The following is a 50,499-nucleotide window of genomic DNA, read 5'->3' as shown; positions in this document are numbered from 1 at the left end:
CTGATGACTAATGACTAATGACCTGTTTGGCCAATGCCCAATGCCCAATGCCCAATGCCCAATGCCCAATAACTAATGACTGATGACTAATGACTAATGACTAATGACTGATGACTAATGACTGATGACTGATGACTAATGACTAATGACCTGTTTGGCCAATGCCCAATGCCCAATGCCCAATGCCCAATGCCCAATAACTAATAACTAATGACTAATGACTAATGACTAATGACTAATGACTTCTAAACATTTAACCACTGAACGAGTATCTTGGGTGCTGGCAACAAAATAATTAACAAAAGCCCGATCGCCAGCAACCCCAAAAAATCCCGGCGATCGTCCAATTCACTGACATCATTCAACGCAGGTTCGTCGTTGAGGGGCGTCAAAAACAAAATAATTGCCCACAGCAGCAAACCCTGTTCCAAAAAAGCCAGCAGCAGCATACAAAGTCTAGCAAATTGCCCGATCGCCATACTCGCCCGCTGGCCGAACATCGCGTGTACAATGTGTCCGCCGTCGAGTTGTCCCACAGGCATTAAATTAAAGGCTGTCACGATCAAACCCAAATAACCCGCCACCGCTACCGGATGCAAATCAATCGCTGTTTGTGCATTGAAAGCGCCGCCCAAGGTTAATTTGCTCAACAAAGTCATCAGCAGCGAAAATTTCGGACTAAAAGAATCAAAATTTAACATTCCCGACTTGTTAGACAGCGGTACAATTGTCGAATGATCCAAACCCCAAATCAACAACGGCACTGTCGCGACTAAACCCGCCAGCGGGCCGGCAATACTGATGTCAAATAAAGCTCGGCGGTTGGGAATTGGACTCCGCATTTGAATGAAAGCGCCAAAAGTTCCTAAGAAAAAAGGAACCGGAATAAAATAAGGCAAAGTCGTGCGAATTTTGTAGAATCTGGCAGCTAAATAGTGACCAGATTCGTGAATCCCCAAAATTGTAATCAGAGCCAGCGAGTAAGGCAAACCCTGGAGCAACATATACGGGTTGGACTGCAAAAATTTTTCAGTAACTCCGGCAATTTTCGAGCCAACAATTGTAGTTGTAAATACCGTAATCAGCACCAAAGCTAATGCAAAAAATGGCCTACTTATAGATGCGGTTTTGACCGAAGATTCCGCGGATTGGTGGCTGGGATTGGGAACTATGGCAAAAAAAGGTTGACCGCTCAAGCTATTTTGAAATATGACTAAAAAGCGATCGCCAAAATGCTGCTCCACATTCTCCCGAATCGCCTGATAAGCCGCCTCCGGGTTCGTGCGCAACTGTCCCCGACAAATGACAGCCTGCGGCCGAAATTCCAAATCTCGCAAACAAAAAATTGACCAAGGAAAACAATCGCGCAAGCTTGCTTCTTCCTCGGAATCGATCGGGCGCAGGGGCGGTTTTGGCTCTGTCGGTTCACTCCCAGAGCCTGCTACCTGCTCAGGCGTGGAGGCGATAATTTCCTTGCGCCCCAACTGTACCAAAAACCAGTACAAAAAAGGGCAAACCAGAAAAGGTATAATTACCAACTCGGGCGGTACTTTTTTGCTCGCGCCGTTAACTAAAAGCCAACCGCTCCAAATCAGCGCCGGCGCCATCATTACCAGCCACAGCAGCCATACCGGAGTTCGCGTGATGCGGCTGGTGCTGCTCTGCAACAAGTAGTAAGATATCCACCCCAATACCAGCAACCATAGTAAAAAGAACATAATATTTATTCCATGCCTCTCAATACTTCCTTGAAACAACAGAGTTCAGTCTCCAAACAGCCCAAGCTCGTGCTGGCAAATATTTTTGCTTTCCCACCTAACCGGGATACCCTGGGTGCGACAGCTTATTTCATTGTAGAAAACGAATCGAACATCCTGGTAGATTGTCCCGCTTGGGATGAGATTAACCTAGCCTTTTTGCGGGAAAACGGCGGCGTGCGGCTGCTGTTTCTCACCCACCGCGGCGCTATCGCCAAGGCGCGGGAGATTCAGGAAGCTACGGGCTGCGATATCCTGATTCAAGAGCAGGAAGCTTATTTGCTCCCCGGATTGAAGCTGACGGTTTTTGAGCGAGAATTTTCTGTGAGCGATCGCATAAAAGTATTGTGGACTCCCGGCCACTCTCCTGGTTCATCTTGCCTTTATGATACTGGCAGCAGTGGAGTGTTGTTTACCGGCAGACACTTGTTACCCAACCGAGAAGGCGCCCCGACACCGCAGAGAACGGCAAAAACTTTTCACTGGCCGAGGCAAATTAACAGCGTCCAGTCAATTATCGATCGATTTTCGGCCTCAACTCTGCAATATATCTGCCCCGCTGCGAATACTGGTTTTTTGCGCGGAAAAGGATCGATCGATCGAGCTTTTGAACAATTAACCAATCTGGATTTAACAGTTTGTTTGCAGTCCAAGCCCGAACCCTAAATGTATCGTGTACCATCAAAAAAAGGTTTGATATCGTGTCCGCTCGATCGATCGCAATAAAATTCGTTCGTTGTGCGTCCTGGCGTCCGCAGAATGAAAGCGGACGCCAGGACGCACTACAAACCCTTTTTGTTATGCTAATTAACTGGACATGATATGACGCCCGAATTATAGCGGTAAGGTGCGCCGAGGGACACCCGATATTATTCAGTCTCTTAGAGAGGGACGAAAGTTTGTATAGTGGTAGTTTAAACCGCCGAGGCTTATGGAAAAAACCGAAAAACAAAAAATGCTCGCCGGCGAATTGTATTTAGCAGCAGACGAGCAATTAATTGCCGAGCGCCAGCGAGCCCGCCGCCTCGCCAGAATCTACAATTCTACCCGCGAAGACGAACCCGAGAAACGGTTAGAAATCCTTGCCGAATTGTTCGGTGCAATCGGCCAAAAAATTGAAATCGAGCCGCCTTTTTACTGCGACTACGGCAGCAATATTTATGCGGGAAACGGATTGTACATGAATTTTGGCTGCGTGATTCTCGACTGCAATCGAGTTAACATCGGCGAAAATTTGCTGTGCGCCCCCAACGTACAAATTTACACCGCTTTTCATCCCACCGATCCGAAAATTAGACTTTCTGGCCGAGAGCTCGCCGCTGAAATTAATATTGGTAATAATGTTTGGATTGGCGGCGGGAGTATCATTTGCCCGGGAGTCACTATTGGCGACAATAGCACGATCGGCGCAGGCAGTGTTGTTGTCAAAGATATTCCCGCAAACGTCGTGGCGGCAGGGAATCCTTGCCGAATTATCCGGCATCTACCTTGATGTGGTACGATCGACTCACTGGCGCGATCGGCTTTTTGGAGCTTTACACAAAAATTTTAGAGACTAGAACCGCCAGTTTGAGATTTTTCAGGTAAAATCCCCGGAAAAATCTGCGGCAAAAATCTCAAATCTCAAATCTCAAATCGCTTAATTTCTCCCTCCAGGTTTCCCCACTACCAAGCTTTTCTTATGACGACTGCAACAGTTTATCCCAGCGCACCCGAACTCGGCACCGACGACTACATAGCAGTGGGTTTAGCCACCTGCTTCATCAAAGAAGAAGGCGAAGTTCATCAAGTAAAAGTAATCGAACCTATCCCCTCAGCAGCTTTGCAAGCAATTGTCAAGGGAATTCCCACATCTTATGAAATGGCTTGGGGGACGACTTTAGGATCGATACTCGACGGCGAATCACCTAAAAGGCTGCCGGAATTCCCCGCCGAAGCTCAGTTTAGCGAAGAATTTGGCTTTCGGGCGATCGCCGCAGCCCGCACTTACAAAATCCGCCCCGAGGCTCAAGTACACATTCCCTTAGGAACAGTTCGCAACGACTTTACCTATTCCTTAGAACGCAAAAGAGTGCTCAACACCGAGCGCGTCATTCGCACTGAAGACAATGTGAAACAGCACGAACACACTCACAAGGTTCTTTAAACAAATCGCCCAACAGCAGCAATTTAGCAGCGAAAATAATTTTGAGTTTTGAGTTTTGAATTAAAGATTTAACAAATTTTTAGTTGATTAATAACTCAAAACTTTTAATATTTTATGATTGAGGCAACGCCATAGATCTCAAGGTAGGTGCGCGCTGCGCATCTTGCCCAATTGACATAAATTACTAATAACAGTTAACAAAACTATTAACTTGTTGAATAATTAAATTGTTGAATAAATATTGTACTTTCTCAAAAACATGGTACAATCTGATTCCAGTCAGACAAGGTGAGCCGGCCGGCGGGAAAAAATTAAAAAATCCCCGCAATTAGTGAATGCTAGTAGTTTCAGACTACTGGGAGGCGGGCGAGTTCATCGCAGGTGAGCTGAGAATTTCAATCTCACAAATTGGTCAAACCATGCGAAGCTTTGCGAAAGTGAAGTGGTGGAAATTAACTCAAATATTGCCAGCGAGATTTAAGGGCGAATACGATATTCGCTACAAAATCTCGTTGTTAATTTTGGGCCTAACAATTCTGGCAGCTAGCATTGCTGCTTCTATCAGCTATCAAAGCGTGCGCAGCTTAATTATTAACAATTTAGAGCGAAATGCTTTGTTAGAAGTTAAGGAGCGCGGTAACAAGATCGATCGCTGGATTGGCACTAGAAAGACAGAGATCGAAACCCTCGCCAACACTCCTCCGGTGCGATCGATGAATTGGTCTGTGGCAGGGCCATATTTAAAATCGGAAGTAAATCGACTGCAAGATTTCAAACATTTTGCATTGATTGAACCCGACGGTTCTTATTTTACCACAAAAGTCGGCAGAGCTTTGATTAATGTTAGCGATCGCCAACACTTCAAAAAGGCAATGGCTGGGGAAGTCTATGTTTCAGATCCTACCATTTCTCGCACGCTCAAACAACAAAGTATTGTTCCCATTTCGGCTCCAGTGTGGTCAAATTCGGCAAATTCTCTGGAGAAAACAACCTCCAAGCCGATCGGAGTAATGAACGGTGTCATTAGCATCGAGCGAATTGCGGAAGTAGTAGGAAAGCTGGAATATGGGGCAGGAACTTACGCTTTTGTACTCAATTCTCAAGGAGTGCCGATTGTCCATCCCGACGCTCGGTTAATGGGAAATATCGACAAAGCCACTCCCAGTTTTTTAGAGTCCGCAGATACTAATTTGGCAAATGTAACCAGGGAGATGGTTTATCAAAAAACGGGCATTATACTGACTCAAATCAACGACGCCAGAGTTTATGTTGCCTATCTTCCCCTAGAACAAGCTGAATGGTCGATCGCCCTGGTAATTCCCAGCGACAATCTCGAAAAAGAACTGTTCGCCTTAAATATATTAGCAGCAGCAGCCACCGGACTGACCGCCACAGCTATTTTGGCAGCAATGACGACACTGGAGCTGTTAGCGCAAAAGCGCATCCGCACTCGCGCAGAAGCCCTGATCCACCGATTGACAGGCCGCATTCGTGCTTCCTTGGATCTCGATCGCATCCTGCAAACTACAGTAGACGAACTCGGTACCTTGCTAAAGCTCGAGCGAGCAATTTTCGGCTGGTACGACCCCCGACAAGATACTGTAGAATTTTGCTGGGAATATTGCCGGGAAGGTTTACCGGGGCGCTTGGGAATCTTTGGCGATCGAGCAGGGCCCTCTGGAGATTTAGCTGCACGGCTGCATCGGTGCGAAACGATACTTCTCAAGAAAACCTCCGCCCCTGATGCCACAGAGTCTCAGGAAGTGGCGCATCTCGAACTCACAGACAGCCACTACGCAGCCGTACCCGTACTGACTCAGACTAATCGGTTGGGATATCTGTTCGCCACTGCTAATCGGCGGTTTGCGACACTCGACGAAGTGGAAGTTTTGGAAACAATTGCAGACTCACTGGCGATCGCAATTTCCCAATCCCAACTCCACGGGCAAATTCAAGAAGAACTCAAACTTTTGGAAGAAGTATTAGCCCAACTCAGAAGAACCGAAGAGCATTTAGTACAAAGCGAAAAAATGACAATAGTCGGTCAACTCGCCGCCGGAATTGCCCAGGAAATTAACAACCCAATTAACTTTATTTACGGCCGCCTGATTCACGTCAACGATTATCTCAAAGATTTGCTGAATATACTTCGCCTTTATCGCGAACAATATCCCGAACCAGTGCCGGTAATTGTCAAACAAATAGAGACCTTCGACCTAGATTTTATCAGCGAAGACTTGCCGCAAATTCTCAACTCTCTGAAAATAGGAACCGATCGCATTCGCCAGATAGTCCTGGCTTTGCGGAACATTTCACTTCCAGACGAAGCCAACAAAGAACGCGCCAACCTTCACGAAAGCATCGACAATATTCTGCTGCTGCTCGCTCACCGACTGGATCAAAAAATCTTAGTAGTCAAAGAGTACAGCAACCTGCCACCAATTTTGTGTTATCCCGGTCAACTGAGCCAAGTCTTCGCAAATATCCTCAGCCATGCGATTGATGCTGTTACAAGCATTCACAAATTCGATCAAACTATTACAATTAAAACAGATATTGTCGAGCATTCTACAGGTAGGTTTATTGCAGTATCCATCGCCCACAACGGCTCCCGAATTCCGCCGGAAATTCAACACAGAATATTTGACCCGTTTTACCATACTAAATCCTTGAAAAATTTTACAGGATTGGGGCTGTCGGTTTGCTATAAAATTATTGTAGAATTGCACGGCGGCCGGCTCACAGTTAAATCTCCAGTGCCATCTCAAATTCTCTCTCAAATTCTCTCTCAAACTGGGGGCGGAGCTGAGTTTATAGTAGAATTGCCGATCGTTTGAACTCGTTTCCCGCAGCATTAAATGCGGTCAAAATTCCTGACAGGGCGATCGCAGCGTTAACCCGTGCAGTAATCTCAGCAGCAATGGTTGGTACGGTCGAGATTGCGGCATCCTGAATTCTACTACTTGATAAATAGTCTGCTATATAATACAGCTAATCGTGGCATTTTTCAACAGTCAATCGTGAAACAAATGTGACTTAAAAATGAATGAATTATGAAATATCGCAGTTTTACTAAAGTTTAGTGTAAACTAAAACAGTCGATGAGAATATTTTACTGATAACATCTCAGAGTTAACAAAAATGGATGCAGGCACTACCGTCTTCCTTTCCTTGGGATTAGCAGCAGATGCTTTTGCTGTTGCTGTTTCTAGCGGTTTAGCAATCAAACACATGAAAGTCAATAAAGCTTTAAAAATCGCCTTATTTTTTGGCGGCTTTCAAGCTTTGATGCCAGTCATTGGATGGTTGATTGGTCTCAGTTTTAGTTCTTGGATTACACCGCTCGACCATTGGATCGCTTTCGGGCTGTTGAGCTTCATTGGCGGTAGAATGATTTACGAATCGCTGCAAAGTGAAGAATGCGAGAAAAAGTTCAATCCCTTAGATACGGGGACTTTGATAACGCTGTCGGTGGCGACGAGTATCGATGCCCTCGCCGTTGGCATCGGATTTGCTGTTTTGAAAGATGCGATCGCTCCGGCGGTGACTGCGATCGGATTTATTACTTTCTTTTTAGCCTTCGCAGGCGTGTTTATCGGTCACAAGTGCGGCAACTTGTTTGCGAATAAAATTGAGATTTTGGGTGGAGCAATTTTGATTTTTATTGGCAGCAGAATCTTGTTTGTGCACTTGACAGAAGTGCCATTGGTCATTGGTCATTAGTCATGGGGCATGGGGCATGGGGCATGGGGCATGGGGCATGGGGCAAACAGGCCAAACAGGTCATGGGCCAAACAGGTCATTGGGCATTGGGCAAACAGGCCAAACAGGTCATGGGGCAAACAGGCCAAACAGGTCATTGGTCATTGGTCATTGGTCATTTTAGCCTGAGCGAAGCCGAAGGCTGGTCATTGGCCAAACAGGCCAAACAGGTCATTGGTCATTCGTCATTGTACGCACCGTAACATCAGCAGTCTCTGAGGGTTCTAATTTCCAATTGCCAATTCCCAATCAACAATTCCCAATCAACAATTACCAACTACCAATTACCAACTACCAATGACTAATGACTAATGACTAATGACTAATGACTAATGACTAATGACTAATGACTAATGACTAATGACTAATGACTAATGACAAATGACTAATTCCCCAAAAATGCTATAACAGCAATATTGCATTAAAGGATAAAAATTCCGTGCTAAAACTTTACGGCCAAGGTCGCAGCAGGGCGTCAATTGTCAAGTGGTATCTCGAAGAAATTGCGGTTCCCTATGAATTCGTCCTGCTGGATATGCAAGCAGGGGAACACTTGCAGCCTGAGTTTCTTGAAATTAACCCGATCGGCAAAGTACCGGCAATTGTGGACGGAGATTTTAAACTTTGGGAATCCGGGGCAATTTTGCTGTATTTAGCTCAAAAATATGGTAAGATGCCGGAGACTTTGGAGCAGCAAGCCCAAATCGTGCAGTGGGTCATCTTTGCTAACGCTACTCTCGGCCCGGGAATATTTGTTGAAGCCAGCCGGGAACGCGAAACCCCGAAAATGTTAGAACCGTTAAATCGCATCTTTGAGAAACAGCCGTTTTTAATGGGCGATGAATTCGGTGTCGCTGACGCAGCAGTCGGGTCAATGTTGATCTACATTCCGATGATGCTACAACTAGACCTCAGTGCTTATCCGGCTGTTTTAGATTACATGAAGCGGATCTCGGAAAGACCGGCTTTCAAAATTGCGATCGGCGGAAGTTGAATGAAGAAGGAAGAGGGCATTAGTGTCAACTTAGGATCGGGAATTAAATAATTTACACAAGTTTGTGGGATGGGCGGGAGAGCCCGTCATGAAGGGACGGGCGTCTCGCCCGTCCCACAAGAATAAAAGTGTAAGTTATTTAATTTTCATTCCTTAACATCTTATGTAGCGCCAGACTACTCTTTGACGCCACAGCCCAGATCCCCCCTAGCCCCCCTTGAAAAAGGGGGGGACAAGAGTATTTTCTGGCGTCCCCACAAAACTTAACAGCTAAAATCAGGGGCCATTGGTGAATTGCCCCTGATTTTTAATGAAATCAAACTTATCTGAACCCGACAGCCGCTTGCCAGACAAAAGCCAGCAGCAAGAAAAACACGGGAATCACTGGCAAAACATTAACCAAAGGGTCAAAGATCGCATAAGCCTCGGGCAGTTTAGCCAACAGTAATGCAGCTTCCATGAATCAACCTACCTATCCAACACAATTTTCATAATTGTCGCATATCTTTACCCACAGGACGATCGCGATCGATCGACAGTTGGTGCCAGCCAGTGGGCAAACTCTTCAGTAAATCGATCGGCCAAAATCGCCTCCCGCATCCTCCCAGTAAAGCGAATCAACTCCGTTACGTTGTGCAGCGCTAGCAAAGTATAGCTGAGTGCTTCCTTCGCGCGCGCCAAATGTGCCAAATAAGCCCGACTGAATTTTTGGCAGGTATAGCAAGGACAAGACTCATCCAGCGGAGCAAAATCCTCGCGAAACCGAGCATTTTTCAAATTCCAGCGTTCCCCGCGCACAAAAGCTGTCCCGTGACGGCCCAGGCGAGTCGGAATCACGCAGTCAAACATATCTACGCCGCTGGCCACAGCTAAGGCCATTTCGCGATAGGTGCCAATCCCCATCAAATAACGCGGTTTATTTGCAGGTAACAAGGGCGCAGTAACTCTCACAATCTCTGCAATCAAATCCCCCGATTCGCCGACGCTCACCCCGCCGATCGCATAACCGGGCAAATCTAAATCTACCAACTGGTTCGCGGCGCGCGATCGCAAATCTGGAAAAACACCCCCCTGGACGATGCCGAACAAAGCTTGCTCCGGGCGCGAGTGAGCTTGCATACAGCGTTGCAGCCAGCGGTAAGTGCGATTTGTCGCCGCCTCCACCTCGTCCCGTGTAGCGGGGTAAGGCGGACACTCGTCAAAGGCCATAATCACGTCAGCGCCTAACTCGTTCTGAATTTCGATCGACTTTTCCGGCGTTAAATTAATGATGCGGCCATCGCGGGGAGCTCGAAAAGTCACTCCATTCTCCGAAATAGTCCGCATTTGGCTCAAGCTAAACACTTGAAAGCCGCCCGAATCTGTGAGAATCGGGCCGGGCCAAGCCATAAATTTGTGCAATCCGCCGGCGCCTGCGACAATCCGTTCCCCGGGCTGCAAGTGCAAGTGATAAGTATTTGCCAAAACCATTTGAGAACCCGCGTCCTCAAGATGTGCCGGCGTCAAGGTTTTGACATTAGCCAACGTCCCCACAGGCATAAATTTAGGCGTTTCCACAATACCGTGGGGAGTGGCAAAAACTCCTGCACGTGCTTGGGTATGGCTGCAATTAGCCTGACATTTAAAAGAAAATCTCGCCTTGTCTTCAGTCATTAGTCACCGTCGATCGTTAACCGCTACTGGGCAGTCGTTGTTATCTAACCTATTGTTGATGACATCGCGACCAAAAACTCACAACCTCGCCCAAAAACGGATACAAGCCCCCGCAGGGCTGTAGTGGAGGGCAAAAAATTTTAGACCCTAGTTCCTGCTCCCAGATTCATCAGAGCGAGTCAATCTAAAATCGAAAAATGGAAAATCTCAAATCTAAAATCTTTTAGACCCTTACAAGCCCCCGCAGGGCTGTAGTGGAGGGCAAAAAATTTTAGACCCTAGTTCCTGCTCCCAGATTCATCAGAGCGAGTCAATCTAAAATCGAAAAATGGAAAATCAAAAATCTTTTAGACCTTAGTTCTACCTCCCAGATTCACGGCGCTGCGAGTCAATCTAAAATCGAAAAATGGAAAATCTAAAATCGACTGACTGACGATTAAAATGGGGAATCATCCTCATCCAATTGCAGATCCCAGTTGCCTGATAGTACCTGATCGACAACTGCATCCAAAGCCGCAGCATTTAAATTCCGGGCGACTTGCTCTTGCAAAGGATTGGACAGGGGAATTAACCGCAACTGCCGTCCCTCTTGAATCAGGTCAAAATAAGCACCTTCTTCAGGAGACTGTTTCAGTTCCAGGTAATCAAAACTATATACGTTCAAATAAAGCGCGTGGTTGGCAATCAGGGTAGAACGATCGGGGTTGGCGAAGACTTCGAGCACATAACCTTCCCCTTCGCTGTAAATCTTGCCATCTTGTATGTGAAGGTAGCGGACACGTCCTAAATCAAACAGCAATCTTTTGATATCGCGCTTGTTGACGACAATGCCAGTATCGATGATACAAGGAGCAACTACCCTGTTATTCAATTGGTCGTGACTCATGGAGCAAAAGCCTCTGTTGTAGTATGTTCCCGTCTAGGAAATCATGGAGTTAGCTAGAATTCTGGATACGGGAAACGCGGGTAGTGAGTTTAGCCATTTGAGATTGGGAGCTTCGGGATCGCTGCCGGCAGAGGTTTTCCGGGGAAAAGAGCTCGGGCAGGAGGAATACCCGATCCAAAGGACTTGGGTGTTACAGTTCCAATTCTGGCACACGCTAATGAATTAGCAACCGCATACAAGATGAAAAATTTTCTATCTTATGATGGATGATAAATTGGTTCGCTCTACGATCGACTTTTTCCGGAAGCAAGGTGCTGCCATTGCAGCCGCGGTCGCTTTTTATACTTGTTTGCCGGTGCCGATGTCTTGGACTTTGGAGTTTCGGGGCATTGCTCGCTTGGCACCGGCGATCGGGCTTTTGATTGGCGGGATGCTGGGACTGGCGGATCTGGGGTTGCAGTTGTTGGGAATGCCTGCTTTAACTCGATCGGCCTTAGTAGTAGTTTTGGGCATCGCCGTGACTGGCGGGCTGCACCTAGATGGGGCAATGGACGCGGCCGACGGGCTGGCTGTACCAGACCCCGTGCGCAGGCTGGAAGTGATGCGGGATAGCGTTACAGGGGCTTTTGGGGCGATGGCTGCGATCGCGATCGTCCTGCTCAAAACTGTCGCTCTCTCGGACTTGAGTAACTATCGGTGGTTGGCTTTGATGGGTGTGGCGGGTTGGGGGAGGTGGGGCCAACTGGTGGCGATCGCCCGCTATCCGTATCTCCGCCCGGAGGGTAAGGGAGCTTTTCATAAAGAATCGATTTACTCTCCGTTTGATTTGATCCCAGGAATGCTGTTGCTGCTGAGTTTGAGCGTGCTGCAAGTTGTCTTAGAGGGCGATCGGTGGCTGTTGGCGGTGGGGATGGCTTTGGGGGGAAGTGCGATCGGAATTTTTGCCGGTGCTTGGTTTAACTACCGTTTGGGGGGTCACACGGGGGATACTTACGGTGCTGTAGTTGAGTGGACGGAGGCTTTGTTGCTGTGTCTGTTGGCCGCCTTGCAAGGTTAAAGATGCAATGTTTGCATTTTTTGCTTGCGCTTTTTGGTGGAGAGTGCCACATCTACCCAACAAAAACTTTACGGCACTCCCCACACTACGAGCTCCCCATCACCACCACTAACAATAGTTTGCCCATCCAGGCTGATGGCTACCGATTTAACCTCATGTGAATGTCCTTCAAGAGTTTTGATCAATTCCCCGGTGTGCAGGCTCCAGACTTTGATAGTGTTGTCATCACTTCCACTCACAAGAGTTTGTCCAGATGGGCTGATTGCGACGGAATTAACTGAGCGTGAATGCCCTGCAAAAGTTCTGCTCAATTCCCCTGTGTCCAGATTCCAGACTTTGATGGTTTTGTCGTAACCCCCACCCCCACTGACAAGGGTTTCCCCATCCGGGCTAATGGCTATGGAACTAATTAAATCTGAATGTCCTGCAAGAGTTCTGATCGATTCCCCGGTTTCCATATTCCAAACTTCGATGGTGTTGTGGCAATCTCCACTAACCAACGTTTGCCCATCCGGGCTGATGGCAACGCAATTAACCCCGTATGAATTTCCTACAAGGGTTTTGCTCAATTCCCCTGTGTGTAGATTCCATACTTTGATGGTGTCCCAACCGCCACTAATCACAGTTAGCCCATTCGGAGTGATGGCAATAGAATTAACCTGGTGTGAATGTCCTTCAAGAGTTCTAATCAATTCCCCTGTGTCCAGATTCCAGATTTTGATGGTTTTGTAACTCCCACTCACCAAAGTTTGTCCATCCGGGCTGATGGCTACGCAATTAACTCCGTTTGAATGTCCTTCGAGAGTTCTGATCGATTTCCTGGTTTCCATATTCCAGACTTTGATGGTTTTATCCCAACTTGCACTCACAAGAGTTTGCCCATCTAAGCTGATGGCTACGGAATTAACTACGTCTGAATGTTCGACAAAAGCTCTGATTAATTCTCCCGCGTGCAGATTCCATATTTGAATATTGCCCCGACCCCTACTAACAATAGTTTGCCCATCTGTGCTGATAGATACGGAAGAAGCCGACTTTAAATGTGCTTCGAGAGTTCTGATTAATTTGCCGGTTTCCAGGTTCCAGACTTTGATACTTTTGTCCCAACTCGCACTCACAATAGTTTGCCCGTCCGGGCTTATGACTGCGGAATTAACGCTCATTGAATGTCCTGAAAGGGTTCTGTTTAATTTTCCAGTGTGCAGATTCCATACTTTTATAGTACGGTCTCCACTCGCACTCACAATAGTTTGCCCATCCGGGCTGATTGCAATGGAATAAACTAAGTTTGAATGTTCTGCAAGCGTTCTGATTAATTTGCCGGTTTCCAGATTCCAGACTTTGATAGTTTTGTCCAAACTCGCACTCACCAAAGTTTGTCCATCCGGGCTGATGGCGACGGATTTAACCTCGTCTGAATGTCCTGCAAGAGTTCTGATCCATTCCCCAGTGTGCAGATTCCAGACTTTGATATTGTCCCCACTCCCACTCACAATAGTTTGCCCATCTGTGCCGATCGCTACGGAATAATTTAAATCTCCTGCAAAAGTTCTGATTAATTCCCCAGTGTCCAGGTTCCAGACTTTAATATTGTCCCAACCCCCACTTACAAGAGTTTGCCCATCCGAGCTGATGGCAACGGAATAAACTACGTGTGAATGTCCTTCAAGAGTTCTGATCAATTCCCCTGTGTCCAGATTCCAGACTGTGATTGTTTTGTCGTCACTTGCACTAACAATTGTTCGTCCATCTGGGCTGATAGCGACGGAATTAACCGAACTTGAATGCCAACCAAAATTACTTTTATACAAGCGCTCAAAAAGTCGCCAGGGATTGTACTCTTGTAAAATCTGTTTAACCCTCGGCTCTGCCCTTTCTCGCAATAGCCGATATGCAGCCTTTTCTACCTGGTCTGATTCATCCTGCAAAGCCCGAATCACCAAGTCTAAACCAGCTTCTCCATACTTGAGCGCATCAGAAACAGCAGCAATTCGTTGCTCGATAACTGCACTCGCCAAGCGCCTCTTGACACCTTCGATACCTCCCAAAACAGCCGCGTCTGTTGGTATTGAGGATTGACCGCCAAGGACGGCATCGTATTCTCTAGGCCGATCGCGATTTTGTGTCATAGCACTTTTATCTGTTTGCTAGTCGATAAACCTTGGCTAAACTTAATAAACATTATTGAAGCTTTTAGCGAGCTTAAATTAATTTATTTAAATAAAAAAATTACAGACCAACTACATTACTTATTGAAACTCTTGCTTTAGTTCCGAATCCTAGAATAGGCGGACATCCGAACTCGCATCTGATGTATTTTATCCTGCCGGCTGCTAATTGCTGCGTTAAATTATATAAAGCCAACCTCAATTTTTGTGAAAGCTATGGAATACTTGATTGCTGCGATCGTCCTCGGAATGCTGGTTTGGGCTGGGATCGAGATTGTGCAAACAGTCCGCAACTGGGAACCGAATCAGTCCGAGTTTAACAAAAAGATGCAAGCCGAAATGAGCCAGTACGAGGCTAATTGTTTTGTAGCTGATAGGGCGATCGACTCTGGGGCGCAAACAGTCGAACACGCACTCCACGCCAGCCACTGCGCCGCCGAAGCCGCCGCTTGTGAAACTGCTCCAAGTGCGATCGCCCATGCCGTAGAAAGCTTATCGCACCTGCTGCACCATTAGCACAAGATTTGCGATATTAGTTAGGCTAAAAAAACCGGGTTTCTGCGACAAATTTCGGTTGAGTACGAAAAATAAGGGAAGAAACCGGGTTTCTCTAATTTCTATCGTTGGGTGGCGAGAAACCGGGTTTCTGCGACAAATTTCGGTTGAGTACGAAAAATCTAGAAAGAAACCCGGTTTCTGAGATTAGCGTGCACCCAGACTTTGTAGGTGGCGAGAAACCGGGTTTTTCATCTAATCTCTCTCGCTGTAATTGAAATGAATGGAAAATGCCACAGCAAACTTTCCATTCATTCTCACTGTTTACGCTTTCGGCTCAACCCAAACCGTCATCCCCTCAACCCTCAAACCTTTGCCGCGAGTGCCACAATATTGACCGTTAGAACCAACAGGAGTATCGCCCACATTTTGAATGTGAGCGGTGTAAAATACATCGTAATTATCAGCTTGCACCCCAGTCAGCCGTGCTGCAAAGCCTTCAATGCGCTTGGCTTTACCCCGGAAACCGGCTAATTCCCCTTCCTCAATCCAAGCAGTATCGCCAACTCCTTCAACGTGAGCCATGTACTGCAAATTTAAACCGGGAACCGGAGGCTCTATTTTAATTTGAAAACCTTCGACGCGGCGGCCTTGAGCTTTGGTACCGGCGTATTCTCGATCGCTAAAAGTGCGATCGCCAATTCCTTGAATGTGCGCCAACACTTTTAAACCCACAGGCGCCGCAACTTGGGAACTCGCAGACGGCGCGATCCAAACCTTGATGCCTTCTATTCTCAAAGCTTTGCCGCGAGTGCCACAATATTCGCCGTTCGAGGACACGTTGGTGTCGCCGATATTCTGAATGTGAGCGCTATAAAATACGTCATATTTATCAGCTTGCGGCCCGCTCAACCGCACGGCAAATCCTTCAATTCGTTTCGCTTGACCCCGAAAACCCGCTAATTCTCCTTCGCTAATCCAAGGAGTATCGCCAACACCTTCGACGTGAGCCATGTACTCGACTTTTAAGCCGGGAATTGGTGGCTCGATATTAATTAGAAATCCTTCGACGCGCCGCCCTTGAGCTTTTGTACCGGCGTATTCTTGAGCACCGAAAGTTCGATCGCCAATTCCCTGAATGTGCGCCAAAACTTTCAATCCCAAACCGCCCTCTACTGGCACTTGTTGAATCTCGCGAGGTGCCCCAAAGACAATGTTTCCGGAGCCCCTTGTTTGGAGGGACTTCGGTACTTCCACGCTGGGAACGATAATCACCTCGTGCATGGGGGCCGTCGCGGCGGGGGATTCCAAAATCTGGATTTGTGGCGCAACTGCAACTTGTTTCGGGGCGACATTTCCCGACGGGATGATAATCACTTCGGGCAGAGGTTGGGCGCTAATTTTTGGTTCTGCCGCTGTTTTGACTGCGGGTTCGACTTTCACAGGGGCTGCTTTTACCATCTCAGTAATGGTTAATTTACCTCTGGAAATGGCGACGGCTATTTGTTTCCCAAAAGCGGCGCTGACTGTTTCTTCGAGGATCACCCACTGTTCGTCATCTAATTTGTCTTGCTGTTCGACTAAGGCGAGCACTGCTGCAACTGGGTGTTTCCCGCTGATTAAGGATTCTGCGTCGGAATGCAGTTGAGTCGGGGTTGATTCGGAAATCGCGCGGTGCAGTTCGCGGGATCTGGCATGAACTGATTGTAAGGGCGCGAAGTCGCTTTGTTCGCGATGGGCGATCGCCAATACTCGATCGAGCACTTTCAAAGCTGCGTCGCGAATTTCTGCTTTACCTGCGCTCGATGCAGCAGTCTCGACTAAGTTTTGAATGTCTTTGATAGAAGTAATTTCCCCCGGTGCGAGGGCGGATTTGTTGAGATCCAGAGCTTTTTTTTGGACTTCTGCAAAGTTGCGACTGTAGGCGGCAATTTCTTGCAGTAAGCTGTCGGAAGGAGGAAGGCCGGAGTCTTGCAGTTGTTTAGCTGCTCTTGACAGGCGATCGGCTAAATTAGCATAAGTTTCCGATAATCGGGCTATTTGTTGTAGCAAATCTTTATGTGCTGCTTCCATAGGTCTTGCCGTAAATATTTAACTTGCTGATTATAGACGGTGAGAGCCTTCTGAAGGTAGAAGGCAGTAGCTAGCAGTCATTAGTCATCAGTCATTAGTCCCAGAGAAGAAGAAAAATGCTCCCCCTCTTTACCCGCTAGCGACTTGTCCACTCGCGTAGCCGAAGGAAGCCGAAGGAAGCCCACTCTCCTCCTATTCCACTCCCCCACTCTCCCCTTTCCCACTCCCCCACTCTCCCACTCCCCCCTGTGATCGCCGTCACACCCGTGCAATTACTTAGTCACACTCTGGGACTCCGGCTGTCACGGCCGGCCCCTAAAAATGTCACACAAATAGAGCAATAGCCGTCACTGCGGAGTCAGTTAAAACCGTTGATACTGAGGGTATTCAACAATAAAACTCAAAAGTGTGATGGTAATGATTCGCGACCTGGCCCAACAAGCTCTGACTCTAGGTTATTTAACTCTTGAAGCCGAAAATCAACTGCGGCGGATGTTAACTACTACCAAGTATGACTTGGAAGACTTAAATGCTTTTATGAATTTGCAACTAGCAGCTATGTCCGGTTTGGTGAAACAAGAGTCTCGCGAGCTGAAAGAATTTGAAATCTTTGGCGAAACCGCCTCGGAAACTTCCTGTTAGTCAGTAGTGGGCTTTTGATACATTCAATTTTAGTAAGGAACATTTCGATCGTGCTGATTCGTGAAGTTGTAAAACAAGCTATTGACGCTGGATATCTTAGTTTGGAAGCGGAAAATGAAATGCAGCATATTTTTTCCTCATCGAAGTGTGATTTGGAAGATTTGAATGCTTTTATGAGCTTGCAGTTAGCTGCGATGGCGGGTCGCGTCAGGCAAGAGTCTTTGGAATCGATTAATTTGCCAAAAATTTATGAACAAAATTAATCAACTTTATTCAGTCATCGGGCTGGATAGAGCTTAATTTTTACGCTCAAAAACCCACTTATGCGATCGTTGAAACGCCTCAAATTTATCTAATGATTAGTCTGAAAAATCTTGCTATTTGAACTCGATGGCTATTAATTGACATCAACTCAAAAATTCGCGATTCGCGACAAGAGTGAAACCCGGTTTCTTCCTCGATTCTCGTGACGGGAGAGCAAAAATCGTAGAAACCGGGTTTCTAGCCCTATGCACCTCAACCATCAAACTGTATGAACGAGTGGCGAGAAACCGGGTTTTTACAGCAATACACAGGTTGCAGCCCGCAGATTCGGTTAAAAACCCGGTTTCTTGCGTCGGAGTGCATAACTCCTAACAAATTTAAAAAAAATCTTGGCAATAATTGCTTTTTATCCAACAATATTTGAGCGACTAATTACACAAAAAAACGTACTTGTGTCATTGCGAACTCTTTGCTTTGCAATCGCAACCCTCGATCGGAACAGTTGCGTAAGTCATGTTATTATGGCTGAAATTAGGAAATTTTGATAAAAATCAGGAAAACTGCCAAATGTTAGAAAAGCTTTTAGGTAATAATAGAAATTTGCCCAGGATTGGGAAGCGGTATGCTTGGCAATGTATTGTCTTCAGTCTGTGTTTAATTATAATTCTTGGCGGATACAGATTACCGGAGGCGCTCGGACAGCAAACACCGACAGCCAACTACAGAACTTTTATCGATTGGTGCACCAATAAAGCTAATCTGAACCCAGAGGCTAGACGTACTGTTGATTTGTTGTTGGAGCAAGCTGAAACTAATGAGTGCGAACCAGCAAACCAGAAGCTTTCAAGTTTAGATAACCTCTACCTCAACAGCAATAATATATCAGACATTACACCCCTGAAATCTCTCACCAAACTAACTTACCTCAGCCTCGGCGGCAATCCGATCGCAAATCAGACTTGTCCCATCAAACCAGAGTCTATCTGTAACTTTTAACGGCTGCCAAAGAGTACACAAGCCACCGTATTTTCACGGAGATAGATTATTTCCGATGACTCCGACGCTCTAACTCTTTAATTACTCTCAGAACAAACAGCGACATAAAAGCGCCAATTAATGCAAGTTGCCATAACCCGCATCCTGCCGCAGTTCCTAAAGCTGCTGATACCCAGATAGCGGCGGCAGAGGTGAGTCCGTGAACTTCAGCTTTCCCTGCTTCTTGCTGATTTTGCCGCAGGATTTCTCCGCCTCCCAAAAACCCAACCCCGGCAGCAATGCCTTGAATTACGCGCTCGATCGCATCTCGTCCATTTTCATTTTTACCTATTGCCAGCGGTATTAAAACAAATAGCGCAGAACCCATACTTACGAGCATATGAGTTCTCAATCCCGCTGGTTTGTGTCTGAGTTGGCGCTCCCATCCAATAATTCCGCCAACAAACATGGCCAAGCACAACCTTAATAGTATGCCTAGCCAATTATCGGGAGACCACAAGTTTGCGATCGACAATGTTTTGCTGCAAATAATTAATCGGAAGATTCTAATATTACCGCAGCACGATGTCCGATCGCAATCTCACTGATAAATCTTCTTCCGGGCGAATCACGATCGCGTCAAAACTGCGCCGCCCCAACAATACTCCCGCTAATGCGCCGATCCCAGCGCCGCCCAATACTTCTTCAGTGGCGATCGCCTTGTCGCCGGTAATGCCTGCTAGGGCTGCTGCTGCTGCTGCACCCAATGCTGCACCTTGCGCTACGGAACCTGTGCCGGCACCTTTTTGAACTCTTTCGGTTCTGGTAATAACTCCCGAATAGCCATCAATCCGATAGCGTTGGCGGCGGCTGACAATTAACTCTCTGGCAACAAATTGAGTACCCCTTTGATTGCCACTTCTGACAGGTCGCAATTCCCCGACAATTTGGCTACCTGCGGGGATTAATACTCTTCCTCGATCTGTGCGGATGTCTCGCGCTACTGTTAGTGTTAAAGGTGCAGTTTCTTCGGTGGTGACAACAATTTTGTCTTTTTCATAGCTAACTGGAATTACACTACCAGACGGAATTCGGATGCTATCAAATTGTGAAATTCGTTGTTGAGCTGATGCGGGAGTAGCTACCACCAGGGGCGCGCTGGTTGCAACTGTAATTCCCACTGCGAGAATTGCTGCTGTTGCTGAACGCCATTTTTGAGAAGTAATCATATAATTTGTCTCCTTGTTTTGGTTTTGTTTTACTTAGGAATGTACTACTGCTAAATCTGTTTGTGGTTTCGCATTCATTTGATGTTTTAATGATGGCAGGCCCGAATTCTGCCAGTTGGGAAGATAAGGTAGATAATCAAGAATTTTAAATTTTGGCAAAATTGAGAAAATCGACCTGACTGGGGCGATCGGGAAGATAAGGAAGATAAAGGAGAGATTTGGATTCATCCTCCCCTTAGCAGCTAGCAATTCAGTCATGGACGCACCCGAACCAAGAAACCGGGTTTTTGAACCGAACTTGAGGGTTTTGGGCAAATATTTTGGTAAAAAACCCGGTTTCTGGTCTCAGAGTGCGATCGCTAACTAAGGAATGAGAATTAAATAACTTACCAGAAAGAATTGGTTTAAAGCCTATCCCTTATAGGGATAAATTAAAAGAAGACTATTCATTACTCCAATCCTCTTCCTTCTAGGTAGAGGTCGCTGTTAATTGTCAACTGTCAAGCGGTCAACTTACAATTTGATGGTTCTTGTGGGATGGGCGGGGGAGCCCGTCCCACAAACTTGTGTAAATTATTTAATTCGCGATCCTAAGTTAGCAGTTAGCAGTTATAGTTCGCGATCGCACCAGAATCAAGAAACCGGGTTTTTGAACCGAACTTGAGGGTTTTGGGCAAATATTTTGGTAAAAAACCCGGTTTCTGGTCTCAGAGTGCGATCGCGAACTAAGTTAAGCTGAAATCCCAAAATGAAGCGTCAGGGGACGACCTTAAGACTTGAGAGCGTTTAAGGCTAACAATCCAGCACCGAAAGCTGGTTCGTATCGGGGCGAAATTACTTTAGCATTCGGGGCGATCGCACTTATGGCACTTTCAAACCTACCCCGGAAATTTGCCTCTGAGCCCCACACACCTCCGATGGTCACAATTTCAAATTCCTCTGTGGGGCTAAACAGCGCTGAAAAGGCTGTTTCTGTTGAAAATGTTAATTCTGCCACAGCACGACTAATAATGCCGTCAGCGACGCCATCGCCCTCTGCTGCGGCTCGATCGACAATCGGCGCTAAAGCTGAAATTTCTGTTACTCCCCAACCGCGCCGGTAAATGACTTCTACCAATTCTTCCAAGTTATTTAGAGCTAAATGCTGTTGAAATTTTTCCGCAAGCGCCGTAAACTCGGAGCGTCCGTCATAGAACTTCAAAGCAGCTTGCAAACCGGCAACAGCGATGTCATATCCGCTACCTTCATCGCCTAAAATATATCCCCAACCGCCGACTCGTTTAGTTTTCCCTTGACGGTTTTGGCCGAAAACAATCGAACCAGTTCCAGCAATAACGGCGATACCGACTGGATGGCCAGTACCGCCCACAAGTGCGATCGCGCAGTCGCTGCAAATTAGGATATTCCTCGGTAAGAGCGATCGGGTTACTGGTAAAGTATTCGTCAACTGCAAGTTCTGCACTACAAATTGCACTATTTCAATATCTTTTGGACGCCCGACGCCTGCTAGTCCCAGACAAATTGCTTCTATGTTGAGAGTGCTATCCGCCTCAATTTGAGCGGACAGAACTGCTCGTTCGATCGCCAATTGAATCGATTGTTTTGCTTTCTCAATTCCCTGGCTTTGATAATTTGACGCCCCTGCTTCCCCGCGTCCCAAAACAACGCTGTTTTCGTCCATTAAGACGCAGATAGTTTTAGTTCCGCCGCCGTCGATGCCGAATACGTAACTCATGGATAATTTAGAGAATGAACCACAGAGCAACCCCGACCGACGCAGATATCTCTATTCTACGCTTGATATAATTAGATTAAATGGACAAGGCAATGCTAATAATAATTAAACCAAATAAAGCCAACCAAACGACATTTCGCTGACACCAATTTTTGATTGATTGGGGCCAACCGCCACTGATATAACGGCTCGTCTGTGGTACCAGCGGCTCAGCTCGATCGTGATAAAGCGTGCATTCTTTGGCGAAGGGACGCTGCGGGTAGTTGCAGGTGTCGTCTTCGTGGTAAATACAGGTAGCGCACAGAAATTCTGCGGATGGCGATCGATAGAGCGGGATACCCGGATGACCGAAAGCTTTGAGAGGGGTTTTGCAATGCCCGCAGGCGATCGCTCGGGAGTCTACAGGTTGGTGACAGCGGGGACACTCAGGCATTGGACAGCAGGGTGGTGGGGTAATTTTGTCGGGAGGCTTCTTAGCGGGTTTTCCGAACGCCCATTGGCGGGTTAAACTCGCCAGCAGGCTGCTGGATGCTCCAAAATAGAAAGGTAGGTCAGTGCTGATGTAACTTAAATTGTACAAAGGGTTTCGCAGCGACCGCAGGCGACCTGAGCCGATCGGGTATTTTGGGGCAAACAGTAGGAAAAATCTATGGATAACAATAGCAACTTACTCAAACAACTGGTAATGCTGGGCATTGGTACTACCTCCCTGGTGGCGGAAAAATTGCAGGAAGCCAGCGAGCAATGGGTCAAAGATGGCAAAATCAATCCCGAGCAAGCCAAAACCTTTGTCGATGACGTGACTGAACATCTCAAGTCCGAGCAGGGAAATTGGGATACGCAGTTGCAGCGCCAACTCCGGAATATGCTGCAAGATATGGGCGTTCCCCGACAGTCGGAAATGGATGAGTTGCGCGGCAGGCTCGATCGTCTCGAACGTCAGATGCGGGATCTAGAAAACCGTAACTGGCGCTAAGGGCGATCGTCTTTTGCAAGCTTCGCTAACATCGGGCGATCGTAATTCGCTCCTATCTTGTGATAAGATTATCACCCGAAGGCAGAAGGCTCAAGAACCCAGAAAGTAAAATTACCAACATTCTGACTTGATACTTTTGCCTTTAAAATTAACTGGCACCCGCCATGTTTTGGCGGAAAAGTTCAGATAAAATTTTGTAGTTGTTGTTGTACTAGATGTCTTAGATATCTGAGATATCGCGTTTAAAAGTCTCAGGAGGATTAATTTTGCAAGGAATTCTGGTCAGCTTGGGAATAATGCTGGTTTGTTTTGTGTTTTTGATCGTCGCTCAAATGAGCGGCTATGTACCTACAGCAGTTGCCTCCGAAGTGAATAATCCTGTAACCGATGCTGCGCTTGAGATCCTCTCAGCGAAGTCTTTCACTGAAGATAGCTTGCTAGTAGCTGATGCTAATTTACCAAAAGAACCAGCTACTATCGCTGGCAATAACATGACTGATAATACTGAGAAAACTGTCACCACAGATTCAGGCTTGAAATATGTTGAATTGAAAGAAGGTGATGGGGCGACTCCAAAAACCGGTCAGACGGTTGTAGTGCACTACACTGGCACTTTGGAGGATGGCACGAAATTTGATAGTTCGCGCGATCGCAATTCTCCTTTTCAATTCAAAATTGGCGTCGGTCAAGTAATTAAGGGTTGGGATGAAGGTGTCGGTACAATGAAAGTTGGAGAACGCCGCAAGTTGATTATTCCCCCTGAACTAGGTTACGGTGCTCGCGGTGCGGGCGGGGTGATTCCTCCTAATGCTACGCTGATTTTTGATGTGGAATTATTGAAAATCGCTGGGTAGGTAGCTCAACCTAACTAAGCGTAAAACTTTTAAGCTGTTTGTAAACCCGGTTTTTGTATTAAGAAACCGGGTTTCTGTTATATGTTGGTAGTGAGACTCAATACGGTTCACGATCGACCGCTATTGTGTTCGTAGTGCGGACTTCAGTCCGCAGTTTTATAGCGCAATACGGTTCGCTATCGACCGCTCTAATGGTAAAATACTTCTGGAAAAATAGATACGGAGATTGCTCTGGGGCGCGATCGCTGGGGACAAAAAAACGTTAAGTGAACCGTATTGAGTTAGGACTTAAGTCCTCTCGTAAGGCTATTAGTCAATCAGGACTGAAGTCCCTACTACGAACCTATTTTACCGCCTTGGTTTGATTTGATTTAAGAGCGCTTTGGAGATGCCAGATTGCGAAACGAGGTATATTGGGCGTCAAATAATAGTTTGATGATGCCTGTGGGGCCGTTTCTGTGTTTGGTAATGATTACTTCGGCAATTCCGCGATCGGGCGAATCGGGGTTATAATATTCATCACGATACAACATAATTACTAAATCGGCGTCTTGTTCAATCGATCCAGAGTTATGACTGACAATGCCATCAGCTAACCAAGATTCGACACCAGGAACAGTCAAGTCAAAGACTTCCTCTTCTCCCGCTGCTGAGATATTAATCACTTCATCCCAGAACAAGTCAGAAGATGCTTTTTTAACCAAGGCATCACTATCCAGAAGTTTGCCATAATCTAAAACCGTTTCTCGTGAAGGAGCAAAACTGAAGTGGGAAGAACCACCGTAGGCTGTTTCTCTCAGTTTAGACATCTGGCGTGTGGTGACATTACATTCCCGCATACGCTCACGAATAGTCTGAAATACTTCTTTAGGCCAAGTATCTCGGTTAGGATTAGCATTGATTCCGGCAATTTTCATCTTCAAGCGCCCAGCATCTGCTACTTTGCAGCCTGCGGAACCAATCAGATAGCTACCATCTCCCATCAAGTGAGCTAGCAAAGAAATTTCATGTTCCTTCCAGTTAATTGGCTTCTGAGGCTCAGGAATAAATCTGGCGATCGCCACCCGACTTCCCACTTGAATCGACTTTAACTCTTGCCAACCTTGCTCTGTGTAGATTCGATGTTGAGCCGTAGCCTTGAGGGTTCTGCCACTCGCTAACTTAAGGACAAAAACAGGCTTGACTCCTACTCGCCAAACCTTGTCACTTTTCGCCACCGCAATCTTTTCTAGGTGATTCATCGCCAATACCATTGGCTCTTGTCCCACTAAGTCGCGAATTGGAACTCGGCGACCATCCGCTAACAGCACGGGCGTATCACCAGTAACACATTCCCGTAAATCCGACATCATCGGCCGCTTATTTGTCCTCGCTTCCACACTTCGACTCAACTGAGACAAAGCAATAATCGGCACGTTGATCTCGCGGGCTAAACCTTTGAGACTTCTGGTAATTCGAGATAATTCTTGCACGCGGTTGTCGCTGCTACCTTCCATTAATTGCAGGTAATCTAGTAAGATTAATCCGAGAGATCCGCCTTGTTCTGCTTGGAGGCGGCGGACTTTGGAGCGAATCTCCATCACGGTAATATTAGGAGTATCATCAATAAACAATGGTAGTTCTGATAAGTTACCAATGGCTGTACTGATTGGCTCCCATTCGTTTTGACTGATTCTGCCCGATCGCAAACGGTTACTTTCTATTTTGGCTTCGCTGGACAGAATACGCTGCACTAGCTGTTCTTTCGACATTTCCAAGCTAAAAACGGCAACCGGTAATTTTTGCTGTCCAGCGGCGATGTGGTGGGCGATATTGGTACAAAAGGCCGTATTGTGAACGCAGATATCGTTAGCAACAAAATTGTGAGTCTCCGGGATTGTTAAGTCATAGACTTGCTTGTTTCCCATCGGTTCGATCGAAACTATTTCATCCCAGTAGACCTCGCTATTTGCTAGTTGTTTCAGTGACAAATTATCTAGGGCAGTTGCTAAAACTAAAAATCTTTCTCTGGACAACGCACGTTTACCAACGTGAATATTGGAATAACCTTTGATACCTGCACGTTTTGCTAGACATGCCCAAGATTCGTTGCCTTTTGCTAATTCTAAATATTCCCAAGCCTCGACAGGAATTAAATCGCGGTTACTGTGGTATTCTTTATTTTTTAATGCTTCTTTTACTTTGAATAATGCTGCCTCTTTTCCAAAAATGCCAATTTCTGATATGAATATATTGATAGATTTTGCGTCAGTAATATCGATAAACCAAGCTGGGTTGCGAGTATTTTTGTATTTGACTAAACGCTTTTTGAGGGCGGCAATGATACCAAATCTCAGCAGTAGATGCTGTACGTGTCTAGCTAATCCTTCGCTAACAGAACAGTAGCCTAGTTGAGATTGACCGCTGGTAAGTAGGGTAGCCCAGCCGTCAGTGGAAAAGAGGCGGTTGAGGAAAAGGGCAACTTGCGATCGCCGCAATCTAAACACTATATCCGGTACGGTTTTTTGGTGAGCATTTTTCCCCATCAGACCTAACTTTTCTAACCAATGTGTCAGGGGATTTTTATGACTTGTATTAATAACATCCATTCCCTCATCGGCTATGTGTTCTGGTTCTACTCTTAAAACTCTACAAATGCCACTAAATAATTTTTGATTGGGAAATGCTATTCCTTCCATCCAAGACCGGACTAATCGCGGTGGAACTTCCAATTCTAGCGCTAATTTTTTAGGATCGAAATCTCGTTTGAGAAGGATTATCTGTAAATTATAACCAAAGTTTTTTATACTATCTCTGTAACTTTTTCGATCGCCGATAACGCGATATTCGGGTGCGCGCCTCCCTTTATCGTTGAATCGGAGCGTAAGACCTCCGAAGTTAGTAGCAGCTTCAGCAAAATCTTGCAGTATAGCAGTATTTCCATTAGTGAAGTGTGGCGCACTCTGTGTCAAACACCCGTCGCCAATTAGATAAGCTAATAATTTAACTTCACAGTCGCGAATGGTTTCTTTACCAAAAACATCCATCTTGCGGGGTACAGCAATTTTGTCGCCTACTTGTATTTCCCCCAACTGTCGCCAACCCTTAATTGTTAAAAATGGGTGTGTAATTGTAGTTTCTATAAAGCGTCCCAGTCTTGTTGTTATCCGAAATACAGGCTTAATTCCATCATCTATAAAAGCTGATGGTTTAGTTAGGTGAAATTGCAAATCTTTTCCTAATGTTAGTAATTCTGCTTGACGTTTATGATAGATTTCTTTAATGGTAACAAGGCTTCCATCGCTTTGTAATATAACGGACTCATCCGTAGAGCATTTGCCCATTGCCGGCCTCCCAGCAACGATGATTAAATCCGATCGCTGAAAGCCTCCTGTCATGGCATCTAAATCATAAAAACCGCACGGAATACCGGGAAGCGTGAGGCCTTCATTGCGATTTTCTAGGTCTTGAAATGTTTGGTTTAGGGTTTCGCCGATCGATACTAAATCTTGTTGCGGGCGGTCTTGAGTGATGCTGAAAACTTCTTGTTCGGCGCGGTCTAAGACTGTTTCTAGTGGCGCTGCTGTCTCGTAACCTAATTGTACTATGTTGTTGCCCGCTTCGATCAATCGGCGGCGCTGATATTTGTCTTCGACTAGGGCAGCATATTGGTCGATGTTGACTGCTGAAACTGTGCGATCGACTAATTGTGCTAATTTAGTTAATCCTCCGACTTGTTCTAACTGGTTGCGATCCGTCAGCCAAGTCGTTACGGTCATTAAATCCGTCGGTTGACCTTGCAAAAATAGCCCTAATGCCGATCGATAAATGACTTGATGAGCGGTGATGGCAAAAAACTCTGGTCGCAAGATTTCAGAAATTCGGGAAATAGCTTCGGGGTCGATTAAAATCCCGCCCAAAATTGCTTCCTCTGCCTCTATATTTGTCGGCATCAAATCGCTCATTAGTCAATAGTCCTCAGTCATTGGGCATGGGGCATGGGGCATGGGGAATGGGGAATGGGGCATGGGCCCGCGCAGGGCATTGGGCATTGAGCATTGGGCATTGGGAATAGGGCAGTGGGGCATGGGGCATGGGGAATTGGGCATGGGCCCGCGCAGGTCATTGGGGATTGGCGAAACAGGGCATTGGGCATTGGCCAAACAAGGCATTGGTCATTGGTCGTTGGTTATTAGTCATTACCGATTAGTAATTGGGAATTGGTCATGCCCCATGCCCCATGCCCCATGCCCACCCTTCGACTTCGCGAGCGGGCAAGATGCCCCATGCCCCATCCCCCATGCCCGATGCCCCATGCCCCATGCCCCATGACTAATGACTCTTAAATTACATCGGGACAACTTGAATATTAACTTCGGCGGTAACTTCAGCGTGGAGTTTGATTTCAGCTTTGTATGTACCAGTGCCACGAATTTCGGGTAGGGTGATGCCGCGCCGATCGACTTCTTGACTGGTAGAGTTGAAAATCAGCTCTGCTACTTCTTGGTTGGTGACTGTACCAAAAATCGCGTCTCCTTCGCCGACTTGCTTGGAGATGATGAAAGGCCCGGCTGCTTCCAAGGCGGCTTTGCGGACTTCGGCTTGCTGCTTGAGCTCTAGCTGGCGCAGTCTTTCTTCTTCTCTGCGGCGCGCTGCTTGCTTGAGAATGCCGGGAGTGGCTTTAAATCCCATTCCTTGGGGTACTAGGTAGTTGCGGGCGTAGCCTGGGGCTACTTCTACTACGTCGCCAGCTTTGCCGAGTTTGCTGACATCTTTGTTTAAAACTAATTGGACGCGCTTGGCCATGATCGTTGCTTCTGGGTTTTAACTCGAACTGTTTATAATAGCGAAGTTTGAGGCGCGATCGCAAGGAAGAGGACTGAAGTCCTCACTATGAACCTATTGTGTGTGTTATACGATCCTGCGATCGATCGCGCTACCGAAAAAATGGGGTTAGAGCCTCCCCACTTCGGCTACGCTCAGTACATCGCCTTCCAAGGGACTTTCTCCATGTTTTTGGAGAGGAGCAACCATTCCTATGATAAATGTGTTATCATAGGAATGGTAGGAGGAAAACAAGATGCTCACTCTCGAATTCAAGGCTTACGCAAAACCAAATCAGTTTCAGGCAATCGATGAAGCGATTAGAATTTGTCAATTCATTCGCAACAAATCGATCCGGCTTTGGATTGATGGTGGAGCGAAATCATGGTTCGAGCTTTCTAAGTATTGTGCGATTTTGGCTTCTGAATTTGACTTTGCAAACAAGTTAGGTGCGATGGCACGACAAGCTAGTGCAGAAAGAGCATGGGCTAGTATTTCTCGCTTCTATGAAAACATCAAACAAGGAGTTAAAGGTAAAAAAGTTGGGTTTCCCAAGTTCCAAAAAGATTGTCGTTCAGTTGAGTACAAAACCAATTCTTGGAAGCTTTCAGAAGACAGAAAATCAATCACATTTACCGACAAGTGTGGAATTGGGAGGCTGAAGTTAAAAGGCACTCGCGACCTAAATTTTTATCAACCAGACCAGATTAAACGGGTGAGGCTGGTCAAGCGTGCAGATGGATATTACGTCCAGTTCTGCGTTCAAGTAGACCGATTGGAAACGGTGGCAGTCACGGGTAAAACTATTGGATTAGATGTCGGACTGAAAGAGTTTTACACTGATTCAAATGGTGAAACGGTTCCGAACCCTAAGTTTCTGCGTCAAGGTGAAACACGGTTAAAACGTGCCCAACGTCTTGTAAGCCGGAAGGTAAAAGGTGGGTTAAATCGCCGAAAAGCTAGAGTGATTTTAGGTAAGCGACATCTCAAAATAAGTAGACAGCGTAAAGACCATGCTATCAAATTGGCAAGGTGCGTAATCACGTCAAACGACGTAGTGGTTTATGAAGATTTGAGAGTGTCCAACATGATTAAAAATCACTGCTTGGCAAAATCAATTGGTGATGCTTCTTGGTATCAATTCAGAATGTTTTGAGAATATTTTGGAAAAGTCTTTGGTCGGATTACTATTGCGGTGAACCCTGCTTATACCAGTCAAGAATGCAGTAAGTGTGGGGAAGTAGTTAAAAAATCTCTATCCACCCGAACCCATATTTGTGAATGTGGATGCGAGATGGATAGAGATCGTAATGCTGCAATTAATATCCTAAATCGCGGGATAGGTACGACGGGGCACGTCGGAACTTCGATCTAGCAAGATCGTAAACGCTTAGGGAGACTGGATCTCTGGGTTAGGTGCGGAAACGCTCTTAATTTAAGTCCGATCGTTGAACTAAGAATCCTCACGCTCATCTGAGCCCAGGAGTGTCAAAGTAGCAACTAACTCACTCGGATCGATCGGCTTAGATAAGTGCTTTTGAAATCCGGCTTGCAAAACTTGCCGTTCGTTGGCTTCTCCAGCATAGGCTGTTAGGGCGATCGCCGCTAGCCCCCGATACTCTGGCGGCAGTTGAGTGCGGATGTGACGGATCAGCATATACCCGTCCATCTCGGGCATTCCGATGTCGCTGACGAGCAAATCCGGTGCAGTTTGGACGATCGACAGCAACGCCTCAGCAGCAGATGACAGGGAAATCACCTCTGCACCCGCGTCCTCTAGCACGAAGGCGACAAAATCGCGCGAGTCCGGCTCATCATCTACCACCAAAATTCTCAATCCAGCGAGCGGCCAAGATGAAAGATCGGCACTCTCAGATGAATTGACGGCTGTCTCCTCCTGCGTTCTAGAATCATCATTTAATAGCGGTAATCTCACCGTAAACGTCGCTCCTTGACCTTCTCCGGGGCTTTCTGCAAACACCCTTCCGCCGTGAAGTTCGATCAGTTGGCGGACGATCGCCAATCCCAATCCCAAGCCGCCAAATTTGCGAGTTGTGGCGCCGTCTTCTTGTCGGAAATGCTCGAAAACATAGGGCAAAAAATCGGGAATAATGCCTTTACCCGTGTCTGAAACTTGAATTTGAACTTCGCGTGCGATTTGCGCTAATTTAACTTCAACTCTACCGCCTTCTGGCGTGAATTTCACCGCGTTCGATAACAAATTACACACAATTTGCTGCAAGCGACCTGTATCGCCGACAACGAGTCCGATATCTGGATTTAAGATTGTTTGAATTTGAATCTTTTTAGCTTCGGCTGCTAGTTGCACGGTTTCCAAAGCAGACAAGATAATGGTTGCGATCTTCACCGGAGCAACATTCAATCTGAGTTTTCCTTGCAGAATCCGAGACACGTCGAGCAAGTCTTCGATTAATTGAGATTGCAGTCGGGCGTTGCGCTCAATTGTCTCCAACGCTTGGGCGGTTTTAGCCGCGCTCAGTTTGCCACTTTGCAGCAGTTGCGACCAGCCTAAAATCGGATTTAAGGGCGATCGCAACTCGTGAGAAAGTACCGCTAGAAACTCGTCTTTGATCCGGTTAGCTCGCTCGGCTTCGGCGCGCGCCGTTTGTTCCAATTGCAGAACCATATCGCGCTCGGTTTCCACTTGTTTGCGCTCTGTAATGTCGATCGCAGAGCCGATATAACCCTCAAATTGTCCGCTTTCTGTAAATCGGGGAACAGCCGCATCCAACGCCCAAGAATATCGGCCGTCGGGGCGTCCCAGGCGAAATTCCGTACTATAAATTTCCTGGCGTTGGTGGGCGATCAAAAATGCCTTCATGGCGTGTTCTCGGTCTTCTGGATGTACCGCGTTAATCCAACCCCATCCCAAACCAGTTTCCTCAGTTTGACCTGTAAATTCATACCAGCTTTGGCTTAAGAAAGTGCAGTAGCCTGTGGAGTCTGTTACCCAGACCATAAATGGAGCGTTGTTCGCCATATTGCGGAATCGCGCTTCGCTCTCGATCAGCGCTGCTTCCGATTGTTTGCGTTCTGTGATATCCCGACAGACAATCACTCCGCCGGTGATTGTGCTGCTAGTATCAACTACCGGATAACCGCTGATACTGATCCAGCGACCTTCGCAATCTTGGCGGCGGACAAATATCGCTACATCATTGACATATTCACCTTTGATTGCTCTGGTTAAAGGTAGTTCATTTTCAGGAAAAAGGGTTTTTTGGTCTGCTAAATATAGTCCGTAGGTACTAGACCATTCCTCAGCGGATTTTTCATTGGTTAGCTGACCGAACATTCCCACGGCTGCGCGGTTAAACAGCACAAATTCCCCTTGTTGGTTGGCGAGAATCAAAGCGTCACCTATGCTGTCTATAATTACTTGCAGTAACTTCGTTTGTTCTTGCAGCGCGACTTCGGCTCGCTTGCGATTTGTGATGTCGTTGGAAATGCCAATCAAGCCGATGACTTCTCCGGCTTCATTGCGGTAGGGAGCTTTTGTTCCCAGAAATGTGCGAATTCCATCGGGAGATTCTTCGACGATTTCTGTTTGACCGGATTCCATAATCCGCCGATCGTTAGCGCTGACGATCGCTCCCAGTTCTGCTATTGGGTATAAATCGCGATCGCGCCGGCCAATTACTTGATCGGCAGGTTTTCCCAGCGCCTCCAGGGTGGCTGGATTGGCATAAATAATACATCCTTGTCGATCTTTGACAAAAATTGGCGTGGGTGCTGACTCGTTAATCACGTTCAAAATTGCATTTTTTTGTCGCAGTTCTGCTTCTGTGCGTTTGCGATCGCTAATATCGCTCCAATAAGCCGTAAGTCCTTCGGCTGCTGGATAGGCGCTGACTTCTATATACATTTGCAGCGACGGCGAAAACTCTTGAAACTTGACAGAAACTTGCTCGGAAATGACTCGATGAAATTCTTGATATACCGTCGAATTGGATTCTCCTTCGCCGGGAAATAGCTCCCAGATCGATCGACCTAACAAGTCGTTTCTCGATCGAGCAAGCAGTTTTTCAGCCGTGGCATTAACGTAGGTATAGCGCCATTGCGAATCGATCGCGATAAAGGCATCGGTAATACTTTCGATAATATTGCTGACTTGCTGGTTTGCCAATTGCAGCGCGAGTTCAGCGTTTTTGCGCTCGGTGATTACTTCGGAAAAAATCATGATGCCGCCAATGTCACCGCTGTTGGTTCGCCACGGGTGAATTTCCCAGCGCACCCAGTCGATCGAGCCATCAGCGCGGGGAAACGGGTCTTCTTGGCACATTTCGACTGCTCCCGCCAGACAGCGCTGGTGGATTTGTTTCCAACTATCGGGTACATCGGGAAAGATATCGTAGTGCGATCGGCCTACAATGTTTTGAGCGCCGAGCCCGTAACTTGTCAGCCAGCGATCGCTCACCAGCATATACCGCATCTGGCGGTCAAACATCGCTACCCCAGCAGGCGTATGTTTCACGAACAGCCGCAGTTGCTCCGACTGTTGGCGCAGGCGATTTTCCGCCTGTTTGCGATCGCTGATGTCTTTGAAAAGTACGGCGACTTGGCGGCTCTGCGGCTCAGGAGTGCGAAACGCCGAAACCTCAAACCAGCGGTTCATCACTTCCGAGCCGTGTTCAAAGCGCACTGCTTCCCCTGTCAGCGCAACTTTGCCGTAGATATCGAACCAATAATTTTCGAGTTCTGGAACGAGTTCGCGTGCAGTTTTACCGACAGCTTGTAGGAGTCCGGTTTGTTTCTCAAAGGCGGGATTGACTTCCAAAAAGCGGTAATCGATCGGCTTTTGGTTGTCGTCAAACAGCATTTCGATCGCGCAAAAGCCTTCGTCTAGGGACTCAAACAAAGTCCGGTAGCGTTCCTGGGAGCGGCGCAAAGCTGCTTCTACTTGTTTGCGATCGCTAATATCCACAAACGCCGATACACAGCCGCAGACTGCGCCCTGCTCGTCAAATAACGGCACCGCATTCATCAACCAATCAAACGTCGCCCCGTCCGATCGCACCATTTGAAATTCCGCATCTCGCACGGGGGCGCCCGAAGCCGCAGCCCGCTGCATTGGGAGCTCTGCTGGCCCGATTTCCTGGCCGTTGCTAAATAGTTTGAATGGAAGCAGTGCGGCTTCGTCTCCGCTTGCAGAAACATTGGCATCCGGGCGCACTGTTAGCATCGACTGAGCAAACTTGTTAGTGCGAATTACATGACACTGAGCGTCGCGGGCGATCGCAATCCCGACGGGTACAGCATCAAGGATTAATTGCAGTTCATTAACTCGCCACTCTAGTTCTTGGTTGAGCCGTTGAATCTCTTTTTTGGAAGCTTTGCGATCGGTAATTTCGTACACCATCACATTCACGCCCAGCACGCGATCGTCCTCGGCTTTCAGCGGATAGAGACTCAACAGCCAATCGCGTTCTACTCCCGGCTGTGCTGAGTTTCTACCGCGAACTTCGAGCTGTTCGAGGGGAACTTTAGTGTCAATAACTTGTCGGTAAAGCGGCTCTAAATCATCTGCTTGTTGTGGCAAGATTTCGCGCAATGTTTTACCGATGTGGGCGGCGGCGGGAACTCCGTTAATTTCTGCGAGGCGATCGTTCATGCGGACAAATCGCAAGTCAGTATCGATAAAGCAAAGTCCGATCGGCGCGCTCGCATAAATTGCCTCGATTTCTGCTAGTTGTTGGTGCGCCGTTTGCCCTTGTTTAATAAAAGCAGCCCGATCGGCTTTCTGGTCGGTCACATCTTGAAAATAAACGGCAATTCCCGAGGCGATCGGATAAGCTCGTACCGCATACCAAGCATTGAGCGGCCCATAAAAAGATTCAAAACTAACTGTAACTTGCTCTGTGGCGCAGCGGCGATATTCCTGCTCGAACAAACTACCCGCAGATTCGGGAAACTCTTCCCAAACGCTGTTGCCGATCAAATCTTTCGAGAGTCGATTTATCCACCGCGCCGCTTGAGAATTAACGTAGGTAAACCGCCAATCTCGATCCAAAGCAAAGAACCCGTCGTCCATACTTTCGAGGATGTCTGACTCTTGTTGGGCGAGCGCGTCACCGAATTGTGGCCCAGGTTGACCGATTTCTATAAAGGTGGTAACTACGGCGTAGGGAGTCGATCGATCTCCCTGAAATAAAGGTTGAGAATTGATCTTCAACCAAATCAATTCTCCCTGCGGCTGATAGAAGCCCATGATGACATTGCAGCAGGGTTGTCCGGTTTGCAGCGCCACCATCGCCGGGTGCATCTCGCCGGGAAAATCCGAGCCATCTTCACGCAAAGTCTGCCACGGACTGTTGATGGAAGTGTTACCCTGCATTTGTTCTGCTGTCATCCCCAACAGTTTCTCGGCGTAAGAATTGCACGCCTGAATGCTGCCGTCTGCCAATTGTAGAACCATCCCTACATCTGTTGGCAAAGCTGCACCCGGGTTGAGTGCTTTGTGAGAATCCTCTGAAACAGAGGGGTCGATTTTCGGTTGGGGTTCAGTATTGCCTAGATTTTTCATCTTCTAACAAAGATCGTTTTACTTGTGGCAAAGCCAATCGCGCTCATCAATTATATATAAGGGAATAATCACAAAAACTTTTAATGCAAGCAGGCTGACAATTCAAACCTCAGAGAGATGTCGAGCGTCCTGCTGGAATTTCAATATCTCGACAATTTATTTTATACCAGAGTTCCACGTCTTAACCAGTTGCCAGATTCAGCACAGGCAATTTTCGGGCTGTGGCAAATGAGGGAAGCGATCGATCTCATCATTTTTAAATGTTTCTCTATATATACGATAGGTGGCTGTTGCTGGTTATCTGCGTGCAAGCCACTGCGACTTGCGCGCAGGTAACTAAAAACCCAATTGCTTTAAATAAACCCGATCGCAAATTTTGGCGCCGACGCTGCTACTTGTCAAAATCGGTCTTTCATGCCGCGCAATCGAGCGAAGGTTTGCACTGGATCGCGGGTGTTTGCCGCTGATTGCAGGTTGGGAAAATCCCAGCGCAAAAATGGGTTTGTGCTTTTCTCAATACCGATCGATGATGGTATTGTCGGTTGCGATCGGCTGCGAGCTTCTTTAACTGCTGCCAAGCGCTGCTGTAACTCAGGATTGTCGGGATCTACGCTAATGGCAAATTGCAAGTTTGTCAGCGTGTATTCGTGGGCGCACCAAACTCTGGTATTGTCGGGCAAGTTTCGCAATTGTTCGAGGGAAGCTAGCATTTGGGCGGGAGTGCCTTCTTTGAGTCTGCCACAGCCTCCAGCAAATAAAGTGTCCCCACAGAACAATTCGCCGGTTTCCCCTGGGTTCCTGGGCGGGAAATAGTAGGCTATGTGGGCTTTTGTGTGGCCGGGTACGAAGAAAATTTCGGCGGTTCGATCGCCAAATTCAACACGATCGCCCCCTTGCAAAAATACTTGCTGTCCCGGAATTCTGCCTCGGTCTTCGGCGCCGCCGTAAACTGTAATTTGGGGAAAGCGATCGATCAGTTGCTGGTTGCCCCCTACGTGGTCGCTGTGGTGGTGCGTGTTGAAAATTGCTGTTAATTCGGCTCCGAGCGATCGCACTTGCTGCAAGACCGGTTCTGCTTGCGCTGGATCGACCACTGCTGCTGTATGGCGATCGGGGTCGTGCAGCAAGAAAATGTAATTGTCGGACAGTACCGGAATCCGATACACCTGCATAGAAAACAGCCTCTCTCGAAAAAATCTTATAGAATTAAAATATTGTGAGCGTGTTCCGAAGGCAGAATGCAGAATTCACAAATCAGCGCATCTATCTTTGGGAGTAAAACTCTGATACATTATTTCTGCTGTTCCACAAATTGCTTTGCGGTCTGGTACGGACGATTTTCAGGTCGAGAACTCCCAGCAGCTTTAAATATTCTGACATAAATGCGATCGAATAAATGCGAACATCTCAAAACAAATCCAACTTAACAATTTCTCAAATGGTCGATCGGATTGTCGCGTCTGGCAAAATCGCTCGCCGGGAACATTTAGTTTTGACTTCTGCTATCCTGTCAGATGATAAACTTTCAGAGGAGGATCGACATCAAATCAATCGGATATTTGATTATATCCAAATTGGTCGCCTCAAGTTGATCGATTGATCTGGTAAATTCACAAGATAATCGACAGTTGCAGTTAAGGCCGATCCCCCCTAACCCCCCGAACCAAGGGGAGTAGGGGGTGGGACAATAGAATTGTCAAAGCCCCCCTTAAAAATCGGGAACAGAATTCTCAAAGCCCTCTTAAAAATCGGGGGACAACAGAATTCTCAAAGCCCTCTTAAAAATCGGGGGACTTTGAGAATTCTCACAGCGATTAAAAATCGGGAACAGAATTCTCAAAGTCCCCCGACTATCCGGGGGAGTAGGGGGTATGCGAGGGGGATCTCCGGGGAATAAACAGGCTTAACCCAACCGTATTGCAATCTCATCGACAGTCCCAGTTACAAAACAACCCACAATAAAATGAGTACAGAAAAACCCACAATTTTGGTGACTGGTGGAGCTGGATATATTGGCTCCCACGCCGTCTTAGCACTGAAAAACGCCGGTTACGGCGTGGTGATTTTGGATAATTTAGTTTACGGGCACCGAGATATAGTAGAGCAGGTTTTGCAGGTAGAGTTGATAGTTGGCGATACCAACGATCGCACTTTGCTCGACAACCTGTTCGCTACGCACAACATTGCAGCAGTAATGCACTTTTCTGCTTACGCTTACGTGGGCGAATCTGTTACCGATCCCGCTAAATATTACCGCAACAACGTCATCGGCACGATTACGCTTTTGGAAGCGACGATCGCTGCTGGAATCAAGAAATTTGTGTTTTCTTCTACTTGCGCGAGTTACGGCGTACCTGAGGAAATTCCGATCGCAGAAAATCACCCGCAAAATCCGATCAATCCCTACGGTGCTACTAAATTAATGGTAGAACGTATTTTATCAGATTTTGACACTGCTTACAATTTTAAGTCTGTTTGTTTCCGCTATTTTAACGCTGCGGGAGCCGATCCGAGCGGGTTGTTAGGAGAAGATCACAATCCCGAAACTCACCTGATCCCGCTGGTGTTGTTGGCTGCTTTGGGGAAACGAGATTCGATCGCAATTTTCGGCACCGATTACGATACTCCTGACGGTACTTGCATTCGCGATTACATTCACGTTAACGATTTGGCCTCGGCTCACATTTTGGGACTGGAATATTTGCTAAATGACGGCAAATCTGATTTCTTTAATTTGGGGAACGGCGGCGGATTTTCGGTAAAAGAGGTGATAGAAACAGCCCGCCAAGTGACGGGAAAAGAGATTAAGGCCGTGGAGTGCGATCGGCGTCCGGGAGACCCGCCTGCTTTGGTTGGCAGCAGCAAAAAGGCGATCGAAACCTTGGGTTGGTCTCCAGAATATCCCGACATTAAGGATATTATATCCCATGCTTGGCAGTGGCACCAAAAACGCCATCACGCTTAGTATGTAGGGTGCTTATGGCGCACCTTAACCCCAACAAAAACAGTGATTGCTCCGGGTGCGCAATGCGCACCTTACACTTAACAAAAAACATCGAGCTTTGCGGAGTGGACTGAGTTATAAATTCTGAAAAATATTGATACAGTAGGGAAACGGCATGGTCGTGTCCTCACTTCCCGCGCCGGACACGGCCATGCCGTTTCCCTACTCCAATCTTTTAATAGTTAGTATAAAATTGAGGATTGCAGCAATAATCTTGAAAAATGGTATTAAGTCAATGAATTCAAATAAATTAGAAACCCAGGGATTTATCACTATTTTAACAGGTCTTTACTCTTTCCAAGATTGCGTTCATTTTCTGGCGTCTGTCAGGAAGTTTCACCGGGAACAAATTATTATTTTAATCGATAGAGTGCCTCGATTTTTATATCCTTTACTTCAAGTGTTTGGAAATGTCACATTGCAGCCTGCACCCTCTCACAAAAATCCTGTTTTAGCGTCGCGACAAGCTAAGCTGGCTTTGTACGGGGAATCTCTGTTTGAGAAGACTATTTATATGGATTGCGATATTTGTTTGCTGTCGCCAATAGATGAGGTTTTCGACTATCTTGACGCGGTGGATTTGTTAGTGACGGAAGACGTGCAGCCTGCGATTGCTAAAGCGGCAAATTTATTAAGAGTCAAGCAAGATATTCTGTCAACTTTGCAGTCTGTGGGATTACCGCTAAACGAAAATAGCATTCAATACAATGGCGGATTTATGGCTTTTACGAAAAGCACTAAAAATCAGGAATTGTTCGCAGAATTTAAGAAATATTTCGAGATAGTAGTTGCGCATCAAAATGTGTTACTGTTGAAAGACCAGGGTGCTTTTGCTGCTGCCGTTGAATCTGTGAAACCAAAAATGACAACTTTGTCCCCTGTTTACAACTACTTGGATAAGTGGAAAGATGTTTATGCGATCGACAAACCGATCAAGGTCATGCACTGCACTTATCCCTACCGCCCTCAGTACGCCAAGAACGTCACGCGATCGCTCTTTACTCGAATAGTCGATCGCACAGCTAAAATATTTTTACCAAATCAAATTAACAATCCCTGGCGCTTAAAATAAACTTGATTATTATACCAACCGCTGCCAAATTTGCGAAGATCGCACACACACATTCTCTCTCTCTTATCTCTCTGCGCCCTCTGCGCCCTCTGCGGTTAAAAATCACAAAAGATAAATAGGATCGCTCTAGATACCGTGCAACATTATACCAAAGAACTATATCAATACTTACAAAAAACCTCCCACGAATCAGCCAAACAAATTATCCCGATTATTTGGGAATTCGTGCAGCCAAAGCGAGTAATTGATGTCGGTTGTGGGACGGGGACTTGGCTGTCAGCATTCCAAGAATTCGGAGTCGAAGATATATTGGGAATTGACGGCGATTGGGTTGACCAAACAATGCTAGAAATCCCCGATGCCAACTTTTTAACATTAGATTTAACCCAGGCTTTGCCGATTGAACAACAATTTGATTTAGTTGTTTCTCTAGAAGTGGCAGAACACTTACCCTCTGAGTGCGCCCAGGTATTTATCGAGTCTTTAGTGAAGCTTGGCCCAGTGATTTTATTCTCTGCAGCCGTACCATTTCAAGGGGGAACAAATCACGTTAACGAACAGTGGCCAGACTATTGGGCGAAACTATTTCAAGAGCAAGGATATGTAGCGATTGACTGCGTGAGAAATAAAATATGGCAAAACGAACGAGTTAAATGGTACTACGCCCAGAATATACTTGTATTTGCCAAGGTTGAATATTTAACAACGAATCCACTCTTGCAAAAAGAGGCAGATCGAACTAACATATTTCAGCTTTCCTTAATTCATCCGCAGCTTTATTTCCGAACCTCATTAGAAGCAACTACATTAAGACAAGAAATCAAAGATATTTTAGCCTTAAAAGATCCGAGGATTTCCCTAAAAAAAATATTTTTTGCTTTGCTACCCTTGACAAAAGCTCGGTTAAGCAGGAAAATAAAGCAACTTTTTGCAAAATAAATTTACCAAGTGAAAGTTTCATTAGTGGTGAGCGATTTGTCTGGAGGAGGTGCAATTCGTGCTTTTCTCCTAGCTCAAGTCCTGATCGAGCTTAAATGTGATGTAGAAGTTGTCGGCTTTCAGTTTGGTAAGGAATTGTATGCTATTCCTCCGACAGGCATCCCGGTATGTGCGATTCCGGGAAAAAACTATCCGGGGTTTTTGATGGATGTTCAAAAATTATTGAAAAAAATCGATGGGGATATTATTTATGCAGTGAAACCTAAGCCTACAAGTTTTGGTTTATCGCTGCTCAAAAAACTCGATACTCGCCGTCCTGTCATTTTAGATATTGATGACTGGGAACTTAGCTGGTTCGGCGGCGACGAATGGAAATATCGCCCTTCTTTTAAGCAACTTTATCGAGATATTTTCAAACAAAATGGTCAGTTGCGAGAACCGGATCATCCGCTGTACATCCAGTGGATGGAAAGTTTAGTTGGCCGCGCTGATGCTGTCACCGTCGATACTGAGTTTCTCAAACAGCGTTTTGGTGGTGTATATTTGCCTAATGGGAAGGATACTGAAATGTTCGACCCTGCTAAATACAATCCTGAATTGAGCAGAGAGCGTTACGGCTTGTCCGACTATAGAGTTCTCATGTTTCCAGGTGCGCCGCGAGCTCACAAAGGTGTTGAGGATGTTTTGATGGCCCTCGAACAGTTAAATGAGCCCGATTTAAAATTAGCGATCGTCGGCGGAAGTCCTTATGATGATTATGATGATAGACTTATGGAACGATGGGGTCGTTGGGTTGTGAAACTGCCAAAATTTCCTGTGGAAACAATGCCGGAAGTTGTAGCGGCTGCTCACGTTGTCGTTGTTCCTCAGCGAGACACTCTGACGGCTGTGGCTCAGTTTCCGCTCAAGCTGACAGATGGCATGGCAATGGCTAAGCCTGTTTTGTCTACGCGCGTGGGAGATATTCCAGCAATTTTAGGCGGAACAGGTTATTTAGTCGAACCTAGTTCTCCCGATCAAATTTCCCAAAAAATTAAATGGATATTTCAAAATTTTACAGCCGCCAATTTGCAAGGAATGAAAGCTCGGGAAAGATGCGTGAAAAAATATAGTATTCAAGCAATGGCACCGATACTTTCAGATATAATTGCAGGTAGCTATAGGTGACATTCAAGCAACTGAATCGAGGAAGTAAAACTGGCTGTAATTTAAAGAATATTTTGAGATGCCGTACTGTTTAGCTGGGAATGCTTCATGTCTGCCAATAAGCTACTCCTAAAATTTGCCAGACGATATCCGGGCAGGATTTTGTTAACTGTGATGCTGGGCTTTTCTGGGGCTTTATTCAGCGGTATCAGCACTACTCTGATTGTACCAGTGCTCTTAATTTTTTTGGGGGAAGCTATCGAGCTGCGCGGCGCTCCACCTCTCATTAAAAGTTTGATGTATCCCTTTGAGGGAATGCCGGAAAATCAGCGTTTAATGTTGATGACCGGGGCAATTGTTATGACAATTATATTAAAAAATGTTGCTAGTTATATTAATACTTTAGTCGCCACTTCTCTGACGCGCTCTCTGACTTTTGATTTGCGAGAAGCAGGTTTGCAGTTGTTGTTAGAAGTAGATTTAGATTTTTATTCTAAAACTAAAGTCGGGGATTTAATTAATAGATTGGGCGGAGAGATTGGCCGGACTGCGAGTGCAGTTGGTACGGCAATCGGAATGTTTACTACCTCAGTCACTGTTTTGGTGTTTCTGGGTTTGCTGCTTTCTATATCGTGGAAGTTGACGTTGACATCTACACTTTTGTTGGGATTGGTTGCTTGCACAAATCAATATATTATTAACCGTTCTAAGCATTTTGGTCTCGTGCTTTCTGAAATGTCGAAAGATTATTCGGTGAGGGTGCTGGAAACCATGACTGGGATTCGGCTAGTTAAGTCAACGGGGAATGAAGAAAGGGAGTATCAGCGGATTAAGCATTTAATTCAAAGGCGAGAACACGCGGATTTTCAGGCTCAGGTAAATTATGCGGCGATTGCCCCAATTAACGAAGTTGTTAATTTGATCGTGATAATTTTGATTGTATTTATCGGTCGCACAATATTTGCTAATGAGATTGAATCTATTTCAACTGTTTTGCTGACCTATTTATTGGTACTTTTTAGGCTAATCCCTTTGATATCTCAGTTGAATAGCGGGCGCAGTCAATTTGCTAATACGTCAGCTAGCGTAGAAGTGGTTAATGATTTTTTGAGCTGCGATGACAAGCCGTTTATGCTGAACGGTTCTGTGCCGTACACTCATTTGCGATTGGGAATTCGTTTTAAGAAAATATCTTTTAGTTATCCGAATCACAAAAATTTAGTTCTTCAAGGAATTGATTTATTTCTACCTTACGGTACTACTTTGGCTTTGGTAGGAACTTCAGGTTCTGGGAAGTCAACTTTGGCAGATTTACTGCCGAGATTTTACGATCCTACAGAAGGTAGTATCTCGATTGATGGTAGGGATTTGCGCGAATTTGATCTGAAAAGTCTCAGAAAGGCGATGGGTATTGTTAGCCAAGATACGTTTTTGTTTAATGCTTCGGTGCGCGAAAATATTTCTTACGCTAGACCCGATGCGACGGAGGCTGAAATTGTGGAAGCGGCGCAGGGGGCGAATGCTTATGAGTTTATTGAACGGTTGTCGGAGGGGTTGGATACTCAAATTGGCGATCGCGGTGTGATATTATCGGGAGGGCAGCGTCAGAGAATTTCGATCGCTAGAGCTTTGCTGCAAAACCCGGAAATCTTAATTTTAGACGAGGCAACGAGTTCGCTGGATACGGTTTCGGAAAGATACGTGCAATCGGCGATCGAGAAACTGAGTTGCGATCGCACAACCTTAGTCATCGCCCACCGCCTCTCCACAGTCCAAAAAGCCGACAAAATCGCCGTGATCGATCGCGGGGAAGTAGTAGAAATTGGTTCCCACGAAGAATTGCTCGCCAAAGGAGGTTACTACACTCGATTGTATGCCATGCAATTTGCCGAAGAAACTGCCCGCGATGAAGCATTAATTAGAGGTTCTTACGAAATTCGCACTCGCCTGACTCCAATGATAGCTTACCTGAAATTGCTAGTAGATGAAATGGTAGATTCTCCCGAAGAAAGAGATGAGTTAATCAGAGAATCGTATCACTCGGCTGCTAATATTTTTAAGACTTTAGAATTTATAGAAAATACCATTAAACGTCAGAGTGTTAACAAGTAGAAAATTAGTTAAAATATAGCGGTTCTCAAAAAAGTGAGGTATGTCCTATGCCCTATGCCCTATGCCCATAGCCCATAGCCCTATGCCCTATGCCCATAGCCCTATGCCCTATGCCCATAGCCCTATGCCCTATGCCCTATGCCCTATGCCCATAGCCCTATGCCCATAGCCCTATGCCCTATGCCCTATGCCCTATGCCCTATGCCCATAGCCCTATGCCCATGCCCGTCAAGTACCTCATCTTTCTGAGAAAGGCTATATATGTCTAAATATTATGTATTTTTTACCAGAAATGTCTTACCACAACCCAATGTAGCCAGCTTAGTTCAAGTTGCCCACTCTGCCAATGCCGCCGCAAATCTCGGTTATCCAGTAGTTTTGGTATACCTCCGCAAAGGCTGGAGTGCTTTGAATCCGGTTGATTTACTGGTTCCTTTTCGACCGCGAAAACCGGACGATCAATTTGCCAAGATTTATAATATTCAAGATAAGTTAAAAGTAGCAGATTTACCTGTACCGTGGCCGATCGATTTTTGGGACAGCAAATGGACGAGTGCGAGTACCATAGTTTCAAAATACTATTTACCAATTCACCTGTTGAAATCGACTAAAATTGTCCACAGCCGCGACTGGAACTTTGTCAAAGCTGCTATTAAAAACGGAATTCCCGCTATCTACGAACAACACCACCATGAAGATAAGAAATTTGAGCCGGAAATCGTTCGCAATCCTCTATTTCAAATTGCTGTAACTGTTGCTGATACTGTGCGAGATACCATGATTGAGAATGGGATGCCAGCGGAAAAAGTTATTATGCTGCACAATGGTTTTAATCAGTTGTTTCTCGCGAGACAAACAGCAGCATCCGAGAATTGGCGACAGCAATTATTGCTAAATGGCAGAAAGCATTTAGCCGTGTATGCGGGCGGGCTTTACCCGTTTAAAGGTGTGGATATGCTGGTGGATGTGGCGCGGGAGTTGCCGGATGTTCAATTTGCGATCGCCGGTGGTGACTCATCGCAAGTAACAGCATACCAGCAGTTAGCCGCAGACAAGCAGGTCAACAACATCAATTTTCTCGGCTACCAGCCTCAAAATCAACTAGCCAGCTTGCTACAAGCAGCGGATGTTTTAGCTCACCCTCACTGTCTGACGGAGGCCGCGACATTCACGTCTCCATTGAAGTTCTTTGATTATATGGCGTCGGGTAGTGCGATCGTTGCGACGGAGATTGCATCTTTGATGGAATTTAAATCGGGAAATATAGCAGCAATTTGGTGCGAACCGGATAACCCGCACAAGTTCGCCGAAAGCATTCGAGATAGTTTAGCAAAATATCCGAGGAGGAGTGAAGGTTATCCAGAAACATTGAATTTTGTCAAGCAGTTTTCGTGGGAAAATAGAATTGAGAAAATTTTGAGCTATGTGGATGAGTCATTGGTAGGGTGCGTCAGTCCGCAGGCGACAGACAATTGATAAAATTATCAAAACTGACGCACCATTAACTGTAGGGTGCGTCAGCTCTTAAATTATCAAAACTGACGCACCATTAACTGTAGGGTGCGTCAGCTCTTAAATTATCAATTATTCCGAAAATAACCCAAGCTGACGCACCCTACATACTACTAATTATGACTCCAAAAATCATCGGTACGATCACCACCTATCCAGGCATGAACCAAAGCGATTGGCTATGGCAACAAACCCCTCACAACTTCGGGAAATGGGGCAATATTCAAATGCTCGCCAACCATCCAGAACCAGATTTTCTACTCATGTATCAATTCGACTTTCCCCGACAGCCGAAACAGCAGTCCTGGCTCGATAAAATACGCCATTACAAGCATCCAAAACCAGAAAATGACATTCGAGACCAATTTCGCAACGTTCCCAAGGAACGCATTATATACCTAATTAGAGAACCGCCTTTAGCAGAAGTAATTGAGATTACCAAAGCCAACTACGAACAAGCAAAACTTTATTGCGGTTACGTTTCCGGGCCGGACGACTTCGCACCAAAACCCGATTATATGCCCGCGATTTGGTATCACTCTAACTCATTTCGAGAATTGAACGAAATGCCGCCACCGCCGAAAACTAAATCTTGTTGTTGGATAACTTCGGGCGTTAGTCGCACAGCCAATCATCGGCGCAGATTAGATTTTATCAAATTGCTGCAAGAAGCAGAATTAGATTTTGACCTTTACGGGCGAAATTTGCCAACTTGGGCCCAGGGAAACGGTACGGTTAACAATAAATGGCACGCTGTCGCACCTTATTATTACAATTTGGCTATTGAAAATTATGCAGATAATGATTGGTATGTCAGCGAGAAACTTTGGGATGCTTTGTTAGCTTGGAATTTGCCGATTTATTACGGCGGTGGGGCGGCGGATAAGTTGTTGCCGGCGGGAAGTTTTTTGCGGCTTCCCAGTTTGGATGAGAAGGGAGTAGAATTTATTAAAGAGGTGATTGCTACGCCGGATTGTTGGCAGGAAGCAAGGGCGAAAATTGCTGAAGCGAGACAAATCATTCTCCATGAATTAAATCTGCTTAATTGGCTGTCTAATTTTGTATCTTAGGAAAAAGTGAAAAATCTGGTTCGTAGTGAGGACTTTAGTCCGCATCAATCAGAGAAGGACTAAAGTCCTCACTACGAACCGTTGTTATTTCCGGCAATAGGGGGTGACGGGGTGAAGGGGTGGCTTGACCTGCCAGTGCGATCGCCCTATAACTTATTCTATATATTCTCAAGTACCGAGTCAAAACTTATGCCTTTAAAAAATTACGGTGTTTTAAAAGGTCGTCCTGTGGGACGGCGGTTGGCGATTACTTCTAATGCCCATTACCAAGTTCACTTGGTTTCGGAAGATACAGACTACCGAATTGCTATCAATGTCAAATCGCAGGTGGAACCGTCGGAATTAGAGTATTTGATTGATGAAAATTTCTCTCATCCCCTTTTGGCAGATTTGCCAGATTTGCCTTTGGGATTTAAGGAGTTGGAGAGAAAGCCCGGTGGTTTGGCACTTGACTTTATTCGCGGCAATTTGTTCGATCGCACTAAAATGATACCCATACCCTTCGATGTACCGGGTTCGGACAATGACTTAAACGAAAAAATCGACAAATACGTCCAGCGGGCAATGTCGGATGAATTAGCGCATATCTATGCTTTTGGCGAGAGATTCGGGCCCGAAAGCATCAAAGACAAAATCTTTGGTTTTTTGCCCGGTAACGGCATTCACGACATCCACATGAATCAGGGGAATGCCGGCAAGTTTGCTAAGGATAACGGCGTTTGGCAAGACGGTGGAATGTTGGTACACTTCCCGTCAGAAAACCGCTGGATAGGTATTTTCCTGAAGTTTCAATCGCAAACTTGGCACTCTGAGGATGATGTGGGAGAACCCATCGACACTACACCCTTACCAATTCCCGGTAAACCTCCTGTCAAAGTCGAGCCAGGTAAAGTTCTACCACCTGACTATATTGTCAGAATTGTGGCGGCGTTAGTAAGTCCTGTGGGTGAAGATGCTGGAAAGGAAACCGTAACGCTGCTGAATACTTCACCGGATGCGATCGATCTAACTGGATGGGCGATCGCAGATAAGTTAAAAAATAAGCATACCCTTTCCGGTACGGTTGCTGCTGGTGCTTCTCTAGCCGTTACCTTGCCGCCAAACGTGCAACTGAGTAAAAAAGGTGGCTTGATTACCCTGTTGAACAAACAAGGGCTGAAAGTGGACGGCGTGTCGTACACTCAGCAGCAAGCACAACGAGAAGGTTGGACGATCGTGTTTTAATTAGTCATTGATATTAACTGCTAACTGGTTCCCAGGCTCTGCCTGGGAACCAATATTTAGAGGCTCTGCCTCGCTAATTTATCGCTAATATCAAGTCCAGTGGCAGGACAAAAGCAGGGCGGGGACAGGTTTGCGAGATACTTAGTTTCAAACATGGATGGTTCGTAAAATCCGCTACAACCAGAGCGCCAATTATACATAACTAATCCACTCAATATGAATGGAATTTGCACGCTAGCCAACGATACAGTTTGCGATCAGCTAATTGCCTTGCTCAACAGCATCGAAATTATCTTAGGCTCAAATACTCCCGTCTGCATTTATCCTTTCGACGACCAAATACAGCAAATTCAAGCTGAAATTGTTAACCGTCCCAACGTGTTTATTTATGAAGATATAGCTTCGATTCAGCGATGGGACGAATTCATGCAAGCAGCCGCACCTGAGCGTTTGAACCGCAAAAAATCCCGGCTCTACGGCGCGCACCGCCGCTTTTGCGCTTTCGACGGCCCGTTTGCCAAGTTTATCTATCTGGATGCCGACACTTTGGTGATGAATTCCCTTAATGCGGTTTTTCAGCAGTTAGAAAAATCTGATTTTGTGGTTTACGATTTTCAATTTCGCGACCCAACTAAAGTATACAACATTCAGTCGCCAAAACTACTTGAACTTTTTGAGCAAAATCGGATAGATTCGGAAATATTTTGTTCGGGTTTTTACGGTAGCAAGCAAGGATTATTTAACCACAATACTAGAGACTGGCTTGTAGCTGAACTCAAATCTGGAGATGCAGAAATCCTTTATTCCGGTGCGGGAGAACAGCCTTTACTCAATTATATGGTGATGAAGACTAGAATTAATAGCTATAATTTTGCTCGCAGTCTTCCAGATGATTCTAAAACTGGGTGCAGTGTTACTTCCCCACATTTTCAAAACAGAGATAACATTTTGTACGATAAGGGAAATCGCCTGACTTACATTCATTATATTGGGGTGCAGCCGGATTTAATTCGCAGGGTTTGTGCTGGGGAAAATATTGAGTTTCCCTATCGAGATTTGTTTCTGTACTACCGCTATTTGCGGGAACCTCAAAAGCGGCCGGTTTTTACGCAACCGCCGAAATCTTATGCTGATATTTCTTCGCGGAGTTTGCTAGAAAGAGTGTTGAGAAGGTTGAGGATAAATTTATGAGTCGCGGTATTTATATTGTTGCTAATGATAAGGTGATGGAAAGTGCGATCGCCCTGATCGCCAGCATACGCCTGTACAATTGTCAAGTACCCGTTTTTTTGATTCCGTTTGACGACAATTACCTGCAAGTCGCGGCCGCACTCAGCAGCCTCTACGGGGTGCAAGTGTTCCCAAATCTGGGGTTTGTGGAACAGTTTACCAGGGAAATTAGCCAAATATTCGATCGCAACTTTTTAGCCCTTCCCAACAAAATGCGCAAACTTTGCGCCTGGTTTGGGCCCCTCGACGAATTTCTGTACATCGATACCGACATCATCGTCTTTGAAGACATCGCAGCCAACCTCAACAAACTCTCAGAAGTAGACTTTTTTTGCTGCGACTATCATCACCTCAGCGAAAAACTGCGAAATGTATTTTCACCCATTGTCAAAGAACAAAATATCTTTACTGACTCACAGCTACAAGATGTATTCAACAGCGGTTTTTGGGCTTCCCGAAAAGGCACGATTACAGAATCACAAATGTATGAAATTTTGCGGGAATGTTCGCAGCATCGAGAATATTTTGACTTTACTCAAAATGTCACCGACCAACCTATACTAAATTATATGATTCTTAAGTTAATTGATAAGCGCTGGAATCTTGTTAAAAATTCAGCGACAGAACCTGGAAGCTGGGCTGGTTCTACACAGTTTGAAGAAATTGATTATGTGCTTTACGACAAAGGTAAAAGGTTAAAATATGTTCACTGGGCGGGGATACCAATTAAATCGGGTAGTCCTTATTGGAAACTTTGGCAACATTATCGTTATTTGGATGAACCAAAACCTAATTTAATGCAAAGATTATTCCGATATTTGTAGGGTGTGTTGGGCGCTGCTTTAATATTTGATATGATGCGAGATAATGCGGAAGCGCCCAACGCACCTGACGAGATGATTGGTGCGTTGGGCTACGGGATATTTGTAAGGTGTGTTGGACGCTGTTTTGATATTTGATATGATGCGAGATAATACGGAAGCGCCCAACGCACCTGACGCGATGAATGGGTGCGTTGGGCGCTATATCTATATTCTATCGGGCTGAGATTCTTGGGAAGCGCCCAACACACCCTACGAGATCTTTTTTTAAATAAGATATGACTGATGGTATTTATATTCTGGGAAATGATGTGGTTTTTGACCACTTAGTCGCTTTATTAAACAGTCTCGAAGTCAACGGGGCGAAAAATATTCCTGTTTGCATCATTCCCTATGATGATAACTTGCAAAAAGTTCGAGTAGAAATTGCCTCGCGAACCAATGTTACTCTATTTGAAAATATCGATTCCATCCAATTTTGGGAAGACTTCGCGACTCAAGCTTGGACATCTCACCAAAAAGCTCAAAAAACTTGGCAAGCCAAAGGTTGGGCGCAAGTTCACTGTTTGGGAATGCACCGAAAATTCTGCTGTTTTCATGGCCCTTTTGACAAATTTGTCTATTTTGATGCGGACACTCTGTTAATGGGTTCTCTGGATTATATCTATCAAAAACTTGATGAATTTGATTGGGTAGCTAACGATTTTCAATACAAATCTGACCTCAATTATGTCTTTGATTTATCTGCCGAAAAATTCGCCGAAGTTTTTGAGGTTGAAAGAGTGGAATCTCGGGTTTTTTGTGCGGGTTGGTTTGCTTCGAGAAAAAATATTTTAAATCGAAATAACTCAGCCGAAGTTTTAGATAAATTGACTTCAGGAGAAGCGGAAATTTTGTCTTTGCGGGGAACAGACCAACCTTTATTTAACTATTTAGTCGCCCGCAGCAGCATCTCTTTTTATAACTTTGCTTACCATCAACCTGCACGGGTAACGGGCAATCATTGGTCTTCTCAATTTGATGTGATAGATTATGTTTTATACGACAAAGGACGGCGATTGACTTATTTGCATTACATGAGCATTTCGGCGACACAATTTACTCGATTGTCTGCGGGCGAAGATGTTGAGATTCCTTACCGAGATGTATTTCTGCACTATCGCTATTTGCATTCGCCGGAAACACAGCCCAAACTCTCGCCTCCCAATTTCTTGCTTCGCTTGCAGAGGATTTTCACAAGTTGGGGTATTCAAAAATTTAATAATGTTCTATTTAAGTTGCGGATTTTAATCAAGAAGGACTAAAGTCCTTACTACGAACCAACTTTCTTCGTTGTTAGAAAAGCGGATTTTAATC

Annotated in this window: 43 protein-coding genes and 1 pseudogene; 29 read left to right on the top strand and 15 right to left on the bottom strand. The window is 45.9% G+C overall.

What is annotated here, in order from left to right; genetic code table 11:
* Nucleotides 1-245: 245 nt before the first annotated feature.
* The gene (locus tag QUB64_RS01935) at nt 246-1,718 is read right to left on the bottom strand and encodes a site-2 protease family protein (RefSeq protein WP_333273823.1); all 1,473 of its coding nucleotides are present in this window, start codon (nt 1,716-1,718) and stop codon (nt 246-248) included.
* Between the two features lie 30 nt (nt 1,719-1,748).
* Here QUB64_RS01935 and QUB64_RS01930 point away from each other — a divergent pair, with 30 nt between their 5' ends.
* The 7 genes from QUB64_RS01930 to QUB64_RS01900 all read left to right on the top strand — a co-directional run bounded on the left by QUB64_RS01930 (nt 1,749) and on the right by QUB64_RS01900 (nt 8,659).
* Entirely contained in the window at nt 1,749-2,423 is a 675-nt protein-coding gene (locus QUB64_RS01930) for an MBL fold metallo-hydrolase (RefSeq protein WP_333274071.1), read from the top strand.
* A 265-nt stretch (nt 2,424-2,688) separates the two neighbouring features.
* Entirely contained in the window at nt 2,689-3,249 is a 561-nt protein-coding gene (locus QUB64_RS01925; protein WP_333273825.1) for a sugar O-acetyltransferase, read from the top strand.
* Nucleotides 3,250-3,438: 189 nt separating this feature from the next.
* Complete coding sequence (locus QUB64_RS01920; protein WP_333273827.1) at nt 3,439-3,903, top strand: hypothetical protein; 465 nt, start codon at nt 3,439-3,441, stop codon at nt 3,901-3,903.
* Nucleotides 3,904-4,238: 335 nt separating this feature from the next.
* Complete coding sequence (locus QUB64_RS01915) at nt 4,239-6,740, top strand: ATP-binding protein (RefSeq protein ID WP_333273829.1); 2,502 nt, start codon at nt 4,239-4,241, stop codon at nt 6,738-6,740.
* Between the two features lie 304 nt (nt 6,741-7,044).
* Entirely contained in the window at nt 7,045-7,626 is a 582-nt protein-coding gene (locus QUB64_RS01910) for a manganese efflux pump MntP (RefSeq protein WP_333273832.1), read from the top strand.
* 2 nt (nt 7,627-7,628) lie between these two features.
* Complete coding sequence (locus QUB64_RS01905) at nt 7,629-7,868, top strand: hypothetical protein (protein ID WP_333273835.1); 240 nt, start codon at nt 7,629-7,631, stop codon at nt 7,866-7,868.
* Nucleotides 7,869-8,104: 236 nt separating this feature from the next.
* Nucleotides 8,105-8,659, top strand: coding sequence for a glutathione S-transferase family protein (locus tag QUB64_RS01900; protein WP_333273838.1), 555 nt, complete (start codon nt 8,105-8,107; stop codon nt 8,657-8,659).
* 322 nt (nt 8,660-8,981) lie between these two features.
* Here QUB64_RS01900 and QUB64_RS01895 read toward each other — a convergent pair whose 3' ends face one another.
* From QUB64_RS01895 to QUB64_RS01885, 3 genes are all read right to left on the bottom strand, one after another.
* On the bottom strand, nt 8,982-9,119 hold the full coding sequence (locus QUB64_RS01895; protein ID WP_068815178.1) for a photosystem II reaction center protein K: 138 nt from the start codon (nt 9,117-9,119) through the stop codon (nt 8,982-8,984).
* Between the two features lie 47 nt (nt 9,120-9,166).
* On the bottom strand, nt 9,167-10,312 hold the full coding sequence (tgt, locus tag QUB64_RS01890; RefSeq protein ID WP_333273840.1) for a tRNA guanosine(34) transglycosylase Tgt: 1,146 nt from the start codon (nt 10,310-10,312) through the stop codon (nt 9,167-9,169).
* A gap of 436 nt (nt 10,313-10,748) precedes the next feature.
* Nucleotides 10,749-11,198, bottom strand: a complete 450-nt coding sequence (locus QUB64_RS01885) for a hypothetical protein (protein ID WP_333273842.1) — start codon at nt 11,196-11,198, stop codon at nt 10,749-10,751.
* Between the two features lie 259 nt (nt 11,199-11,457).
* Here QUB64_RS01885 and cobS point away from each other — a divergent pair, with 259 nt between their 5' ends.
* Nucleotides 11,458-12,255: an adenosylcobinamide-GDP ribazoletransferase gene (cobS, locus tag QUB64_RS01880; protein ID WP_333273845.1), complete on the top strand. Its 798-nt coding sequence runs from the start codon at nt 11,458-11,460 to the stop codon at nt 12,253-12,255.
* A gap of 68 nt (nt 12,256-12,323) precedes the next feature.
* Here the strand turns inward: cobS and QUB64_RS01875 are convergent, their stop codons facing one another.
* The gene (locus QUB64_RS01875; protein ID WP_333273847.1) at nt 12,324-14,384 is read right to left on the bottom strand and encodes a WD40 repeat domain-containing protein; all 2,061 of its coding nucleotides are present in this window, start codon (nt 14,382-14,384) and stop codon (nt 12,324-12,326) included.
* 255 nt (nt 14,385-14,639) lie between these two features.
* On the opposite strand from QUB64_RS01875, the gene QUB64_RS01870 reads away from it, so the two are divergent.
* Complete coding sequence (locus tag QUB64_RS01870; RefSeq protein ID WP_333325381.1) at nt 14,640-14,939, top strand: hypothetical protein; 300 nt, start codon at nt 14,640-14,642, stop codon at nt 14,937-14,939.
* A gap of 303 nt (nt 14,940-15,242) precedes the next feature.
* Here the strand turns inward: QUB64_RS01870 and QUB64_RS01865 are convergent, their stop codons facing one another.
* Nucleotides 15,243-16,991, bottom strand: a complete 1,749-nt coding sequence (locus tag QUB64_RS01865) for a hypothetical protein (RefSeq protein ID WP_333273854.1) — start codon at nt 16,989-16,991, stop codon at nt 15,243-15,245.
* Between the two features lie 411 nt (nt 16,992-17,402).
* On the opposite strand from QUB64_RS01865, the gene QUB64_RS01860 reads away from it, so the two are divergent.
* From QUB64_RS01860 to QUB64_RS01850, 3 genes are all read left to right on the top strand, one after another.
* The gene (locus QUB64_RS01860) at nt 17,403-17,633 is read left to right on the top strand and encodes a hypothetical protein (protein ID WP_333273857.1); all 231 of its coding nucleotides are present in this window, start codon (nt 17,403-17,405) and stop codon (nt 17,631-17,633) included.
* 47 nt (nt 17,634-17,680) lie between these two features.
* Nucleotides 17,681-17,896, top strand: a complete 216-nt coding sequence (locus QUB64_RS01855; protein WP_333274074.1) for a hypothetical protein — start codon at nt 17,681-17,683, stop codon at nt 17,894-17,896.
* 568 nt (nt 17,897-18,464) lie between these two features.
* Nucleotides 18,465-18,893: a leucine-rich repeat domain-containing protein gene (locus QUB64_RS01850; RefSeq protein WP_333273859.1), complete on the top strand. Its 429-nt coding sequence runs from the start codon at nt 18,465-18,467 to the stop codon at nt 18,891-18,893.
* 46 nt (nt 18,894-18,939) lie between these two features.
* On the opposite strand, the gene QUB64_RS01845 is transcribed toward QUB64_RS01850, so the two are convergent.
* From QUB64_RS01845 to QUB64_RS01825, 5 genes are all read right to left on the bottom strand, one after another.
* Nucleotides 18,940-19,341 carry an MgtC/SapB family protein gene (locus QUB64_RS01845; RefSeq protein ID WP_333273863.1) on the bottom strand — a complete coding sequence of 134 codons (402 nt, stop codon included), beginning with the start codon at nt 19,339-19,341 and terminating at the stop codon, nt 18,940-18,942.
* Nucleotides 19,342-19,444: 103 nt separating this feature from the next.
* A complete protein-coding gene (locus QUB64_RS01840) occupies nt 19,445-20,101 on the bottom strand; it encodes a hypothetical protein (RefSeq protein WP_333273866.1) in 657 nt (218 codons plus the stop codon).
* Between the two features lie 33 nt (nt 20,102-20,134).
* A complete protein-coding gene (locus QUB64_RS01835; RefSeq protein ID WP_333273869.1) occupies nt 20,135-20,416 on the bottom strand; it encodes a hypothetical protein in 282 nt (93 codons plus the stop codon).
* Between the two features lie 454 nt (nt 20,417-20,870).
* Entirely contained in the window at nt 20,871-21,836 is a 966-nt protein-coding gene (locus QUB64_RS01830; RefSeq protein WP_333273872.1) for an N-acetylglucosamine kinase, read from the bottom strand.
* A 76-nt stretch (nt 21,837-21,912) separates the two neighbouring features.
* Nucleotides 21,913-22,269, bottom strand: a complete 357-nt coding sequence (locus QUB64_RS01825; RefSeq protein ID WP_333274077.1) for a zinc ribbon domain-containing protein — start codon at nt 22,267-22,269, stop codon at nt 21,913-21,915.
* A 216-nt stretch (nt 22,270-22,485) separates the two neighbouring features.
* Between QUB64_RS01825 and QUB64_RS01820 the strand changes: the two genes are divergently transcribed.
* The gene (locus tag QUB64_RS01820; RefSeq protein ID WP_265235356.1) at nt 22,486-22,812 is read left to right on the top strand and encodes a phasin family protein; all 327 of its coding nucleotides are present in this window, start codon (nt 22,486-22,488) and stop codon (nt 22,810-22,812) included.
* A 266-nt stretch (nt 22,813-23,078) separates the two neighbouring features.
* Nucleotides 23,079-23,666 carry an FKBP-type peptidyl-prolyl cis-trans isomerase gene (locus QUB64_RS01815; RefSeq protein ID WP_333273874.1) on the top strand — a complete coding sequence of 196 codons (588 nt, stop codon included), beginning with the start codon at nt 23,079-23,081 and terminating at the stop codon, nt 23,664-23,666.
* Between the two features lie 371 nt (nt 23,667-24,037).
* Here QUB64_RS01815 and dnaB read toward each other — a convergent pair whose 3' ends face one another.
* Nucleotides 24,038-27,610 (bottom strand): replicative DNA helicase, encoded by a 3,573-nt coding sequence (gene dnaB / locus QUB64_RS01810; RefSeq protein WP_333273878.1) that lies wholly within the window; start codon nt 27,608-27,610, stop codon nt 24,038-24,040.
* Between dnaB and QUB64_RS01805 the strand changes: the two genes are divergently transcribed.
* Nucleotides 27,589-27,720, top strand: coding sequence for a hypothetical protein (locus tag QUB64_RS01805; protein WP_333273880.1), 132 nt, complete (start codon nt 27,589-27,591; stop codon nt 27,718-27,720). The two genes, dnaB and QUB64_RS01805, sit on opposite strands and share 22 nt — an antisense overlap.
* A 272-nt stretch (nt 27,721-27,992) precedes the next feature.
* Here the strand turns inward: QUB64_RS01805 and rplI are convergent, their stop codons facing one another.
* Nucleotides 27,993-28,451, bottom strand: a complete 459-nt coding sequence (gene rplI, locus QUB64_RS01800; protein ID WP_333273883.1) for a 50S ribosomal protein L9 — start codon at nt 28,449-28,451, stop codon at nt 27,993-27,995.
* A gap of 87 nt (nt 28,452-28,538) precedes the next feature.
* Between rplI and QUB64_RS01795 the strand changes: the two genes are divergently transcribed.
* Both QUB64_RS01795 and QUB64_RS01790 read left to right on the top strand, forming a co-directional pair.
* Nucleotides 28,539-28,784, top strand: a complete 246-nt coding sequence (locus QUB64_RS01795) for a hypothetical protein (RefSeq protein ID WP_333273886.1) — start codon at nt 28,539-28,541, stop codon at nt 28,782-28,784.
* Nucleotides 28,726-29,844, top strand: a pseudogene (locus QUB64_RS01790) (RNA-guided endonuclease InsQ/TnpB family protein). Before QUB64_RS01795 ends, QUB64_RS01790 begins: the two are co-directional and overlap by 59 nt.
* Nucleotides 29,845-29,922: 78 nt before the next feature.
* Here QUB64_RS01790 and QUB64_RS01785 read toward each other — a convergent pair.
* A complete protein-coding gene (locus tag QUB64_RS01785) occupies nt 29,923-35,013 on the bottom strand; it encodes a PAS domain-containing hybrid sensor histidine kinase/response regulator (protein WP_333273889.1) in 5,091 nt (1,696 codons plus the stop codon).
* 398 nt (nt 35,014-35,411) lie between these two features.
* Complete coding sequence (gene gloB / locus QUB64_RS01780; RefSeq protein WP_333273892.1) at nt 35,412-36,185, bottom strand: hydroxyacylglutathione hydrolase; 774 nt, start codon at nt 36,183-36,185, stop codon at nt 35,412-35,414.
* Between the two features lie 224 nt (nt 36,186-36,409).
* Here gloB and QUB64_RS01775 point away from each other — a divergent pair, with 224 nt between their 5' ends.
* The 12 genes from QUB64_RS01775 (at nt 36,410) to QUB64_RS01720 (ending at nt 50,447) form a co-directional block, all read left to right on the top strand.
* A complete protein-coding gene (locus QUB64_RS01775) occupies nt 36,410-36,613 on the top strand; it encodes a hypothetical protein (protein ID WP_333273894.1) in 204 nt (67 codons plus the stop codon).
* A 363-nt stretch (nt 36,614-36,976) separates the two neighbouring features.
* Nucleotides 36,977-37,978, top strand: a complete 1,002-nt coding sequence (galE, locus tag QUB64_RS01770) for a UDP-glucose 4-epimerase GalE (protein WP_333273898.1) — start codon at nt 36,977-36,979, stop codon at nt 37,976-37,978.
* Nucleotides 37,979-38,252: 274 nt separating this feature from the next.
* Nucleotides 38,253-39,089 carry a hypothetical protein gene (locus QUB64_RS01765; RefSeq protein WP_333273900.1) on the top strand — a complete coding sequence of 279 codons (837 nt, stop codon included), beginning with the start codon at nt 38,253-38,255 and terminating at the stop codon, nt 39,087-39,089.
* A 135-nt stretch (nt 39,090-39,224) separates the two neighbouring features.
* Entirely contained in the window at nt 39,225-40,028 is an 804-nt protein-coding gene (locus tag QUB64_RS01760) for a class I SAM-dependent methyltransferase (protein ID WP_333273903.1), read from the top strand.
* Nucleotides 40,029-40,037: 9 nt separating this feature from the next.
* Nucleotides 40,038-41,195: a glycosyltransferase family 4 protein gene (locus QUB64_RS01755; protein WP_333273905.1), complete on the top strand. Its 1,158-nt coding sequence runs from the start codon at nt 40,038-40,040 to the stop codon at nt 41,193-41,195.
* A gap of 87 nt (nt 41,196-41,282) precedes the next feature.
* Nucleotides 41,283-43,286, top strand: a complete 2,004-nt coding sequence (locus QUB64_RS01750; protein ID WP_333273907.1) for an ABC transporter ATP-binding protein — start codon at nt 41,283-41,285, stop codon at nt 43,284-43,286.
* A 261-nt stretch (nt 43,287-43,547) separates the two neighbouring features.
* Nucleotides 43,548-44,762, top strand: coding sequence for a glycosyltransferase family 4 protein (locus QUB64_RS01745; protein WP_333273910.1), 1,215 nt, complete (start codon nt 43,548-43,550; stop codon nt 44,760-44,762).
* A gap of 155 nt (nt 44,763-44,917) precedes the next feature.
* Nucleotides 44,918-45,868 (top strand): glycosyltransferase family 10 domain-containing protein, encoded by a 951-nt coding sequence (locus QUB64_RS01740; RefSeq protein WP_333273915.1) that lies wholly within the window; start codon nt 44,918-44,920, stop codon nt 45,866-45,868.
* A gap of 189 nt (nt 45,869-46,057) precedes the next feature.
* The gene (locus QUB64_RS01735; RefSeq protein WP_333273918.1) at nt 46,058-47,092 is read left to right on the top strand and encodes a DUF2278 family protein; all 1,035 of its coding nucleotides are present in this window, start codon (nt 46,058-46,060) and stop codon (nt 47,090-47,092) included.
* A gap of 216 nt (nt 47,093-47,308) precedes the next feature.
* A complete protein-coding gene (locus tag QUB64_RS01730; RefSeq protein ID WP_333273921.1) occupies nt 47,309-48,283 on the top strand; it encodes an Npun_R2821/Npun_R2822 family protein in 975 nt (324 codons plus the stop codon).
* The gene (locus QUB64_RS01725; RefSeq protein WP_333273924.1) at nt 48,280-49,146 is read left to right on the top strand and encodes an Npun_R2821/Npun_R2822 family protein; all 867 of its coding nucleotides are present in this window, start codon (nt 48,280-48,282) and stop codon (nt 49,144-49,146) included. The genes QUB64_RS01730 and QUB64_RS01725 overlap by 4 nt, the downstream gene beginning before the upstream one ends.
* Nucleotides 49,147-49,421: 275 nt before the next feature.
* Complete coding sequence (locus tag QUB64_RS01720; protein WP_333273927.1) at nt 49,422-50,447, top strand: Npun_R2821/Npun_R2822 family protein; 1,026 nt, start codon at nt 49,422-49,424, stop codon at nt 50,445-50,447.
* Nucleotides 50,448-50,499: the final 52 nt, after the last annotated feature.

Origin of the sequence: Microcoleus sp. Aus8_D2, from assembly GCF_036702665.1 — a bacterium.
Classification (GTDB): domain Bacteria; phylum Cyanobacteriota; class Cyanobacteriia; order Cyanobacteriales; family Microcoleaceae; genus Microcoleus.
The sequence above is the reverse complement of the archived record's forward strand: the minus strand, read 5'-3'. Positions and strand labels throughout refer to the sequence as shown.

Excerpts from the sequence above, each read along its gene's own strand:
- dnaB (WP_333273878.1), bottom strand. The coding sequence starts at position 27,610 with ATGAGCGATTTGATGCCGACAAATATAGAGGCAGAGGAAGCAATTTTG.
- QUB64_RS01745 (WP_333273910.1), top strand. The coding sequence starts at position 43,548 with ATGTCTAAATATTATGTATTTTTTACCAGAAATGTCTTACCACAACCC.
- QUB64_RS01925 (WP_333273825.1), top strand. The coding sequence starts at position 2,689 with ATGGAAAAAACCGAAAAACAAAAAATGCTCGCCGGCGAATTGTATTTA.
- QUB64_RS01795 (WP_333273886.1), top strand. The coding sequence starts at position 28,539 with ATGAACCTATTGTGTGTGTTATACGATCCTGCGATCGATCGCGCTACC.
- QUB64_RS01785 (WP_333273889.1), bottom strand. The coding sequence starts at position 35,013 with ATGAAAAATCTAGGCAATACTGAACCCCAACCGAAAATCGACCCCTCT.
- QUB64_RS01910 (WP_333273832.1), top strand. The coding sequence starts at position 7,045 with ATGGATGCAGGCACTACCGTCTTCCTTTCCTTGGGATTAGCAGCAGAT.
- gloB (WP_333273892.1), bottom strand. The coding sequence starts at position 36,185 with ATGCAGGTGTATCGGATTCCGGTACTGTCCGACAATTACATTTTCTTG.
- QUB64_RS01875 (WP_333273847.1), bottom strand. The coding sequence starts at position 14,384 with ATGACACAAAATCGCGATCGGCCTAGAGAATACGATGCCGTCCTTGGC.
- QUB64_RS01830 (WP_333273872.1), bottom strand. The coding sequence starts at position 21,836 with ATGAGTTACGTATTCGGCATCGACGGCGGCGGAACTAAAACTATCTGC.
- QUB64_RS01915 (WP_333273829.1), top strand. The coding sequence starts at position 4,239 with ATGCTAGTAGTTTCAGACTACTGGGAGGCGGGCGAGTTCATCGCAGGT.
- QUB64_RS01860 (WP_333273857.1), top strand. The coding sequence starts at position 17,403 with ATGGTAATGATTCGCGACCTGGCCCAACAAGCTCTGACTCTAGGTTAT.
- QUB64_RS01750 (WP_333273907.1), top strand. The coding sequence starts at position 41,283 with ATGTCTGCCAATAAGCTACTCCTAAAATTTGCCAGACGATATCCGGGC.
- QUB64_RS01775 (WP_333273894.1), top strand. The coding sequence starts at position 36,410 with ATGCGAACATCTCAAAACAAATCCAACTTAACAATTTCTCAAATGGTC.
- QUB64_RS01845 (WP_333273863.1), bottom strand. The coding sequence starts at position 19,341 with ATGTTTGTTGGCGGAATTATTGGATGGGAGCGCCAACTCAGACACAAA.
- QUB64_RS01885 (WP_333273842.1), bottom strand. The coding sequence starts at position 11,198 with ATGAGTCACGACCAATTGAATAACAGGGTAGTTGCTCCTTGTATCATC.
- QUB64_RS01870 (WP_333325381.1), top strand. The coding sequence starts at position 14,640 with ATGGAATACTTGATTGCTGCGATCGTCCTCGGAATGCTGGTTTGGGCT.
- QUB64_RS01895 (WP_068815178.1), bottom strand. The coding sequence starts at position 9,119 with ATGGAAGCTGCATTACTGTTGGCTAAACTGCCCGAGGCTTATGCGATC.
- QUB64_RS01920 (WP_333273827.1), top strand. The coding sequence starts at position 3,439 with ATGACGACTGCAACAGTTTATCCCAGCGCACCCGAACTCGGCACCGAC.
- QUB64_RS01765 (WP_333273900.1), top strand. The coding sequence starts at position 38,253 with ATGAATTCAAATAAATTAGAAACCCAGGGATTTATCACTATTTTAACA.
- QUB64_RS01720 (WP_333273927.1), top strand. The coding sequence starts at position 49,422 with ATGACTGATGGTATTTATATTCTGGGAAATGATGTGGTTTTTGACCAC.
- tgt (WP_333273840.1), bottom strand. The coding sequence starts at position 10,312 with ATGACTGAAGACAAGGCGAGATTTTCTTTTAAATGTCAGGCTAATTGC.
- QUB64_RS01730 (WP_333273921.1), top strand. The coding sequence starts at position 47,309 with ATGAATGGAATTTGCACGCTAGCCAACGATACAGTTTGCGATCAGCTA.
- rplI (WP_333273883.1), bottom strand. The coding sequence starts at position 28,451 with ATGGCCAAGCGCGTCCAATTAGTTTTAAACAAAGATGTCAGCAAACTC.
- cobS (WP_333273845.1), top strand. The coding sequence starts at position 11,458 with ATGATGGATGATAAATTGGTTCGCTCTACGATCGACTTTTTCCGGAAG.
- QUB64_RS01935 (WP_333273823.1), bottom strand. The coding sequence starts at position 1,718 with ATGTTCTTTTTACTATGGTTGCTGGTATTGGGGTGGATATCTTACTAC.
- QUB64_RS01820 (WP_265235356.1), top strand. The coding sequence starts at position 22,486 with ATGGATAACAATAGCAACTTACTCAAACAACTGGTAATGCTGGGCATT.
- QUB64_RS01825 (WP_333274077.1), bottom strand. The coding sequence starts at position 22,269 with ATGCCTGAGTGTCCCCGCTGTCACCAACCTGTAGACTCCCGAGCGATC.
- QUB64_RS01740 (WP_333273915.1), top strand. The coding sequence starts at position 44,918 with ATGACTCCAAAAATCATCGGTACGATCACCACCTATCCAGGCATGAAC.
- QUB64_RS01735 (WP_333273918.1), top strand. The coding sequence starts at position 46,058 with ATGCCTTTAAAAAATTACGGTGTTTTAAAAGGTCGTCCTGTGGGACGG.
- QUB64_RS01865 (WP_333273854.1), bottom strand. The coding sequence starts at position 16,991 with ATGGAAGCAGCACATAAAGATTTGCTACAACAAATAGCCCGATTATCG.
- QUB64_RS01725 (WP_333273924.1), top strand. The coding sequence starts at position 48,280 with ATGAGTCGCGGTATTTATATTGTTGCTAATGATAAGGTGATGGAAAGT.
- QUB64_RS01840 (WP_333273866.1), bottom strand. The coding sequence starts at position 20,101 with ATGATTACTTCTCAAAAATGGCGTTCAGCAACAGCAGCAATTCTCGCA.
- QUB64_RS01905 (WP_333273835.1), top strand. The coding sequence starts at position 7,629 with ATGGGGCATGGGGCATGGGGCATGGGGCATGGGGCATGGGGCAAACAG.
- galE (WP_333273898.1), top strand. The coding sequence starts at position 36,977 with ATGAGTACAGAAAAACCCACAATTTTGGTGACTGGTGGAGCTGGATAT.
- QUB64_RS01850 (WP_333273859.1), top strand. The coding sequence starts at position 18,465 with ATGTTAGAAAAGCTTTTAGGTAATAATAGAAATTTGCCCAGGATTGGG.